Source organism: Flavobacterium sp. (genome assembly GCF_027484205.1).
Lineage (GTDB): Bacteria > Bacteroidota > Bacteroidia > Flavobacteriales > Flavobacteriaceae > Flavobacterium.
Genome location: NZ_JAIXUB010000025.1, coordinates 115,343 through 173,013 on the forward strand (window position 1 = coordinate 115,343; position 57,671 = coordinate 173,013).

The 57,671-nt window shown below is 30.4% G+C and carries 46 protein-coding genes, 1 tRNA gene and 1 riboswitch (2 of these 48 running past the window's edge); of the genes, 20 read left to right on the plus strand and 27 right to left on the minus strand.

From position 1 onward, the window contains the following. The 7 genes from metH to Q0049_RS13035 form a co-directional block, all read right to left on the minus strand. Positions 1-43: the start of a methionine synthase gene (metH, locus tag Q0049_RS13005; RefSeq protein WP_298120507.1), read on the minus strand. The gene continues 2,642 nt to the left of window position 1, outside the view; 43 of the gene's 2,685 nt are visible here — the first part of the coding sequence; its start codon is at positions 41-43; its stop codon lies off the left edge, out of view. Between the two features lie 109 nt (positions 44-152). After that, entirely contained in the window at positions 153-1,139 is a 987-nt protein-coding gene (locus tag Q0049_RS13010; protein ID WP_298120510.1) for a homocysteine S-methyltransferase family protein, read from the minus strand. Positions 1,140-1,189: 50 nt separating this feature from the next. After that, positions 1,190-1,298: riboswitch (SAM riboswitch) on the minus strand. A gap of 109 nt (positions 1,299-1,407) precedes the next feature. Further along, positions 1,408-2,616 (minus strand): sterol desaturase family protein, encoded by a 1,209-nt coding sequence (locus Q0049_RS13015; protein ID WP_298120513.1) that lies wholly within the window; start codon positions 2,614-2,616, stop codon positions 1,408-1,410. Between the two features lie 58 nt (positions 2,617-2,674). Beyond that, positions 2,675-3,775: an aspartate kinase gene (locus Q0049_RS13020; RefSeq protein ID WP_298120516.1), complete on the minus strand. Its 1,101-nt coding sequence runs from the start codon at positions 3,773-3,775 to the stop codon at positions 2,675-2,677. Beyond that, on the minus strand, positions 3,762-4,751 hold the full coding sequence (locus Q0049_RS13025) for an alpha/beta fold hydrolase (RefSeq protein ID WP_298120519.1): 990 nt from the start codon (positions 4,749-4,751) through the stop codon (positions 3,762-3,764). Before Q0049_RS13025 ends, Q0049_RS13020 begins: the two co-directional genes overlap by 14 nt. A gap of 130 nt (positions 4,752-4,881) precedes the next feature. Next, entirely contained in the window at positions 4,882-5,340 is a 459-nt protein-coding gene (locus tag Q0049_RS13030; protein WP_298120521.1) for an OsmC family protein, read from the minus strand. A gap of 2 nt (positions 5,341-5,342) precedes the next feature. Further along, positions 5,343-6,635, minus strand: a complete 1,293-nt coding sequence (locus tag Q0049_RS13035) for an O-acetylhomoserine aminocarboxypropyltransferase/cysteine synthase family protein (RefSeq protein WP_298120524.1) — start codon at positions 6,633-6,635, stop codon at positions 5,343-5,345. 744 nt (positions 6,636-7,379) lie between these two features. Here Q0049_RS13035 and metK point away from each other — a divergent pair. Further along, positions 7,380-8,630 carry a methionine adenosyltransferase gene (gene metK, locus Q0049_RS13040; RefSeq protein ID WP_298120527.1) on the plus strand — a complete coding sequence of 417 codons (1,251 nt, stop codon included), beginning with the start codon at positions 7,380-7,382 and terminating at the stop codon, positions 8,628-8,630. Between the two features lie 85 nt (positions 8,631-8,715). After that, the gene (locus tag Q0049_RS13045) at positions 8,716-10,074 is read left to right on the plus strand and encodes a hypothetical protein (protein ID WP_298120530.1); all 1,359 of its coding nucleotides are present in this window, start codon (positions 8,716-8,718) and stop codon (positions 10,072-10,074) included. 46 nt (positions 10,075-10,120) lie between these two features. On the opposite strand, the gene Q0049_RS13050 is transcribed toward Q0049_RS13045, so the two are convergent. The 3 genes from Q0049_RS13050 to Q0049_RS13060 form a co-directional block, all read right to left on the minus strand. Next, positions 10,121-12,403, minus strand: a complete 2,283-nt coding sequence (locus Q0049_RS13050; RefSeq protein ID WP_298120533.1) for a hypothetical protein — start codon at positions 12,401-12,403, stop codon at positions 10,121-10,123. A 234-nt stretch (positions 12,404-12,637) separates the two neighbouring features. Continuing rightward, on the minus strand, positions 12,638-15,364 hold the full coding sequence (locus tag Q0049_RS13055; RefSeq protein ID WP_298120538.1) for a TonB-dependent receptor: 2,727 nt from the start codon (positions 15,362-15,364) through the stop codon (positions 12,638-12,640). Positions 15,365-15,396: 32 nt separating this feature from the next. Beyond that, positions 15,397-16,299, minus strand: a complete 903-nt coding sequence (locus Q0049_RS13060) for a GLPGLI family protein (RefSeq protein ID WP_298120541.1) — start codon at positions 16,297-16,299, stop codon at positions 15,397-15,399. Positions 16,300-16,427: 128 nt separating this feature from the next. Between Q0049_RS13060 and Q0049_RS13065 the strand changes: the two genes are divergently transcribed. Together Q0049_RS13065 and Q0049_RS13070 are read left to right on the plus strand one after the other, a co-directional pair. Beyond that, positions 16,428-17,219, plus strand: coding sequence for a hypothetical protein (locus Q0049_RS13065; RefSeq protein WP_298120543.1), 792 nt, complete (start codon positions 16,428-16,430; stop codon positions 17,217-17,219). Further along, positions 17,219-17,833 (plus strand): deoxynucleoside kinase, encoded by a 615-nt coding sequence (locus Q0049_RS13070; RefSeq protein ID WP_298120546.1) that lies wholly within the window; start codon positions 17,219-17,221, stop codon positions 17,831-17,833. Before Q0049_RS13065 ends, Q0049_RS13070 begins: the two co-directional genes overlap by 1 nt. Positions 17,834-17,865: 32 nt before the next feature. Here the strand turns inward: Q0049_RS13070 and Q0049_RS13075 are convergent, their stop codons facing one another. The 6 genes from Q0049_RS13075 to Q0049_RS13100 all read right to left on the minus strand — a co-directional run bounded on the left by Q0049_RS13075 (position 17,866) and on the right by Q0049_RS13100 (position 27,712). Beyond that, positions 17,866-20,340 carry a sugar-binding domain-containing protein gene (locus tag Q0049_RS13075; RefSeq protein ID WP_298120551.1) on the minus strand — a complete coding sequence of 825 codons (2,475 nt, stop codon included), beginning with the start codon at positions 20,338-20,340 and terminating at the stop codon, positions 17,866-17,868. A 93-nt stretch (positions 20,341-20,433) separates the two neighbouring features. Then, complete coding sequence (locus Q0049_RS13080; protein ID WP_298120554.1) at positions 20,434-21,102, minus strand: copper homeostasis protein CutC; 669 nt, start codon at positions 21,100-21,102, stop codon at positions 20,434-20,436. Continuing rightward, positions 21,102-22,094 (minus strand): isoaspartyl peptidase/L-asparaginase family protein, encoded by a 993-nt coding sequence (locus tag Q0049_RS13085; protein ID WP_298120557.1) that lies wholly within the window; start codon positions 22,092-22,094, stop codon positions 21,102-21,104. Before Q0049_RS13085 ends, Q0049_RS13080 begins: the two co-directional genes overlap by 1 nt. Before the next feature lie 8 nt (positions 22,095-22,102). Beyond that, the gene (locus Q0049_RS13090; protein WP_298120559.1) at positions 22,103-24,373 is read right to left on the minus strand and encodes a glycoside hydrolase family 20 protein; all 2,271 of its coding nucleotides are present in this window, start codon (positions 24,371-24,373) and stop codon (positions 22,103-22,105) included. A gap of 107 nt (positions 24,374-24,480) precedes the next feature. Further along, complete coding sequence (locus Q0049_RS13095; protein WP_298120562.1) at positions 24,481-27,075, minus strand: sodium-translocating pyrophosphatase; 2,595 nt, start codon at positions 27,073-27,075, stop codon at positions 24,481-24,483. A gap of 103 nt (positions 27,076-27,178) precedes the next feature. Next, positions 27,179-27,712, minus strand: coding sequence for an inorganic diphosphatase (locus Q0049_RS13100; RefSeq protein ID WP_298120565.1), 534 nt, complete (start codon positions 27,710-27,712; stop codon positions 27,179-27,181). Positions 27,713-27,912: 200 nt separating this feature from the next. Between Q0049_RS13100 and Q0049_RS13105 the strand changes: the two genes are divergently transcribed. Further along, positions 27,913-28,356 (plus strand): DoxX family protein, encoded by a 444-nt coding sequence (locus Q0049_RS13105; RefSeq protein ID WP_298120567.1) that lies wholly within the window; start codon positions 27,913-27,915, stop codon positions 28,354-28,356. Position 28,357: 1 nt separating this feature from the next. On the opposite strand, the gene Q0049_RS13110 is transcribed toward Q0049_RS13105, so the two are convergent. From Q0049_RS13110 to Q0049_RS13120, 3 genes are all read right to left on the minus strand, one after another. Next, the gene (locus Q0049_RS13110; protein WP_298120570.1) at positions 28,358-28,951 is read right to left on the minus strand and encodes a DNA-3-methyladenine glycosylase 2 family protein; all 594 of its coding nucleotides are present in this window, start codon (positions 28,949-28,951) and stop codon (positions 28,358-28,360) included. Between the two features lie 195 nt (positions 28,952-29,146). Further along, on the minus strand, positions 29,147-31,633 hold the full coding sequence (locus tag Q0049_RS13115; protein ID WP_298120572.1) for a DUF5686 family protein: 2,487 nt from the start codon (positions 31,631-31,633) through the stop codon (positions 29,147-29,149). 79 nt (positions 31,634-31,712) lie between these two features. Beyond that, entirely contained in the window at positions 31,713-32,690 is a 978-nt protein-coding gene (locus Q0049_RS13120; RefSeq protein WP_298120573.1) for a pyruvate dehydrogenase complex E1 component subunit beta, read from the minus strand. Positions 32,691-32,953: 263 nt separating this feature from the next. Between Q0049_RS13120 and Q0049_RS13125 the strand changes: the two genes are divergently transcribed. The 6 genes from Q0049_RS13125 to Q0049_RS13150 all read left to right on the plus strand — a co-directional run bounded on the left by Q0049_RS13125 (position 32,954) and on the right by Q0049_RS13150 (position 39,192). Next, positions 32,954-33,700 carry an electron transfer flavoprotein subunit beta/FixA family protein gene (locus Q0049_RS13125; RefSeq protein ID WP_298120574.1) on the plus strand — a complete coding sequence of 249 codons (747 nt, stop codon included), beginning with the start codon at positions 32,954-32,956 and terminating at the stop codon, positions 33,698-33,700. Between the two features lie 95 nt (positions 33,701-33,795). Further along, complete coding sequence (locus Q0049_RS13130) at positions 33,796-34,764, plus strand: electron transfer flavoprotein subunit alpha/FixB family protein (RefSeq protein WP_298120576.1); 969 nt, start codon at positions 33,796-33,798, stop codon at positions 34,762-34,764. Between the two features lie 215 nt (positions 34,765-34,979). After that, positions 34,980-35,600 (plus strand): bifunctional nuclease family protein, encoded by a 621-nt coding sequence (locus Q0049_RS13135; protein WP_298120578.1) that lies wholly within the window; start codon positions 34,980-34,982, stop codon positions 35,598-35,600. 91 nt (positions 35,601-35,691) lie between these two features. Beyond that, positions 35,692-36,516: a thymidylate synthase gene (locus Q0049_RS13140; RefSeq protein ID WP_298120580.1), complete on the plus strand. Its 825-nt coding sequence runs from the start codon at positions 35,692-35,694 to the stop codon at positions 36,514-36,516. Positions 36,517-36,618: 102 nt separating this feature from the next. Next, entirely contained in the window at positions 36,619-36,888 is a 270-nt protein-coding gene (rpsO, locus tag Q0049_RS13145; protein ID WP_298120582.1) for a 30S ribosomal protein S15, read from the plus strand. A gap of 153 nt (positions 36,889-37,041) precedes the next feature. Further along, positions 37,042-39,192 (plus strand): polyribonucleotide nucleotidyltransferase, encoded by a 2,151-nt coding sequence (locus Q0049_RS13150; RefSeq protein WP_298120584.1) that lies wholly within the window; start codon positions 37,042-37,044, stop codon positions 39,190-39,192. 72 nt (positions 39,193-39,264) lie between these two features. Here Q0049_RS13150 and Q0049_RS13155 read toward each other — a convergent pair whose 3' ends face one another. After that, entirely contained in the window at positions 39,265-39,879 is a 615-nt protein-coding gene (locus Q0049_RS13155) for a hypothetical protein (protein ID WP_298120586.1), read from the minus strand. Further along, positions 39,879-40,466, minus strand: coding sequence for a hypothetical protein (locus tag Q0049_RS13160; protein WP_298120587.1), 588 nt, complete (start codon positions 40,464-40,466; stop codon positions 39,879-39,881). The genes Q0049_RS13155 and Q0049_RS13160 overlap by 1 nt, the downstream gene beginning before the upstream one ends. A 113-nt stretch (positions 40,467-40,579) precedes the next feature. On the opposite strand from Q0049_RS13160, the gene Q0049_RS13165 reads away from it, so the two are divergent. From Q0049_RS13165 to rpe, 9 genes are all read left to right on the plus strand, one after another. Next, positions 40,580-41,542 (plus strand): helix-turn-helix domain-containing protein, encoded by a 963-nt coding sequence (locus Q0049_RS13165; protein WP_298120588.1) that lies wholly within the window; start codon positions 40,580-40,582, stop codon positions 41,540-41,542. An 87-nt stretch (positions 41,543-41,629) separates the two neighbouring features. Beyond that, positions 41,630-42,109, plus strand: coding sequence for a hypothetical protein (locus Q0049_RS13170; RefSeq protein ID WP_298120590.1), 480 nt, complete (start codon positions 41,630-41,632; stop codon positions 42,107-42,109). 145 nt (positions 42,110-42,254) lie between these two features. Further along, entirely contained in the window at positions 42,255-42,974 is a 720-nt protein-coding gene (locus tag Q0049_RS13175; RefSeq protein ID WP_298120592.1) for a hypothetical protein, read from the plus strand. Further along, positions 42,975-45,734, plus strand: a complete 2,760-nt coding sequence (locus tag Q0049_RS13180) for a TonB-dependent receptor (RefSeq protein WP_298120593.1) — start codon at positions 42,975-42,977, stop codon at positions 45,732-45,734. A 2-nt stretch (positions 45,735-45,736) separates the two neighbouring features. Further along, positions 45,737-46,921 (plus strand): DUF4249 domain-containing protein, encoded by a 1,185-nt coding sequence (locus Q0049_RS13185; protein WP_298120595.1) that lies wholly within the window; start codon positions 45,737-45,739, stop codon positions 46,919-46,921. Then, entirely contained in the window at positions 46,909-48,633 is a 1,725-nt protein-coding gene (locus Q0049_RS13190) for a hypothetical protein (RefSeq protein WP_298120597.1), read from the plus strand. The genes Q0049_RS13185 and Q0049_RS13190 overlap by 13 nt, the downstream gene beginning before the upstream one ends. 331 nt (positions 48,634-48,964) lie before the next feature. Next, complete coding sequence (locus tag Q0049_RS13195) at positions 48,965-52,591, plus strand: hypothetical protein (protein ID WP_298120599.1); 3,627 nt, start codon at positions 48,965-48,967, stop codon at positions 52,589-52,591. 103 nt (positions 52,592-52,694) lie between these two features. Beyond that, the gene (locus tag Q0049_RS13200) at positions 52,695-53,558 is read left to right on the plus strand and encodes a sigma-70 family RNA polymerase sigma factor (protein WP_007804760.1); all 864 of its coding nucleotides are present in this window, start codon (positions 52,695-52,697) and stop codon (positions 53,556-53,558) included. Positions 53,559-53,997: 439 nt separating this feature from the next. Further along, positions 53,998-54,660 carry a ribulose-phosphate 3-epimerase gene (gene rpe / locus Q0049_RS13205; RefSeq protein WP_298120601.1) on the plus strand — a complete coding sequence of 221 codons (663 nt, stop codon included), beginning with the start codon at positions 53,998-54,000 and terminating at the stop codon, positions 54,658-54,660. Positions 54,661-54,691: 31 nt separating this feature from the next. Here rpe and Q0049_RS13210 read toward each other — a convergent pair whose 3' ends face one another. The 6 genes from Q0049_RS13210 to ftsZ form a co-directional block, all read right to left on the minus strand. Further along, positions 54,692-55,111, minus strand: coding sequence for a CBS domain-containing protein (locus Q0049_RS13210; RefSeq protein WP_298120603.1), 420 nt, complete (start codon positions 55,109-55,111; stop codon positions 54,692-54,694). 235 nt (positions 55,112-55,346) lie between these two features. Beyond that, positions 55,347-56,144, minus strand: a complete 798-nt coding sequence (locus Q0049_RS13215; RefSeq protein WP_298120605.1) for a zinc-dependent peptidase — start codon at positions 56,142-56,144, stop codon at positions 55,347-55,349. Then, positions 56,141-56,335 carry a hypothetical protein gene (locus Q0049_RS13220; protein WP_298120607.1) on the minus strand — a complete coding sequence of 65 codons (195 nt, stop codon included), beginning with the start codon at positions 56,333-56,335 and terminating at the stop codon, positions 56,141-56,143. Before Q0049_RS13220 ends, Q0049_RS13215 begins: the two co-directional genes overlap by 4 nt. Before the next feature lie 16 nt (positions 56,336-56,351). Next, positions 56,352-56,425, minus strand: a tRNA-Arg gene (locus Q0049_RS13225). Between the two features lie 71 nt (positions 56,426-56,496). Then, entirely contained in the window at positions 56,497-56,946 is a 450-nt protein-coding gene (locus Q0049_RS13230) for a GatB/YqeY domain-containing protein (RefSeq protein ID WP_298120609.1), read from the minus strand. Positions 56,947-57,399: 453 nt separating this feature from the next. Continuing rightward, positions 57,400-57,671: the 3' end of a cell division protein FtsZ gene (gene ftsZ, locus Q0049_RS13235; protein WP_298120611.1), read on the minus strand. The gene runs 1,699 nt beyond the window's last position; only the last 272 of its 1,971 coding nucleotides appear in the window; the start codon falls outside the window, past its right edge — the gene reads right to left on this strand; it ends in the stop codon at positions 57,400-57,402.

Sequence of the window (57,671 nt, forward strand, 5' to 3'; positions counted from 1 at the left end):
CTAAACCTGAAAGCTGTAAATTTATTTTGTTTGTTCTTGACATTTTTATTTTTCTAATCCTGCAAGGTTTTCAAAACCTTTTAGGTTTTTTATTAAACTAAAATTCTAAAAATTATACCTACAAGGTTTTGAAAACCTTGCAGGAAAAACTGCTATACTAATTCTAATTTTCTTGGTTTAAATTCTTTGGCAACATCTGCGATTGCTTTTATGTGTTCTGGCGTTGTTCCGCAACATCCTCCTATTATGTTTATTAAATTATCTTTTAGATATTCTCTAATTAAGGCTTGCATTTCTAATGGTGTTTGATCGTATTGTCCAAATGCGTTAGGCAAACCTGCATTTGGATGTGCCGAAATATTTAGTTGCGTATTCATGGCTAAACGTTGCAAATAAGGTTTTAATTGATCAGCTCCAAGTGCACAATTGAATCCGATGCTTAATAACGGAATGTGCGATATAGAAATTAAAAATGCTTCAACGGTTTGACCAGAAAGTGTTCTTCCTGAGGCATCAGTAATTGTACCTGAAACCATAACAGGAATATCAATATTTCGTTCTTCTTTCACTTCTTCAATGGCAAAAAGTGCTGCTTTAGCATTTAATGTATCAAAAATAGTTTCTACTAGTAAAACATCGCAACCGCCATCTATCAAAGCTTCTACTTGTTGACGATAGGCAATTTTTAAATCGTCAAATGTTACAGCACGAAATCCTGGATCGTTTACATCTGGACTCATGGATGCTGTTCTGTTTGTTGGTCCGATTGAACCTGCGACAAATCTTGGTCTGTCTGTGAATTCGTCTGCAACTTCACGAGCAATTTTAGCCGATTGGTAATTTAGTTCATAAACCAAATCTTCCATGTGATAGTCGGCCATTCCTATTGTAGTTCCTGAAAATGTGTTGGTTTCAACAATATCGGCTCCGGCTTGAAAATACAAACGGTGCACTTGTTTTACGGCTTCAGGTTGCGTTATAGAAAGTAAATCGTTGTTCCCTTTTAAAGGATGAGGAAAATCTTTGAAACGTTCGCCACGAAAATCTTCTTCGGAGAAATTATTGCGTTGTAACATTGTTCCCATTGCTCCATCGAGAACTAGGATTCTTTCTTGTATTGCTTCTGTAATGATTGACATCTGATAACTGTATTTTATTTTTTTGTTATCAGAAATTTGGAAATTATTCTGAGTTATCTGTTCTCGTTATAAGTAACGAGATAGAATGTAGCACCTTCTACAGTTGTAGGGTTGCTAAGCTTTCATCGAGTCTAATCTCTCCAGCTTTCGTGATAACAAACATTATTTTTAAGAACAGTGCAAAGTAATGACATAGAATTTTATTTTGCAACTTTTTAAAAAAATAAAAAACCTACAACGATTTAGTGTTGCAGGTTTTAGGGTTGGGTTAGTTAGAAAATAAAAATTGTTGATATTTTGTATTAATTGAATTATAAAATAATAGTGCTAAACTAATTATTGTAAGTGTAAATCCAGTGAAATACAATGCCGAAAATATTGAGTTAATTATGATGCAAAGCAGTAATAATCGTGCAAACTCAAGATGGAAAATCCAGCGTTTTTGTTCGAGCATTGCTCCTGTAATTATGACACTTAAAATTAGAAATATTGTGATAAAAAAAAGAGTGGTATTTGTGAAATACTTTGAGAATAAAATTGCTGTAAAAAGCAAAGTAATTGTTGTTACCGTTTTGACTTGAATAGCACGAATAAGTTTATCTGAAAGTGACATATGAGTAACCTTTTGAGATAATTTTCGTTCTAAAAAAGGTCGGATTCTTGGATCATGATCATTTGGAGAACCAAAAATTACTTTTAATTTTTGCTGGAATGTTTTGGCTAATCTAACTGCTACAATTAGCTCTAAAAAATAGTGAAAATGCTGCCATAAAAAACTGTGCCTTTCTAATGATTTTGTTAATCCGTATTTTGGTTTTACAGTTTCCTCAGCATAGGTTCCGAAAAGTTTGTCCCAAATAATTAGCATATCTCCATAGTTTTTATCGAGGTATTCTGGATTACTACTATGATGCACGCCATGATGTGTTGGTGTTACAATGATATATTCTAACCAACCTAATTTTCCAATTAATTGCGTATGTGTAAAAAAAGGATAAGTACCATGAATCAATAATAAAACGGTAATCATTTCGGCTGGAAAACCTATTATTGGCAATATGCTCCAGAACAATCCGCGTGCAACTGCTTGAATTACAGTGATTCGTGCTGCTGCTGTATAATTAAAATCTTCGCTTTGATGATGCACAATGTGTGCTGCCCAAAACAGATTGACTTCATGACCAACGCGATGGTACCAATACCAAACCAAATCGGTTGCGAGAAATAGTAAAATCCATGTAATCCAATTGCTTTCTATAGTGAAAATTGAAAAGTTTTTGTTGAGCCATGTGAAAATAAAAAAGAATGAACCTGTTGTTAGTAAATCGGTAATTCGTTCCACAATTCCAACATTTATATTTGCTATACTTTCATTGAATTGATGTGTGTTTTTATTTCTTTTCCGGCTAATAGTATATTCTAAAAACATAAAAAAGATGAAGAATGGAACGGCAAATGCAATTAAATCTAACTTCATATTTGTTTAATTTTGTTTGTTACTTTTTGAAAAATGAACTGTTTTGACTTTGATCCTGTTAAGACCAAACAGTCTCTTTAATTTTAATTTTGTCGGAAATTTTTAAGATATCGGTTAGTACACCACGAGCTGTAACCTCTTTTCCTGCGCCAGCACCTTGAATTACAATTTGAATTTCACCGTAAGATTTTGTGTAGATCTCTATCAAATTATCGGCACCTTTTAGTTGTCCTAATGGTGAACTTTTTGGAACAGAAACTAACTTCACCTCTAGTCTTTTTGAAACAACATCGAATTCACCAACATATCGCAAAACATGATTATCGGCTTGAGTAATTTTAGCAATATTAAATGGTTTGTCGAAAAAGGATTTATTGATAGCATATTGAGCTTTAGAATTTTTTTCGTTCAATTCTGGCAATAAAAGTGATTCAATTTTTATGTCATCAAACTCAAATTGCTGTTCGATTTCTCTTGCAAGAATTAATAATTTTCTAGCTACATCGTTTCCTGACAAGTCTTCGCGTGAATCGGGTTCGGTTAAGCCAATTTTCTCAGCATCGATTAAAATGTTTGAAAATGATGTTTCTTCTGATGAAAATCTATTGAAAATATAGCTTAATGAACCTGAAAAAACGCCTCTAATTTTAGTTATTTTTTCACCAGAAAAATGCAAATCATTGATTGTTTGAACAACTGGCAAACCTGCACCAACATTAGTTTCGTAAAGAAATGTTTTCTCGAATTTTTTTAAATTTCTTCTCAATTCTTGATAGAAATCATTGTGTAAAGTATTTGCCTTTTTGTTGGCTGCCACAATGTTAAACCCGTTTTGAATTAGAGGAATGTAACTTTTTATAATTTCAGAACTTGCCGTTGCATCTATTGCAATTAGATTTTCTAGTTGTTGCTCTTGAACATACTCTATAATACCTTCTAATTTGAATGGGATTGCTGATTGTGCAAAATTGGCTTCCCATTGGTTTTTTAATCCCTCTTTTTCAAAAAAAGCTAAAGATGAATTGGTAATAATTGGAAATCTTAAATCGATATTTCTTTTTTCGAGGAAGAATTTTTGACTTTCGATAACTTGATTTATTAAAGTGCTTCCTACATTTCCGATTCCGAAAAGGACTATATTTATTCTAAGCGTTGACATAATTTTGTTGTTTTTGTTTGTTAAAAATAGGTTCTAAAATTTCATTTAGCTGATTGAATTCCATCAAAAAAGCATCATGACCGTGAATGGATTTTATTTCGTTATAAAAAACATTTTGCTTTATTGTTTTCAATTGACGATACGTTTCTTGATTCTCATTGGCAATAAAAAAATAATCTGTATCAACTGAAATAATATGAATTGTAGATTGAATTTCATTGACAACTGAAAGAAAATCTTTTCTATTACGAGAAATATCATTCGTTTTTAGCAAATGATTCATTAATTTATAGGATTGCAATTGAAATCGGTTTTTGAGTTTTTCACCATGATTTGTAAGCCAATTTTCGATTTGAAATACATGATTTGATTGTTCTCTTTTGAACCGCTGATTGATCGATTGTGGTGTTCGATACAAAAGCATGGCATGTAAACGTGCATCAGCAATAGGATTTTTAGAATTATTCAGAATTTGATCTTGAATTAAAACATTAGCAATAACCCAATCAGTTGCTTTCCAATCGGTTGCAATTGGAATTAGATGTTGGATTTTATTAGGTTGCAAAACTGCCATTTCCCATGCAATTGCACCGCCAAGGCTTCCGCCAATTATTGAAAACACTTGATTAACATTCAAGAAAAATAATCCTTTCCAAAAAACAGAAGCAATGTCACGAATGGTAAAATCTTGGTAATTTGAAATTAAATTTTCAGCATTTTTATCAAAACCATTTCCGGGAATATTGAATGCAATTATGGTAAAATAATTGGTGTCGATGATTTTATTTTCGCCAATTAAGTCATTCCACCAACCATTTTCTCCAGTTACATTTGAATTTCCTGTTAACGCATGATTGACCACAACAATTGGAGCAGAACCAATTGATTGACCAAACGTTTGATAGAACAAAGGCAAGTATGCAATTTGTTTTCCGTTTTCTAAATTGAAATCATACAACACTATTTTTTCTAACATTTTTGTTTTTTTTTAAACTATTATGACATTAATAACAATAAGATTTTATTGAAACTTGTTTTAAAAAACTGCCTCCAACCGCGAAATCAGAGACAGTTCTTAACAAACAAAAACCTAAACATTATTTTTATCAAGCAGCCGCAACAGCTTGTAAATCTTTATATAAAACCACCGAAACTGGTGTTGGGTTTACCAAATTATCTTGTACTGGACAACGGTTTTCTATTTCTATTAGCCAGTCTTTTAGTTGTTCTAAACTTGCGTCTGCTGTAGGTTTAACAATCACTTCAATAGAACTAAAGCCAGCTCTTTCACTGCTAATTTTTCCCTGATATTTATCTAAACTTAATTTGGCAGATAATTCTACTTGAAGTGATTTTAAAACAATTCCGTGTTCTTTTGCAACAATTTTCCCAACAGCATTAATGCATCCCGCATAACCTGCAAGAATATATTCTAACGGACTTGGACCTTCAAGCTCTGGATAATCTTCGTTTTTACTAATTCGGATGTCAAAATTTTGAGCTTTAACCACAAATTGATTTTTCTCCTTTGCATATCCAACTACGTTTACAATTTTATGACTCATGATTAGACTTTTTGGGAATTTTTAATAGTTACAAAAACAGTTTTTAAATCGGCTTTCAAATCTTCAATATCTTCTAAACCAACAGATAAACGAATTAAATCTTTGGTTACGCCTGTTAATTCTTGCTCTGCATCCGATAATTGTTGGTGCGTTGTGCTTGCTGGATGAATAATTAATGATTTAGTATCACCAATATTTGCTAAAAGCGAGAATAATTTGGTACCGTCAGCAGCTTTTTTCGCAGCTTCAAAACCTCCTTTTAATCCAAAAGTTACAATGCCGCTTTTTCCTTCTGGTAAATATTTATCAGCAAGTTGTTTATATTTTGAAGTTTCTAATCCAGGATAATTCACCCAAGCCACTTCTTCTTGAGTTTGTAACCATTCTGCTAATTTTAAAGCATTTTCAGAATGTTTTTTGATTCGAATTTCTAACGTTTCTAATCCTTGAATGGTTTGAAAGGCATTGAATGGACTTAAAGCGGCACCAAAATCACGTAATCCTTCTATTCTGACTTTTGCAATAAATGATGCTGCACCTAATGCTTCGTAATATTTTAATCCGTGATAACCTGCTGATGGTTCAGTGAATTCTGGAAACTTTCCGTTGCTCCAATCGAAGTTTCCTGCATCGATAATTACGCCTCCAAGAGAAGTTCCGTTTCCAGTAATATATTTTGTTAATGAGTGAATTACGATATCAGCACCATGTTGAATTGGGTTCAACAAATAAGGCGTTGCCACAGTATTATCAACAATAAATGGTACTTTATATGCTTTAGCTTCTGTAGAAATTGCTTCTAAATCCAAAACATCTAATTTAGGATTTCCTAAACTTTCTACAAAAAATGCTCTTGTATTTTCCTGTGCGGCTTTGGTGAAGTTTTCAGGATTTGATGGATCTACAAATGTTGTTGTAATTCCTAATCTTGGTAACGTAACATTCAGCAAATTGTAAGTTCCGCCATAAAGACTATTGGATGCTACAATGTGATCGCCAGCTTTTAGTAAAACTAATAATGTAGTTGCAATTGCTGAAGTTCCAGAAGCGGTTACAACTGCGCCAATTCCTCCTTCAAGTTTTGCTAAGCGTTGCTCCAGAATGTCGTTTGTTGGATTGTTTAATCGTGTGTAAATGAATCCTGCTTCTGCAAGACCAAATAAATTTGCTGCATGGTCAGAGTTGTTGAATACATACGATGATGTTTGATAAATTGGGACTGCTCTTGTTCCTGCGTTTTTAGTAACATCGTGTCCTGCGTGTAAAGCGTTAGTTGAAAATTTTTGTGTACTCATGATAGTTGATTTTAGATATTAAATATTAGTTTTTAAATTTTTTGATAAGAATGTGAAACGATTTCAGATTAAATAAAAAAAGTCCTTTTGGATGGCTTACCAAAAGGACTTTTACACTAGAAATATATATTTCTTTTACGTTTTCCGTTTTTGGTAATAGCAAATGCCGATACAACACATTGTGCGCATCATCATACAAGTCATCATCATATTTTTTGCTATTACGTTCATTTTGAAATTATTTTTAAAAAAGCACTTCGACTGCGCTCAGTGTAACAAAGTTGATTTAAATAAAAAACCTCTGCGGCTTGCAGAGGTTTCATTTGAATATATTTTAAAGATTTAAAATTATACAATAGATGTCCTCTGCGGAAGATTCCACATCATACAACACATATTGCAAATAACTAAATTCATTTTTTCTTTATTTTTGATGAGGCAAACTTCTGAACTATTTTTGAATTAACCAAAACAAATTTGAAAATTTAACATTTGAAAGTTTGTATTATATATTTAAATACTACGTATTTAGATTTTTTATAATTGCGTTAAAAAAATAAAAAAAGTGAAATTGTTTTTTCTATTCAAAATAGTATTTATACATTTGCAACCGAAATAAAGAGGAAAAATTTGAACTGATTGCAACCTCATTAAAAAATGCTAAAGCAGAACTCTCCTTTAGTATTTCCGTTGTAATTTATCGTTTTTTTCTTCACAAAAATTAATTTAAAAATAAATTATATTATGGCTTATTTATTTACGTCAGAGTCAGTAAGTGAAGGACATCCGGACAAAGTAGCTGATCAAATTAGTGATGCATTAATCGATAATTTTTTAGCATTTGATGCTGAATCTAAAGTGGCTTGCGAAACTTTAGTTACAACTGGTCAAGTAATTCTTGCTGGTGAAGTAAAATCAGACACTTATTTAGACGTTCAAACTATTGCAAGAGATGTAATCAAAAAAATTGGTTACACAAAAAGTGAATATATGTTTGAGGCAAATTCTTGTGGTGTTTTATCTGCAATTCACGAGCAATCTGCGGACATCAATCAAGGTGTTGACAGAGCAAGTAAAGAAGAGCAAGGTGCTGGAGATCAAGGAATGATGTTTGGTTATGCAACTAATGAAACTGAAAATTATATGCCTTTAGCTTTAGATATTGCTCACGCATTGTTGATTGAATTAGCTAACATTAGAAGAGAAAATTCTGAAATTACTTATTTACGTCCAGATGCAAAATCACAAGTAACTTTAGAATATTCTGACGATAATAAACCACAACGAATTGACGCTATCGTAATTTCTACTCAACATGATGATTTTGCTGATGAAGCAACTATGTTGGCTAAAATTAAAAGCGATTTAATATCAATTTTGATTCCAAGAATTAAAGCTAAATATCCTCAATATGCTCACTTTTTTAACGATGATATTACGTACCACATTAACCCAACAGGAAAATTCGTAATTGGTGGACCACATGGTGACACTGGATTAACTGGAAGAAAAATTATTGTGGACACTTATGGTGGAAAAGGAGCTCATGGTGGTGGAGCATTTTCTGGAAAAGATCCAAGTAAAGTGGATCGTTCTGCTGCTTATGCAACACGTCATATTGCTAAAAACTTAGTTGCTGCAGGCTTGTGTGACGAAGTTTTAGTTCAAGTTTCTTATGCAATTGGTGTGGCAAAACCAACATCAATTAACGTAAATACTTATGGAACTTCAAAAGTAAACATGACTGATGGAGAAGTAAGCAAAATAGTAGAAGGAATTTTTGATATGCGTCCTTATTTCATTGAACAACGTTTGAAATTGAGGAATCCAATTTATAGTGAAACTGCCGCTTATGGACACATGGGAAGAAAATCTGAAACGGTTACAAAAACATTTAAATTACCAAATGGTGAGGCAAAAACTGTTTCAGTAGAATTATTCACTTGGGAAAAATTAGATTTTGTAGATCAAGTAAAAGCTGCTTTTTCTTTATAATTTATAATTTATAGATATTTTAAAACCGTCTTGATATTTTTCAAGACGGTTTTTTTGTTACTTTGTAGCAAACAATTCCAAAAAATTGAATTCATTTATCAAAAATATTGAAAACAAACTACAGATAAAATCCAATTATTTGTTGCTTTTGGCAATTTTCAATGGTGCCATTTTGATGAATTTTCACAAGTTAATTTTTTCAAATCCATTAGCTCTATTTGTTATTATTGGATTTGTCCTAATTTCAATTATTAATATCAAATATTGGTGGGCAACCTTAGTAAATTCAATAATTAGCATTTATTTTCTTATTGATAAATTTCCTAGAATTGGAAATCATTCTACCATTATTCTTTCCTTTTCTTTATTTTTATTAGTTGTTTTTGCATTAAAATTGAGTTCAAAAAAAACAATTTTCAACACCAATTTAGTTTCCTATTTCTTTAGAACAATCACTGTAACTATTTATTTCTACACTGGTTTTCACAAATTAAATACTGATTTTTTTAACCCATGTGTGAGTTGTGTAAATGAAGTTAATGTTTATGCTTTATCAAATTTTATTAATGAACGTTTTGTTTTACCTGAATTTTGGTCGCATTTTTTTCAATATGGAACTTTATTTATTGAATTGATTTTACCTTTTGGTTTACTTCATTTTAAAACTAGAAAAATTACTGGATTCCTTTTACTGTGCTTTCATTGTTATCTTTCACTTTCAGGTTTTGCAGATTTTAGTTGTGTTGGGTTATTTTTAATTCTTGGTTGTTTAGTTAATTTTGAAGAAAAAACGATATCAAAAAACAATTTAAAAGCGGTAAAACCATTTTTGATTTTTATCATTTTAGCCATTATTATCAGATATTATTTACCCACTTTTGGAATTGACAACTACAAAAACACTTTTATTGAAGGCTTTATTTTTGACATTGGTTTTGTGATTTTTATTTATACTTTTTTTAAGTCATATTCTGCAAAGGAATATGCTTATGCTAAAAAATTTAATGCGTACTTGATTCCAATTTTTGTTATTATAAATCTATGGACATTGAAAGGTTATTTTGGACTTGGAAATGCTGGAAACTTGACCATGTTTAGCAATTTAGTTACTGAAAAATCGACAAATAATCATTTATTAATTGATACTAAAAAAACAAAACTATTTGATTTTGAAGAAGATTATGTCGAAATTATTTATCTGAAAAATAAAAACATTAGAGAAGATTTCAACGGATACAAATTACCTTTAGTTGAATTCAATTTTTTAGTTAACTATTGGAATAAAACATACACCGACAAAGTTCCATGCAAATTAATTTACAAAGGGAAAATCTTTGAAACAAACGATATTAGAACCTCCGAATTTAACCAAACTAAATGGTGGTACAAATATTTGAGTTTTAGAAAAATTCAATCAAAAGGTCCAAATGAGTGTCGTTGGTAAAAAAATATCATAAAAAAAACCTGATTTTTACATCAGGTTTTGCTTTTTAATACGTTCCATTTTTCATTTTTTCAAGAACCAATTTGTATTCTTCAATTTGTTCAAAAGTGCCATCTTTAATATTATCAATGGCTTTTTGTTCAGTTAAAATGGCTTTCTCTTTTTCGCCATTTCTGTAATACAATTGTGCTAATGTGTCTAAATAATAAGGACTGTTTTTTTCAATTATCAAACTGGTTTCGCTCCATTTGATGGCGTTTTTCAAAATAGATGGCGTTTGACTTTTTACATTTTCAACCACAAACCATGCTGCTTCATTAGCTTCATTAGCAAAGGTACTTTTGAATTCATTCCAGCTATAATCTGTTTCTGAATTATACTTTTTATCTAATTGCTCAATGATGCTTGAATCATCTTTAATGAAACTTTTAAAATAGGCATCAAAAGTATTTAAAAACTCATTATCCTTTTGATTTTCCTTTAATAGACTCATTTTCCCTTTTAAAACCCATGAATCGTCATTTGTTGTTTTCAAGAGTTTGTCATAATAAGCAATAACTTTATCCGTTTGTGATTTATTTGAAGTTCTGTTTAAAGCATTTGAAATAATTCCAATTAACGAAGTTGTTGTATATTGATCATAATAATCTACTGCTTCAATTTTTGGAATTTCATTAAAGAACTTTAACACATAATCAATCGATTGAAAATCATTTGCATTTAAAGCTTCATCATATTTATTAAAAAGAATGTTGCTAAATCCGGAATTCATACTTAATTCACTGATAATAATTTTTAAAAAATCTACATCAACTGTTTTATCATTTTGATGGAAATCAAGTAATTGTTTGTATTTTAATTCAACTTCTTTTTGAGATGATTTTAATTTATAAATATTATTTTTTTCTTTTAAAACAGAATAATCATAATAATCTTGAACAACAGCAGTTGAATCAACAGTTATTGCTGCATCTTCCACTGGCTCAACAACACCAAGCTCTTTTACTTGTATAACAGCATCAGTTGCAGGATATGCTGGTGGAGGCATTACTGAAGTGTAATTACTTCTACCCGATTTAGTTATATTTAAAAATGTATTTTGAATATCAGCATTTGATTTCTTTTTATTACTCAATACTTTGTCAAATTGCGCATGAGCGTTTATTGGTTTTAAATCAATATTTATTGAAGAAAGATTATAGTAAGCATAATCATCGTCGGTAATTTTTGCTTTTGTGTGATATAATTTTTCGCCATCAGAATTTAAAAATATTACCGATTGATTATCTGTTATTCCAAGTTTTTTTAAACTGTTTTTATCCTTATCTGTGGCAAGATAAAAATTGAAATTATCATATTCAGGATTGTATTTATCATACATATTGTATTGATTATTTGTTTGATAATTTTCAATATATTGATCAAACTCTTTTTGCGCATTTTTATTAGTATCATAAAACACTACTAACATTTTATTTGGATATTTACTTGCTTCTTTTTGAGCTTCGGCTAATGTTTTTTCAATTTTTAATTTGAAAACATATTGTGGAACTTGATCTGCATAACCAACTCCAACTGATGTGGAATCAACTGGATAATCATAATCATAAGTTGGGTCAGCAATTTTTCCATCATATGTCCAATTTTTTTGTACTCTCTTTTCGATTGGTTTTTCTGAAACTTCTTGTACAACTTTTTTTGAAAAAACGATGGGACTTTTTCCTTCAGTTACTATTAATTCTTTTGTTTCTTGATTATAAACTCCTCTGAATTTTAATTTTGCTATTGAAAATGAAGAATATTGAACATCAATTTTAGAAACATCATTTGGAACTTGAAATTTCTCAATGAATGATTCTTTTTTTAGATTGTCTTCTACTAAATAAATAAATTCAACTTTGTCAATTTCGAAAGTTAATTTTTTAGCTTCATAGTCAGAATATTTTATATCTAGAAGATCTTTCATTGGTTTATACTCAACAGGAGAGTTTATGTTTTTTTGTGTTCCAATGTAAATACTATAATACTGATAATAAGAAAATTCACCTAAATCAATTGTGATTTTATCTGATTTTGGATTTGGGTTGGAATATTTCAAATTAAATTTTGGCATGTCAGCATAGCTTGTATTGAAATAAATGGAATCATTTACTTCTTCATACGTTCCTGAAAGTATGGAAAGCTGAAATTTATTATCGTCAGAGATGTGAAACTTTAATGTCTCTGCTGATGGTGTTATGGAAGAAAATTCTCCTTTTTCGAGTTTGTTGTTTTGTGCAGACAGATTTAATACAAAAGCAAAAAGCAGTAATGTCAAGCAATTTTTCATGGATTTTTATGTTTTATTTGAAGGACTAAAATTAGTGATTTTAACAATGCTGAATGTAATTTGAAAACTATTTTTCTACATTATTATTGTGTTAGCCCTGATGTAATGGAAAGCTCTGAAAACAAAAAATGTCAATTTTTCTAGGAATAAAAAAGCGACTAACAGAAGCTCTTTTTATTGCTTAGAAAAATGACATTTTTGTTGAAGACTTGAAATGGAAGCAGGAAATTGCTTCTACAAATTATACTTCAAACTAAAAATTATATAACGTGGTTGCACTGTATATTGTGACGTTCTGGTTGAATTTTGATTGAAACTATCGTCGTTTAAAGAAGTGGTATTCAATAAATTTGTTCCTGATACTTTATATTCCCATTTGCTGTCTTTTTTCTGATAAATTAAACTTGCAGAAAGGAAATCATATTCATTTTCAACGGATTTATTTGAATTATAATAGTGATAAAATTCATACTCTGTTACAAACGAAAAGCTCTTCATGAAATAATAATCGATGCGCGCAAAAGGCTTGTCTGTATAGAATTTATTGTCGTTATAATCGTTTATCAAGAAATTATATCCTACTTCAATATTTGGCATTTTTTTGAAATTTGTGGAAGCTTTGATGGTATAATCTTGTGTAAAACTTTCGGTTGTAGTGGCTACTGTGTTTTGAATATTATTGAATTTTGACCAATTTAAACGTGCGCTCAACGATGCTTTATAATATTTAAAAAACGAACGTCCATACATTCCCATTCCTGAAAAAGTTTCGTCAGCAAAGTCAGAATTTATTGGTGCTGACGTTTGATTTACTCCAACAAAAGTTGAACGTGATTTAACAGCATCGACAACTCTTGAATAATTTATAAAAGCGGAAATATTTTCGAAATTGAACATATTATACTTGAAATAACGCAACGAATGTGTTTGTGAAGTTGAATTTTCAAGGGTTCTATTTCCTTGTGAAAGTGAATTATATCCGTTTAAAACATATCCTTCGGCTAACTTATTGATGTCAGTAAAATTATTTGTCAAGGCATAATTATACGTCAATGATTCTGCTTTTTTGATTTGGTAAATAGCAAGAAAATCTGGTAAAACTCGGAAGAATTTTTGGTTAAAACTTGTTCCTAATTGCGTGTTTGTCATATCATAATTATGAAAACTTACTCCAGGCGTAAAGGTGAATTTTCCTGAAAGCAATTTGTAATGTAAACCTAAAAAGGTATCATTAAAACTATAACTTACATCGTTTGTGCTTTGTGGTGTATTCAATTGATTTGTAGTACTATTATCTAAAACTTGATAAATAGAAGAATCAAAATTTTGATGCGAATAAGTTGTTCCAAGAGTTACATTCACGTTACTTTTTGCGGTTAACATGTAGTAATAATCAAGTTTTGCGTCTAACTTGTTGGTTTTTACAAATCGGGATTGATTTAAGTCATAACGACCTGAGGCTTCATCTTGAATACCTAAATTACTAGGATTTCCAGCAGTGTCAGGAAATGGATTTGTGCCTAAATTTGCATTATAAAATGGATCTTCATCTTGATAAAGATGTTGCATTTCTAGTGCAAAAATATTTTTGTCGTTGTGAGTATAATAAGCACTTAAATTTTGATTTACAGAAAGTGGATCTTGTGATTTTTTAGTTAAAATAGTTTCGATATTTGATGATCCACCAAAAATAGATTCACGCAATAAATCGTTGTTTTCGTCTTGCTTTGAGATTTTAGTTAAAATGTCATAATCTAATTGAAAAGTTGTACTTGGTTTGTATGAAGAACTCAATTTAAAAAGTCCCAAATTACTTTTTTGATGTGCAATTTCATCTCTATTTTCTGTTGAAAAAACATCAGAAGAGTTTGGCGCAAGAAAATTATTTTGTGTTTTAGTTTCTAAATCTGTAATGGATGAAGAAAGAATTCCAAATCCGCTCAAACTCCATGCTTTATTGACATTGTATGAAAAATTTGTTGCTCCAAAACTTGTTTCGATTTCCTTAGCACGATTGTTTCTCATTAAAGAAATCCCTAAATCATTTGAAGACACATTGAAACTTGAACCACCTTTTGCCATCATGTTTCTAAAACCACCTGTGAATTTAAAATAATCTTGAATGGTTAATGGTAATTCTCCAATGTTATTGAAATTTGAAATTAAATTGATACTGTATTTTGGATTATAATAAAACAATTTTGGGTTTACTAAGTAACGCTCATCAGAATGTCCAACGCCAATTCCTGCTGTCATATCACCAAACCAAAAGTTTTTCTTTCCTTCTTTTAGTTTGATGTTCATGGCTAAATTATCTTGATTATTTTCAACACCTTTAAGTATAGAATTTTCATTATAATTTCTAAGAACTTGAACTTTATCAATAGCATCTGCAGGAATGTTTTTCACACCAAGCTTTGTATCACCATCAAAAAAATCTTTCCCTTCAACCATTAACTTGGTTACTTTTTTACCTTCTACTTCTACTTCACCATCAGCATTTACTTCTACACCTGGCATTTTTTTTAATAAATCTTCCAGTTTTCTTTCTGTTCCCGTTTTGAAAGAGTCGGCATTATAAACAATCGTATCACCTTTAATGGAAACAGGCATTTCTCGAACAATTTCAACGCCTTCAATTTCAATTCCACCAGGTTCAAGTGTGATGTTTTGCGTAATATTTTCAGAATTTGTAGTCACTGAAAACTCTTTGTTTTGCATTCCAAGATAGCTGACTTTGATGTTGTAAGTGGAATTTTGCTTTAGATTTAAAACAAATTTTCCTTTATCGTTTGTAATCGCATAAGCATCAACGCCTTTTGTAGCCTGATTTACCGCCATTACATTAGCCATTTCTAAAGGAGTTTTCCCTGATTCAAGAACGCTACCTTCAAAACGAATTGTTTGAGAAAAACTGATAGTTGAAATAAATAAAACTGCGTATAAAAGTATTTTTTTCATGGGTAAGATTTATTTTGTTTGTTGTGTAAAAATTATCTTCCCATTCTAATTTCCATTCCGCCTCTTCTTCCTTGACCTTGATTCATCTCCATCATTTCTTCCATTTTTTTCATAACAATTTCATCATATTCTTTTTGAGAAACTTGTTTACCATTGTTTGGTGCTTTGATTTCAGCTTTTTCTTTTGGATTTAAAACAATTTTTGAACACAAGATTGTAGTTTTACCATCATTTACTTCTAGAATTAAACCAGGCAAACCCCAATATGCTTCTGGACCTTGATTTACAGGAATATCCATTGTGTACCAAGCCGTTATTGTAATATCTTTTGGTAAATCTACTTCATCAAAAAAACTTGTTTTCTTTTCTCCTTCAGCTTTTGCTTTTTCTTCCGCTTTCTTTACATCTTCCTCTTTTTTTGGTCTGAAATTTCTAAAATCGGTTTTACTTGCCGGAATTACTGCAGTTGCTTTATAACAAACGTATCCGCCAATTTCACGTATTTCACCTTCCATCTTCCATTTATAATTGGTTAAAGTATCTTTAACAAGAAACTCTTTTCCCATAAATTCTTTATCTACGGTGTACATTTTATCCTTAGCATTTTTATAATAAGTTCCACCGCCACCCATCATTGACGACATCATTCGCATTCCGCCACCACCTTGACCTGGAGCATCAAGTTTTTCTTCTTCTTTATATATTGATGAAGTTTTATCAAAATTTAGAATAAACGTTTTTTCAAACATCTTTTTCATTCGTTCTTCAATCATTTTTTGCATTTCTGGAGTGATATCTTTGTTTCCATCCATTCGCGATTTGAATTCAGCAGTACTAGTTTTAGATTCGTAAACTGCCATTCCTTGAAAATCTTTTTGAGCATTTGATGTTATAAATGCTAATAAAAATGTCACTGAGAAGAATATTTTTTTCATAAAAGTAAAATTTATTGTTTTTTGACCGAACAAATATGACGAATGTAAAGTGGTTTTGTTACCAAAAAATTGTTAAAATAAATGCTTTGACTATTTATTAATCAAAACGTTTAATGTAATTTAGCTTTATGAATAAAAAAATTGTTTTATTATTAGTATTTTTTAGTCAATTTGTTTTTAGTCAGCACTTAAAGTTAGCTGTAGTAAAATCAGATTTAATATCATTAGATGCTGATAATTTTGTTGGATTTGATGGATTTAACAACTGTTTTTATACAAAAAACAATGTTCTTTACAAAAAAGTTGATACTACACTTTTACAATATCAAAACCTTGGTTTAGGTAAAATTAGTTCGGTTGATATTTTAAATCCATTGAAAGTAGTTCTTTTTTATGAAGAATTTAATTCGGTAATTATATTAGACAATCAACTAAATGAAGTTCAAAAAATTGAATTTTCAAAATTAGAAGCACCCATTTTAGCATCCGCAATTGGAATGTCAGGTCAAAATAAGCTTTGGGTTTTTAATAGTTTGAATCAACAAATTGGGTTGTTTGATTTAAGTTCAAATCAGCTTCAAATTATTGGTAATCCACTAAAAGACGGAATGAATTTTTATCAAACAAATTTTAATTATTTTCAATTTATTGATAAAAATAATCAGTGGAATACTTACACTATTTTTGGGAGATTTTTTCAAAGTGGTACAGTTGAAGAACATACACAAATTCAATTTGTTGATGATAAAAAGTATTTTTTCGTTGCTAACGGACTGTTATTTTTGAAAGATGTATCATCTAATAAAATATATGAAATAGAAATTGTTGAGAAATCGTTCAAGAAATTTTATTACAAAGACCAAATTTTATCTATTTTTACCAACGAAGGAATTACAAATTATAAAATAACATTACCATAATGCACATAGCAGTAGCAGGAAATATAGGCGCAGGAAAAACAACACTTACTCGATTTTTAGCTAAACATTTTAAATGGGAACCACATTTTGAAGATGTTGTTGATAATCCTTATTTAGATGATTTTTACCATCAAATGGAGCGTTGGTCGTTCAACTTACAAATTTACTTTTTGAATAGTCGTTTTAGACAAGTTTTACAAATTCGTGAAAGCGGTAAAAAGATTATACAAGATAGAACTATTTATGAGGATGCGCACATATTTGCTCCCAATCTTCATGCTATGGGATTGATGACGAATCGTGACTTTGAAAATTATTCATCCTTATTTGAGTTGATGGAAAGCCTTGTTGAAGCTCCAGATTTATTGATTTATTTGAGAAGTTCCATTCCAAATTTAGTTGGACAAATTCACAAAAGAGGTCGTGATTATGAAAATACTATCTCGATTGATTATTTAAGTAGATTGAACGAAAGATATGAAGCTTGGATTACTACATACAACAAAGGAAAATTATTAATCATTGATGTAGACGATATCGATTTTGTAAACAATCCTGAAGATTTGGGGATGATTATCAATAGAATCGATGCAGAAATAAATGGATTATTTTAATACACAAAGCACTTCAATTGAGGTGCTTTTTTTTACTCGTTTAACAGATCAAACATTGACACTATCTTTATTGCTGTTGATGGTTTATCAGTTTTGATAATTTTTGAAACTCCAGGCAATAAATCAAAATAGTTTTCTTTAAAAAAAGTATCATCTGCTTGTAAATACAAATTTTTAGCTAACGTATTTGTTTTAAGTTCAATAAGTGTTTCTCCAACAATTTTTATTTCAATAGTTGGTTTTTCGAGTTGCAATTCCTTTGGTTTTACAAAGTAATGATACGTAACCGTTTTTTTATTATTACAAATAAATTCTAGTTGTAATACAGTTTTATCTTTTGCAAATTTTGGTAATTCCGTAAAGAGTATATTCATGCAGTTTGTATTCTTTTCAGAATTAAGTACGCATTCTTTTGAATTCATCCAAAGTTCATTTCCTGAAAAATCAATTAACTTAGCAATTACTATTCCAGCTTGAGGTTCGAGATTGTCATTAGTACCAACAACTGAAAGTCCATTATTATTTTCTGATACTATTAAAAGTATGGGTGCAAAACTTTCTCTTACTTGAAAATGAGAAGCTTTCCAATTTCCGTAATAATCCAATGTGCTCCATGAAGTCACAGGCCAACAATCATTCAATTGCCAATATAAAGAACCCATACAATAAGGTTTTGCAAGACGATGCGCTTCTATTGCGGTTTTCATAACGTATGCCTGCAAAACTTGTGATACATAATTGTACTTTTCTAATTCATTTGGAATAGGAAAATCACGTTTCATGTATTCATTTATAGTTTCAAAACCTGTAGGATGTTTTTGATGATTTTTAAAAGCTTCTGAAGTGAAATTCAAATCTTCTTTTGGGATTACTTTTTCTAAAGTTTTTATATTTGGCATACCTTGAAATCCATATTCACTCATAAAGCGACCTACTTTTTTCTTATACACTTCAAAAGGTTCTTTTCCCCACCAAATTCCCCAATAATGAGAATCGCCTTGCGTCAAACTCTCTTTTTTACCCCAACCAATTGATGGTGATGAGGGCCAATATCGATTCTCCTTTTTGGATAACAAACTATCTAAAGTTTTCGGAATTAATTGATGAAAAAGTTTTTCATAATCGTTCCAAATTTGAGTGGAATCTTGTTTTGAATAATTGAATTGTTTTTGCCAACCCCAATTTTTCCAACCTTCATCATTTTCATTATTGCCACACCAAAGCGCAATACTAGGATGATTTTGAAGACGAGATACATTATCTACAATTTCATTTTTAACATTATCAAGAAAGTCAGAATCGCCAGGATACATACCACAAGCAAACATAAAATCTTGCCAAACTAAAATTCCATTTTTATCACATTCCTCAAAAAAAACATCTTCAGGATAAACTCCTCCGCCCCAAACTCGGAGCATATTCATATTAGCATCAACAGCATTTTGTACGATATTTTTGTATTCAGAGGTTGTTACACTTGGTAAAAAACTATCGGGCGGAATATAATTTGCACCTTTCATAAAAACTGGTTTTCCGTTTAATTTGAAATAGAAACTTTTACCGATACTGTCTTTCTCCTGAATTAATTCAATTGTTCTCAATCCAATATTTAATTTCTTTAGAGATAATTGCACTTTATTTTTGGATAAATTCACTTCAAATGGATAAAGATTGGCTTTCCCTAAACCATTCGTCCACCAAAGTTTTGGGTTATTAATTTCATAAGGAAAATCTATTATATTAATTCCTTTTTTCAATTCAAATGCTTTTTGAACTTCATTAATTTTTAAATCATAAATTCCATCAAGTTGAGCATTTACAGTTACTTTAAAATTCAATTTTGCAATAGATTCATTTAACTCTTCTTGATCATATTTTATATTTTCAATTGTAGCATTATTCCAAAAAAGTAGTTTTATTGGACGATAAATTCCTGAGGTTACAAATCTTGGTGCCCAATCCCATCCAAAATGATATTGAGCTTTTCTTGAAAAAATTCGTTCTTTTTCTGGCAATGTATAAGGCAACTTTTGAGTTTTTGCTTTACCAATTTCAACTGCTGATTTAAAAATAATTTTTAGTTTATTTTTACCAACTTTCAAATCGTTTTTCGCATCAACTTTCCAAGTACGAAACATGTTATTAGCTTCTAATATCTTTCTGTTATTTAAGAAAACATCGGCATAAGTATCTAAACCTTCAAATTGCAAAATGGTATTTTGATTGTTCAATTCCTTTTTGGAAATCTTAAAACTTGTTTGATATTCCCAAGTCTCATTTTCAATCCATTGCAATTCTTTTTCGTTGTTTCCGAAGAAAGGATTTGGGATAATTTTGTTGTTGTATAAATCGGTATGAACCGTTCCAGGTACTTTCGCTGGAAGCCATTTGGATTCCGATATTTTTTTGAAACTCCAATTTTCAGAACTTAAATTTCGTTCAGAATTTTGCGACCATAAAATAAATGGTAACAACATTAAGATTAAAAATTTAAGTTGATGTTTCATATGTTTAAATTTTATTTTTCAGCGGTAACATATGTTATCGCCTTTTTAATCATTGGTGTTTGAAAGCAAACGAGTTTGTTCATGGCGATTTCATTATTTTAAATTATTTTTCAAATTGAAAATTTCTGTTGCGTTTGCTATTTGATTTCCATCTGTAATTGCTGAAGAATGATAGAATTTGGCTTGGGTAACTTTTTGAATATGTTTGATATTTGTGGAACGTAATCTGCCACCAGGCATAATTGTAATTCTATTTTGAGCTTGATGAACTAATTTTTTTAGAACATCAATTCCATCCATAACATTAGAATGCGTTCCTGATGTTAAAACAGTTGAAAATCCACAAGAAATAACATCTTCCAATGCTTGTTCATAATCTGAAATCTCATCAAAAGCTCTGTGAAATGTACATAGAAATGGCTTGGCTAAATCAACCAATTCTGCATTTCTTTCAATATCTACTTTATTATTTCCATCTAAAATTCCGAAAACAAAACCTTCCACTTGTAATGACTTAAAATGTAAAATATCTTGTTTCATTTGTTCAAACTCTTCTTTAGAATACACAAAATTTCCTCCTCTTGGTCGAATCATCACGTATAAATCAATAGTCAATTGCTTGCGCGCTCGTTTAATAGTTTCGACATTTGGAGTCGTTCCGCCAACTTCAAATCCGTCGCATAGTTCAATTCTATCTGCTCTATTTTCGTGAGCAATTTGAGCTGATTCAAGATTAAAACAAGCAATTTCTAATTTATTCATTATTTCAAATAATAAGCTGCGTCAATTAATTTATTTCCCGAATTATCATTAACCGCATAGTTAAATCCGCTTTGGATACAATAAGAACCATATTGGCCTTTTTTGTTTAAAGCAATAAAACCTACTTGAATATCTTTGAGTTCTTTACCTCGATTTTTAGTCAATTTTACAATTCTAGCAACCGCTTCTTCACAAGCTTTTTGAGGTGATTTTCCTTGACGCATCAATTCAACTACTAGATGACAACCTGTAATTCGTATCACTTCTTCACCGTGACCCGTAGCCGTTGCCGCTCCAATTTCGTTATCTACATATAATCCTGCGCCAATAATTGGTGAATCTCCAACTCTTCCATGCATTTTAAAAGCCATTCCGCTTGTAGTACATGCACCAGATAAATTCCCGTGACTATCTAATGCAATCATTCCGATAGTATCGTGATTTTCGATATTGGCTTTCGGCAAATACTCACTTGTTTTAAGCCATTCTTTCCATTCTTTTTCTGAGGCTTCCACCAATAAATTTTCTTTTTTGAATCCTTGTGAAAGTGCAAATTGAAGTGCGCCATCACCAACCAACATCACGTGTGGTGTTTTTTCCATAACAGCTCTTGCTACCGAAATAGGGTGTTTTATATGTTCCAAACATGCAACCGAACCAATATTTGAAAATTCATCCATTATGCAGGAATCAAGTGTAACTCTTCCATCTCTATCTGGTCTTCCACCATAGCCAACACTTCTTTCATTTGGATCAGCTTCAGGGATTTTAACTCCAGCTTCAACTGCATCTAAAGCTCTTCCGTTATTTTTTAGTATTTCCCATGCTGCTCCATTGGCTTGAATACCAAAATTCCAAGTAGAAATGACGATAGGTTTATTTATTTTACCATCATCAAAAATTGCATCTTCTTCTTTTGATTTGAACGAATTTAAAGCAATGGCTACTGAACCAATTGCTGCTGTTTTTATAAAATTTCTTCGATTTGCCATACTTACTTTTATTCAATACCAATTTCATCAACAAATAACCATGCTTCAGAACCTGCACCAGGATTTCCATCTGGAATTCTGCCTAAATTAGTTGCGATTATCTTAATATATCTTGCTATTTTACCTTTAACTTCTAATACAACTTCTCCTTTTACATCTTGAATTTCTGACAAACTGAGTTTTGTAACATTTTCAAATTTTTGTCCGTCATTTGAAATTAAAACAGATATCTCTTTTGGATAATAAATCCAACTTCCTTGGCTTTCTAAAACACAAAGTACAACTTTATTTATTGTCTCTGATTTGCCTAAATCGATTGTTGCATCTAAGTCTTTTCCTGAAAAACCAAGCCAATCTCTACCAAATTTACTTCTGTTACCAATAATTCCATCAACCAACGTAAATGCTCCACCAATACTGTAATTTTCATGAGGTTGATTAACTAAAGTTATCTTTTTTCCTAATGCTTTACTTGAGTAAAACTTTTGTTCAATAGTAGCACTTTTTTGTTTTCCGTTTTCAAAAAGTGCTGCTTTTATAGTTTGACTTTTTGTAACTTCTAATGGATTGGAATATTCTTTTGAATTCAAATTAGGATTAGAACCATCAGTCGTATAACGAATTCCATTAGTATTTGTTGCAGATTTTAATTCAAATAAAATACCATCATGACTTATAGATTGAGATGCTTTAGTGGTAATTTCAAAAATTGATTTGCTGTAATTGATACCTTTTTTATCAAAAACATCAAAATGTTGTATTACTCTATTTTGAAAATCGGAATATTTTTCTGGTTTCGAAGTTCCCCAAAGTACTTCAGATAAAGCCAACACTCTAGGAAAAATCATATATTCTACATGACTTGGAGTTTCAATATATTCTGTCCAAAGATTGGCTTGAGCACCAAGAATATACTTTGCTTCCTCTTGTGATAATTCTTTTGGAGTTGGATTGAAAGAATATACTTTTTCAACTGTTGTATAACCGCCAAAAGCTATAGGTTCGTTTTTTGGTTCACCTTGATAATGATCAAAATAACAATGTGAACCTGGCGACATTACTACAAAATGATTTTGTTTGGCAGCTGCAATTCCTCCTTCAGTTCCACGCCAACTCATTACTGCTGCATTTGGAGCCAATCCGCCTTCGAGGATTTCGTCCCAACCAATTATTTTTCTTCCTTTTGTGTTTACGAATTTTTCAATTCTTTGAATAAAATAACTTTGCAATTCGTGTTCGTCTTTTAAGTGTTCATCTTTAATTCTTTTTTGGCAATTCGGACACACTTTCCAACGGACTTTTGGTGACTCATCGCCACCTATATGAATATATTTTGAAGGAAATAAATCGATAACTTCAGTTAAAATATTCTCTAAAAAAGTAAAAGTTTCGTCTTTAGGGCAAAACACATCGTCTAAAACTCCCCAAGTTTTTCCTACTTCAAATGGTCCTCCAGTACAAGAGTATTCAGGATATGCCGCCAATGCCGCCATAGCATGTCCAGGCATTTCAATTTCAGGAACTATAGTAATGTGCCGTTGATTTGCATAAGTTACAATTTCTTTAATATCGTCTTGAGTGTAAAATCCGCCATAACGTTTGTCATCAAATTTTTGGTCGGAATAATGCCCAATCATGGAACCATTTCTCCATGCGCCAACTTCGGTAAGTTTCGGATATTTTTTTATTTCAATACGCCAACCTTGATCGTCTGTTAAGTGCCAATGAAACGTATTCATTTTATACATTGCTAAATAATCGATGTATTTTTTGATAAATTCTTTTGGAAAAAAATGCCTAGCACAATCGAGATGCATTCCACGCCAAGAATAATTTGGTTCGTCTATTATTGTTAAACAAGGAAGTTTAACTTCGGATGACTTTTCTATGGGAAGAAGTTGCGACAGTGTTTGAATTCCGTAGAAAATTCCGTGATCTTCAGTTGCGGTTATAATCACATCATTTTTAGAAATAGATAAAGTATACCATTCTTTAAAATTCTTTTTTTCTTCAATAATTTTATTTGCAAAAATAATTCTAGAATGTGCTTTAGTGGAAGTCACAATTTTTAAATCTAATCCTAGTTGTTGTTTTATGATTTCTTGTAAATACTTTGCTTCAAACGAGTCTTCATCTGATTGAATAACAGTTTTATTAGTTAAAACAAAACTTCCTTTTCCTAATACAATTGATTTTGGTTGCGGAATTAACGGTAATTGATTCTGAGAAAACGAAACATTTATCATCAAAAGCAATAAAAATAGAAGTTTTTTAAACATAAGTATTCGAAATTATCATTGGCTAAATTTACATAAAAAACCATAAAAAAAACCTCATCTCGTTTTAAAGAACGAGACGAGGCATTTTATAAAAATATTTTATTCTATTATTTTATGGCGTCAACTTTAGCTTTTACTTCAGCTTCAGTTCCTTCGATAATTTCTTCAGTTACTTTACCATTATTTGTTTTAGTAACAGTAGCTTTAACTTTATCGTTGCTTACTTTTTCCATGATAACTTTAAGTGAAATATTTTCTTTTACTTCACCTTTAAATTTACCATTTTCATCATACATAGCCATACACTTAGCTTTGTCTTCTGCTGAACAACCATTTTTGTCGCACATTGCTGCACATTCGTCCTTGGTCATTGTAGCACATTTACTCATATCACATTTTCCTGTAGCTTCACCTTTAATGTGTTCACAAGAAGTATTTGTACAACCTTTAGCAACACATTCTTCTTTAGTCATTGAAGTACATTTTTCAGTTGGAGCACAACATGAAGCTTTTGCAGCATCAGAATGTCCGTTACCTAAAATTGGAGCAATTACTAAACCAATTAAACACGTTAATTTGATTAAAATGTTCATTGATGGACCAGAAGTATCTTTAAATGGATCACCAACAGTATCACCAGTTACGGCAGCTTTATGAGCATCAGAACCTTTGTATGTCATTTCACCGTTGATTTCAACACCAGCTTCGAATGATTTTTTAGCGTTATCCCAAGCACCACCAGCGTTATTTTGGAACACAGCCCAAAGTACACCAGAAACGGTAACTCCAGCCATATAACCACCTAACATTTCAGCAATTAATTGGTTATTATCTCCATAAACTAATTTACCTAATAAAACGATTGCAATTGGGAAACCAATAGTTAAAATTCCTGGTAACATCATTTCACGTAATGCTGCTTTTGTAGAAATCTCAACACATTTACCATATTCAGGTTTTCCAGTTCCTTCCATAATTCCTGGAATTTCTTTGAACTGACGACGTACTTCATATACCATATCCATTGCAGCTTTACCAACTGAATTCATTGCTAAAGCAGAAAACACTACAGGAATCATACCTCCAACAAATAACATTGCTAGTACTGGAGCTTTGAAGATGTTAATACCATCAATTCCTGTAAAGGTTACATAAGCCGCAAATAAAGCTAATGATGTTAAAGCAGCAGAAGCGATTGCAAAACCTTTTCCAGTTGCAGCAGTTGTGTTACCAACTGAATCTAAAATATCTGTACGTGTACGAACTTCTTTTGGCAATTCACTCATTTCAGCGATTCCACCAGCGTTATCAGAGATTGGTCCGAATGCATCGATTGCTAATTGCATAGCTGTAGTTGCCATCATTGCAGAAGCAGCAAGAGCTACACCATAAAAACCAGCAAATGCGTAAGAAGCCCAAATAGCTCCAGCAAATAATAATACTGTTGGGAAAGTTGAAATCATACCTGTTGCTAAACCAGCAATTACGTTAGTTCCTGCACCAGTTGAAGATTTTTGTACAATTGCCAAAACTGGTTTTGTACCTAAACCTGTATAATATTCTGTTACTGAAGAAATAACTCCACCAACTACTAAACCTACGATTGTTGCATAGAAAACTCTCATTGAAGAAATTTCTTTTAATCCTTCACCGTAGAATTCCATTTGCATCATTTCTGGCAACATATATTTTACCAAACCAAAACATGCAATTGCTGTTAAGACAATAGAAACCCAGTTTCCAACATTTAAAGCACCTTGAACTTGTTTTTCTTTTGCATCATCACTTGATATTTTCACTAACATTGTACCAATGATAGAGAATAAAATTCCGAAACCAGCGATTGCCATTGGTAATAAAATTGGTCCAATTCCACCGAAAGCGTCTTCGATTTTACCACCCATGTCTTTGATAACATAATTACCAAGAACCATTGCAGCAAGAACTGTTGCAACATAAGAACCAAATAAATCGGCACCCATACCAGCAACGTCACCCACGTTATCTCCAACGTTATCTGCAATTGTAGCAGGGTTTCTTGGATCATCTTCTGGAATTCCAGCTTCTACTTTACCTACTAAGTCAGCACCTACATCAGCAGCTTTTGTATAAATACCACCACCAACACGAGCAAACAAAGCGATAGATTCTGCTCCAAGAGAGAAACCAGCAAGAGTTTCAAGAACGATAGTCATGTCTTCAGTAGAAGTCCAAACACCTTTCATGAAATATTGGAATAATATAATAAAGAATCCTGTTAAACCTAAAACTGCTAAACCTGCAACTCCTAATCCCATAACAGTTCCACCACCAAAAGAAACTTTTAATGCTTGTGGCAAACTAGTACGAGCTGCTTGTGTAGTTCTTACGTTAGTTTTTGTTGCAATTTTCATTCCCATATTTCCCGCTAAAGCCGAGAAAAATGCTCCGAAAACGAAAGCTATAACTATTAATAAATGTGTCTTTACACCCGGAATATAAGTAATTCCTGCCAAAACAATACTTGCTCCTACTACGAAGAAAGCTAATAATCTGTATTCTGCTTTTAGGAAAGCTAATGCACCTTCGTAGATGTAATCTGAAATTTCTTTCATTTTACCATCACCAGCATCTTGCTTTAAAACCCAAGATCTTTTGATTGCCATAAAAGCTAATCCTATTAATGCCATAACTATTGGCACATAAATCATAAATTCATTCATAATAAACTAATTAGATAGGTTGTTAATGTTTGTTAATGTTAACAAACATATAAAAAAAAAGACAATTTAAATTTATCTAAATTGTCTTTTATTAATAATGTTATTAACTTTTTATACTGAATAATCCTTTAGGACGATCAGGTATCGCTTCAAAACGTTCGATACATTCTTTAATGATTCTGTATGCTTCGGTAACATCTCCCCAACCTTCAACATCTACTTGTTTGTTTTCTAAGTCTTTATAAACTTGAAAGAAATGTTCAATTTCTTTTAATAGGTGTGGATTGATATCAGATAAATTTTCTAAAGTATTCCATATTGGATCAGAGACAGGAACACAAATTATTTTCTCATCTGGACCTTTATCATCTGCCATATGAAAAACTCCAATTGGTTTTACCTCTATTACACAACCTGGAAAAGTTGGTTCGTTAATTAAAACCAATACATCTAATGGATCACCATCAAGTGCTAATGTTTGCGGAATAAAACCATAATCTGCTGGATACATCATCGATGAGAATAACATTCTATCAAAACGCATTCTTTTTATAGCAAAATCATATTCATATTTATTTCTACTACCTCTTGGTATTTCGATTAAAACATCGAACGTTTTTAATTTATCTGCTGTCATTATATTCTAATTTTTTTGGAGTGCAAAAGTACGTAAACATTAAGGTTTTACAATAATTTTTTAAAAAAAATACGCATCCAAGAAGTGATTTTTAGTTTTTTAGCACGATATTGATTTTACAATTAGCAAAAAGATTATATATTTGTTTTATAACTAAACAATTAAGTCTGAATCTTGGACTTTTATTAAACTAAAATTAAATGAAAAAACTAAAACTATTTTCAGTACAACCACTAAACATTGATTTAGGATTATTACTTATCAGATTAATAATTGGACTCTTGATGGGCTTTATTGGCTATGAAAAATTAATTCATTTTAACGAACTAGTTGTTGATGAATTCTGGGCAAAGAATGTTAGTTTTCTGGGGATGAATGGAGCAATTCCGTTGGCATTAACTGTTTTTGCCGAATTTTTCTGTAGTGTGTTGTTGATTGTTGGATTATTTACCAGAGTAAGTTCGTTTTTTCTATTATTTTGTATGGGTTATATTTTTACAGTGATTTTTCCTGGTGCTGTTTTAGATAAAGGAGAACACGGATATGAATTTAATACCGCCTTTATTTATTTTATGATTTACTTAGGCTTATTTTTTACTGGACCAGGAAAATACAGTTTAGATGCTAAATTTTTTAAAAAATAATTTAGATTTTACCTCTTTTCTTGAGATAATAATGCCAAATAACAAATGATGCAAAGGTTCGATATGGTTTCCAATGATTAGAAACTTGTTCCATTTCTTCATAAGTTTGGCAGTTGTATAATTCTTTTAAAGTATTTTTAATGGCAATATCTCCAAGAGGAATTATATCTGACGATTGTAAACAAAACATAAGGTAAACTTCGATTGACCAATTCCCTACGCCTTTTATAGTTATGAGTTCTTTACGGATTTGTTCTTCCGATTTAGTAGCATAAGTATCGAAATCTATTTCTTTTGAAATAACTTTTGAAGCCAAATCTTTTAGATAAATTATCTTTTGTCGTGAAACACCGCAACTTCTTAATTCTTCATTTGAAGCATTAATTATTATTTCTGGTGATATACTTCTAAAATAATTTTCAATTTTAATATAACATGCTTTTGCAGAAGCAATAGAAACTTGTTGCTCTAAAATTATATGACACATGGAAGCGAATCCTTCTTGACGTTTTTGTATAATTGGATTACCAAATTTTTCTAAAATATTTTTTAGAATTTCGTCTTTTGAAGATAAAAATGTGATTGCTTGCTGCATAGTTTAGCCCTGAGTGAAATGAAAATCAATTTATTGAAAATGGCTAATTTTTGTTAAAGTGAAAAAGCGACCATAGAAGCTCTTTTTACTTTTTACAAAAATAGCCATTTTGATAAATTATTGAAATGGAAAGCAGGAGAAAGCTTCAAAACAAAAATATTGAAATAAAAGAATTTGAAACAAGTTCAGATTGAATTAAAAATAGAATCCAAACTCTCCTTTTATTGTAAAATTATTGGTGTCTGGAAGATTTCTGTAGTTTCCTCTCCAACCGAAATCAATTCGGAAAACCTTAAATATATTTCCTATTCCTGCGCTGTATTCCCAATAAGGTTTTTCTGGCGAAACATATGTCAATCCTGATGCATTTATTGCTCTATTTTCATCAGAAACAGTTCCGTAAACTGTTCTAATTCCTATGATTTCTCTCCAATTTAATTTTTTCATTAATGGAATTCTTGACAATAATCTTCCTTGAAAATTATGTTCCCATTGTAGCGTAGCATATTCATCGGCTACAAATTCATAGAAATTAAGATTACTGAATGTATTTCCAATGATGAAATATGTTTGATTTCCTGGTACAACACTCATCAATCCTAATGGAATTTGACCAAATGTTTTACCTAATTCCATGGTTAGATTTGTTCTTCCTAATGGTCCAATTGTTATAGGTTGTTTATAATATAACTGAAGTTTTTGATAGTCAAAATCACTATCGATGAATCCTTTGAAACCTTGACTATAATTTACAAAAAAAGTACTGAATGGACTATCCACATTTCTTCGTTCCACTCCATATCCAATAGTTTTTCTTTTAGGTGTGTATTCAACCTGAAGATTTATTTCTGACTGCTTTACTTCGCTTTTAGTAGTTGTTAAAGTATTATCTGTATAATAATCTAAACTGAAAGTATCAGACGCTGATTCAAGTGTGCGATATGAAAAACCTGTTTGAAGGACTAAATTTTTAATTGGTTCAATTTCGAATGAAGCCGTTGTTAAATTAATGTTTGTTAACTTTCCATTACTTCCCGAACTAAAAAGACTTGAAGAAGCAAAACTTCTTCCTAGAACATCATTCGTAGTGGTTAGACTTGCGCCAATTTGTTCAACATCACGACGATTTCCTCCTGAGATAATGATTCTATTTTTCTTATCAATCATCCATTTTCCTGACAAACCATATTTGAATTTGTTGTCGTCAAATCCATAAGCAGTATAACCTTGAAGTCGCCATGAATCATTTGGACCAAAATAAGTTCTTCCACCAACGCGCAAACGTATGCCTTCGACTTCATTGTATCCAAACGTTGAAAAAATAGGTCCATAATCAAAATTCCCGATTTCAATATAACCACTTCCAAGAATAGAAACTAAATTATACATTTGTTTAAATTTCTTGACCGTTTTTAAAGTGTCAAGCATTTTATAAATTCCCTCTTCGTCTTTGTTGAGTTTTTCAAATCGATTTTCATTCCAATACTCATCTGATCTTGCATAAACTGCATTATCTATATAATTTACCTCTTCTTTATAAAATTTATCGGGTTTTTCTTCGTTGAACTTATGATTTCTAATCAATGTTGTTCGTTTTCCATAAACTCCTTTAGAAGACTCTTTTTTGTTGAGTGCAAAATCAGACATCATATGATCACGAGTTAGTAAAAAAACGGAATCGTTTAATACTTCGAATTCTTGTTCTATATATATTTCTTTTACCCAGTTAATATTGGCACTTTTTGTAACTGCCATATTGATGTTCTTTATTGCGAAAGTGGTATCATTAACCCAAAAATCACCTTTGAAAGTAAGTTCGTTTTTTCTTCGTGGATAAAAAACTATATTATAACACCACTTATTATCAACAAATGCGCTGTCTGCTAATCTATAATTATAAACATCTATTCCTGTTCTTGATAGCGGACTAGTGAAACTTTTATCAAAAAAGTTTAAGTAATTATTGTAAATATCATAGTCATTATATAAATCCTTGATAAACGTGTTTACACCGTCACCATTCGTTAATCCTGAATTTTTGTTTGCCTTTAGAATTTCTTTTACTTTCCCTTTTACATTATCGCCATAAACATCAGACAAAGCCTCGTTAATAAACATTGGAAGATAGGTTTTACCTGTAACTTTTGATGTATCAACTTTATCGAAAACAAATTCCATTCCTTTGAAAATTTTACTTTTCATGAAAGCACTATCAATAGTATTTAAATCAAATTCAACTTTTTCATATTTTTCATATTGATATTGATTAAACATTTTTAGTCCATTCTTTCTTTTTCGCTCCCAAATTTTTCTCAAAATATCTAAGGCTGGATTGTTTTTTTTCGATGTTTTTCCTGAGTAAACTATAACTTCTTTTATGACTTGCTCTTCATTTAAAACAATCTTCAAATCATAATTTACAGATTTAGGCAATTCAAACTCGCGACTTACATACCCAACAAATGAAATTTGAAGTGCGGTGTAATTATTTTTAGATTCCATGTAAAATCTCCCATCCTCATTACTAACAACTCCTTCGTTTGAACCTTTAAAAACTAAACTTGCAAAAGAAACAGGTTGATTTTTTTTATCAACAACAATTCCACTAACTTTAGTTTGAGAGAATATAAAATTTGTAAAAACAATTACAAATAAAATTGAGAAGTAAAGTTTTTTCGACATATAAAAGTTCCTTGAAATAAATTTAAAAAAAAAGCTTCATCAAGATTCCTCGATGAAGCTTCAAATATAATAGAATATATTATTTGTACATTACTTTTTTTACAGCTTTAACAACATCTTGCGCATTTGGTAACCATTCTTTTAATAAAGTTGGTGAATATGGCGCAGGTGTATCCGCAGTTGTGATTCTTTGAACTGGCGCATCAAGATAATCAAAAGCTCTTTCTTGAACCATATAAGTGATTTCTGAAGCCACACTTGCAAAAGGCCAAGCTTCTTCAAGAACTACTAAACGATTTGTTTTTTTAACAGAATTAATGATTGCATCATAGTCCATAGGACGAACCGTTCTTAAATCGATAATTTCACATGAAATACCTTCTTTAGCTAATTCGTCAGCAGCAATAAATGCCTCTTTAATAATTTTTCCAAAAGAAACTATAGTTACATCTGATCCTTCTCTTTTAACATCGGCAACTCCTAATGGAATAATGTATTCTCCATCTGGCACTTCACCTTTATCACCATACATTTGTTCAGATTCCATGAAAATAACTGGATCATTATCACGAATTGCTGCTTTCAACAAACCTTTAGCATCATAAACTGTAGATGGAACTACCACTTTTAAACCTGGAGTATTGGCAAACCAATTTTCAAAAGCTTGTGAGTGTGTTGCTCCTAATTGTCCCGCAGATGCTGTTGGACCACGAAAAACCATCGGCATTGGAAATTGTCCAGCAGACATTTGACGCATTTTAGCTGCATTATTTATAATTTGGTCAATACCAACTAACGAAAAATTAAAAGTCATGTATTCCACAATTGGACGACAACCGTTCATAGCTGAGCCCACTGCAATTCCTGCAAAACCTAACTCAGCAATTGGAGTATCAATTACTCTTTTTGGTCCGAATTCATCAAGCATTCCTTTTGACGCTTTGTAGGCACCATTATATTCGGCAACTTCTTCACCCATTAAATATACGGCTTCATCGCGACGCATTTCTTCACTCATCGCTTCGGCAATCGCTTCTCTAAATTGTATCGTTCTCATATATATTGTTTCTTAAAATCTATTTTGGATAGCAAAAGTAAAAATTAAAAATGATAAAAAAACATATTAAACCTAAATAATGTAGCAGTAAGCCAATGGTTTTTTAATTCAACAAAAGTTAAATCTTCTGTTTTGGTTTCAAGCAATATCAGCGAAATCGATATAATACTGACTTTTTTTAAAAAAATAGTATGCGCGCATATAAATATTCGAAATATATTTTATACTTTTACACTCAGAAAAAACTTTTTAAAAAATATATAATGAAAATATTAGTTTGCATCAGCCATGTGCCTGATACTACTTCAAAAATCAACTTCGTGAATGGCGATTCTGAATTTGACACCAACGGAGTTCAGTATGTTATCAATCCAAATGATGAATTCGGATTAACTAGAGCTATTTGGTTTCAAGAACAACAAGCAGCAAACGTAACAGTTGTAAATGTTGGCGGACCAGATACAGAACCAACTTTAAGAAAAGCTTTGGCTATTGGAGCGAACGAAGCCATTCGTGTAAATGCAACTCCAACTGATGGTTTTTTTGTAGCAAAACAATTAGCAGAAGTTGTAAAATCTGGTGGTTATGACTTAGTAATTTGTGGAAAAGAGTCATTAGATTACAATGGCGGAATGGTTCCTGGAATGTTAGCAGGTTTATTAGGTTACAACTTTGTAAATTCTGCTGTTGAAATGACCGTTGATGGAACTTCTGCAAAAGTAGGAAGAGAAATTGATGGCGGAAAAGAGATTGTTTCTGCATCATTACCATTAATTGTAGGTGGACAAAAAGGATTGGTTGAAGAAAAAGACCTACGTATTCCAAATATGAGAGGAATTATGACAGCAAGAACTAAAGTATTAACTGTACTTGAGCCAGTAACTGCTGACACTAATACTAAAGCGGTGAAATTTGAAAAACCAGCAGCAAAATCAGCAGTGAAATTGTTTTCTGCTGATGATTTAGATGGATTAGTAAGTGCTTTACACAACGAAGCGAAAGTAATCTAGTTTCGGGTTGCGAGTTTCGGGTTGCAAGTTTTTGAACAAAACTTTTAACCTTTTAAACGCTCAAACCTTTTTTTAACCTTTTAAACTAAAAAAAAATGTCAGTATTAATATATGCAGAATCAGCAGACGGAAAATTCAAGAAAGTAGCTTTCGAATTAGCGTCTTATGCAAAAAAAGTAGCCGAATCACTTGGCACAACAGTAACCGCTGTAACAGTTAACGCAGTAAATGTTTCTGAGTTATCTAAATATGGTGTAGATAAAGTTTTGAAAGTAACAAACGATAAGTTAGCTAATTTTAGTGCAAAAGCTTATGCCGATGTAGTAAAACAAGCTGCACAAAAAGAGGGTGCAAAAGTAATCGTACTTTCATCAACAACAGACAGCTTATACCTTGCTCCTCTTGTATCCGTTGGATTAGAAGCTGGTTTTGCATCAAATGTTGTTGGATTACCACTTTCAACTTCACCATTTCAAGTAAAAAGAACTGCTTTTTCAAATAAAGCTTTCAATATCACAGAAATTGCAACAGATGTAAAAGTACTTTCAATCAGCAAAAACTCTTTTGGTTTAGTTGAAAATGCTTCATCTTTATCAGAAGAAGATTTTGTACCAACATTAAACGATGCTGATTTTTCAGTAAAGGTTGAATCAGTAGAAAAATCTACAGGAAAAGTAACTATCGCAGATGCCGACATTGTAGTTTCTGGTGGACGCGGAATGAAAGGTCCAGAAAATTGGGGAATGTTAGAAGAATTAGCATCGGTTCTTGGAGCAGCAACAGCTTGTTCTAAACCAGTATCTGATATTGGATGGCGTCCTCACAGTGAGCACGTTGGTCAAACAGGAAAACCAGTTGCAAGTAATTTATACATTGCAGTAGGTATTTCTGGAGCTATCCAACACATTGCTGGAATCAACTCTTCTAAAGTAAAAGTGGTTATCAACACCGATGCCGAAGCACCATTTTTCAAAGTGGCTGACTACGGAATTGTGGGCGATGCTTTAGATATTGTTCCAAGATTGACTCAAAAATTAAAAGAATTTAAAGCACAAAATAATTAAACCAAATTCTAAATTTGTCTCACTGGCATTTCGACTACGCTCAATATAAACTAAAGTCGAAGTGTAAAAATAAAACTAACTCAAACGTGATAAGCTATCTGAAATTATTTTTAGGTAGCTTATTTTTTTGTTTAAAAAAGAGAAAGTTTTTTGTTACTTTGCAATCAATACAGATACACAGTATTATTGTTTTCAAAATTTGATAAAATATAAAAATGAGTTTAGTAAAACTTACCATAAAAGGAATTTCATATAGTCAAACCCAAAATGGAGCTTATGCCTTGATTTTAAATGAAGTTGATGGAGAAAGAAAACTACCAATTGTTATTGGAGCTTTTGAAGCACAATCCATCGCAATAGCTTTAGAAAAGGAAATCAAACCACCAAGACCATTAACGCACGATTTATTTAAAAGTTTTGCAGACCGATTTGATATTGTAGTTAAACAAGTCATCATTCACAAACTAGTTGATGGTGTGTTCTATTCCAGTATCATTTGTGAAAGAGACAAAATTGAAGAAATTATCGACGCAAGAACTTCCGATGCTATTGCATTAGCATTACGTTTTTCTGCACCAATTTTTACTTATAAAAACATTCTTGACAAAGCAGGAATTTATTTGAATGCAAATCCATCTGATAATGAAAATGCAGAAGATGACGGCGCGCTTTCAACTCCTGAAACTTTCGGAATAGAAAACGATTCGAAACCTGATAATTCTTATGCAAAACTAAGTTTATCTGAACTTCACGAACTTTTAGAAAGTGCCGTTCAAGATGAGGATTATGAAAAAGCTGCAAGAATTAGAGATGAAATTTCTAAACGCGAATCGTAAACGGTTTGAATGTTTCGAGTTTCGGGTTACTAGTTAAAAACCCGCTATAAAAACTCGAAAATCAAAACCCGCAACTTTTAAACATAAGAAAATGAAACAATACCACGATTTAGTAAAACACGTTTTAGAAAACGGAACTCAAAAAGGCGACCGCACAGGAACAGGAACCAAAAGTGTTTTTGGATATCAAATGCGTTTTGATTTAGCTGATGGCTTCCCAATGGTTACTACAAAAAAGTTACATCTAAAATCAATAATTTATGAATTATTGTGGTTTTTGAATGGCGATACCAATATTGGTTATTTAAAAGAAAATGGTGTAAAGATTTGGGATGAATGGGCAGATGAAAATGGCGATTTAGGTCCAGTTTATGGTCATCAATGGCGCAATTGGAACAGTGAAGAAATTGATCAAATTACAGAGTTAATTGATACGTTAAAAACCAATCCAAATAGTAGAAGAATGTTGGTTTCGGCTTGGAATCCATCGGTTTTACCTGACACATCCAAATCATTTTCTGAAAATGTTGCCAACGGAAAAGCGGCTTTACCGCCATGTCATGCGTTCTTTCAGTTTTATGTTGCTGATGGGAAATTATCTTGCCAATTATATCAAAGAAGTGCCGATATTTTCTTAGGAGTTCCATTCAACATTGCGTCTTATGCATTATTTACTATGATGATAGCACAAGTTTGTGATTTACAAGTTGGCGAATTCATTCACACTTTTGGAGACGCACATATATACAACAATCATTTTGAACAAGTAGAATTACAATTATCTCGCGAACCAAAACCACTTCCTAAAATGATATTAAACCCTAATGTGAAAAATATATTTGATTTTACCTTTGAAGATTTTACTTTAGAAGGATATGATCCGCATCCACATATTAAAGGAGTTGTTGCTGTATAATTTTTAATTGTTAATTTGTAATTGTTAATTATTTAATTACCTTTGCACACGAATTGAGAAAATCTCCATTCATACATAATAATCATTTAAAATAATATTGGAATGTATTTAAGTAAAGAAACAAAAGCTGAAATCTTCGCTAAACACGGAGGAAAAGCTGAAAACACAGGTTCTACAGAAGGACAAATTGCATTGTTCACTTTTAGAATCTCTCACTTAACAGAGCACTTGAAAAAAAATCGTCACGATTATAACACAGAGCGTTCATTAGTTCTTTTAGTAGGTAAAAGAAGAAGTCTTCTTGACTACTTGAAAAAGAAAGATGTTGTAAAATATCGTGAGTTAATTAAAGAATTAGGTATTAGAAAATAATACATATATTAAGAGGTGCTTTTGCGCCTCTTTTTGTTTTAAAAATAATAAGAATATAAATAAGAAAAGTTTTGGTTTTTCATTGGGTTACAAACAACTACTACACAACAACTACAACACAACTAACCTAATAGTTTAAACGAATTAAATTTTATGATTCCAAAAGTAACCCAAGAAACAATCGATTTAGGTGATGGCAGAAGCATCACAATCGAAACAGGTAAATTAGCAAAACAAGCCGATGGTTCTGTTGTTGTAAGATGTGGCGACTGTATGCTTTTAGCAACAGCTGTATCTGCAAGAACATCAAACCCATCTGTTGATTTTTTACCTTTAACAGTAGATTACCGTGAAAAATTTGCAGCTGCAGGACGTTTTCCTGGTGGATTTTTCAAAAGAGAAGCACGTCCTAGTGATAGCGAAGTATTAACAATGCGTTTAGTTGACCGTGTTTTACGTCCGCTTTTCCCAGACGATTATCATGCTGAAACGCAAGTAATGATTCAATTAATGTCTCACGATGAAAATGTTATGCCAGATGCTTTAGCAGGTTTAGCAGCATCAGCAGCATTAGCAGTTTCAGACATTCCTTTTTACAATTTAATTTCTGAAGTACGTGTTGCACGTGTAGACGGTAAATTTGTAATCAACCCAAGTAGAACTCAATTAGAATTATCTGACATCGACATGATGATTGGCGCTTCTTTAGATTCTGTTGCGATGGTTGAAGGAGAAATGAAAGAAATTTCAGAAGCAGAAATGGTAGAAGCTATCAAATTTGCTCACGAAGCAATCAAAGTACAAATTCATGCTCAATTGCGTTTACAAGAAGCTTTTGGCAAAAAAGAAACACGTACTTACGAAGGTGAAAAAGAAAATGAAGAAATCTACAAAAAAGTAAAAGCTGCAGCATACGATAAAATCTATGCTATTGCAAAAGTAGGTTCGGCTAAACACGAAAGAAGTGCAGCATTCGCAGAAGTTAAAGAAGAAGTTAAAGCTTTATTTACAGAAGAAGAATTAGCTGCTGACGGAGATTTAGTATCTAAATATTTCTATAAAACTAATAAAGAAGCAGTTCGTAACGTAATCCTTGAATTAGGAATTCGTTTAGACGGAAGAAAAACTACAGAAATCAGACCAATTTGGTGTGAAACTGATTATTTACCTTCTGTTCACGGTTCATCTTTATTTACTCGTGGTGAAACTCAAGCTTTGGCAACTGTAACTCTTGGAACTTCAAGAGAAGCTAACCAAATCGATTCGCCATCAGAACAAGGAGAAGAAAAATTCTACTTACATTATAATTTCCCACCATTTTCAACTGGAGAAGCTAAACCTTTAAGAGGAACTTCAAGAAGAGAAGTTGGTCACGGAAATTTAGCACAACGTGCTTTGAAAAATATGATTCCAGCAGATTGTCCTTACACAATTAGAATTGTATCTGAAGTACTAGAATCTAACGGTTCGTCTTCAATGGCTACAGTTTGTGCTGGAACAATGGCATTGATGGATGCTGGAGTTCAAATGGTAAAACCAGTTTCTGGAATTGCTATGGGATTAATTACAGATGGTCAAAATTTTGCAGTTCTTTCAGATATCTTAGGTGATGAAGATCACTTAGGCGATATGGACTTTAAAGTAACTGGAACAAAAGACGGAATCACTGCTTGCCAAATGGATATCAAAATTGAAGGATTGAGATACGACATTATGGAACAAGCATTAGGTCAAGCACGTGATGGTAGAATGCACATTTTAGGAAAAATCACTGAAACAATTGCCACACCAAGAGCAGATGTTAAAAAACATGCTCCAAAAATTATCACAAGAACAATTCCTGGTAATTTTATTGGTGCTTTAATTGGACCTGGAGGAAAAGTAATTCAAGAATTACAAAAAGCTACAGGAACTACAATTGTTATTAACGAAGTTGACGAACAAGGTGTTGTTGAAATCCTTGGAACAGATCCAGACGGAATTGCAGCAGTTTTAGCTAAAATTGACTCAATTATCTTCAAACCAGCAATGGGCGAAGCTTATGAAGTGAAAGTAATTAAAATGTTAGATTTTGGTGCTGTTGTAGAATATACTGCTGCTCCAGGAAACGAAGTTTTATTACACGTATCTGAATTAGCTTGGGAAAGAACTGAGAATGTTTCTGATGTAGTAAATATGGGTGATGTATTTATGGTGAAATACTTAGGTGTTGATCCAAAAACTAGAAAAGAAAAAGTTTCTAGAAAAGCTCTTTTACCAAGACCTCCAAGAGAAGAGAAAAAAGACGCTCCAAAAGCGGAATAGTCTACTTTTCATAATATAAAAAACCCCAATTCATTTAGTTGAGTTGGGGTTTTTGGTTTTTTAATTATAATTTTAAAAATTCCAACTTCCAGAAAGTCCAAAATTGATTGATGAACCACCAAAATTTTTCTCAACTTGTGAATTAAACAAATCATAGGGCGCATATTGATAAGAACAATGCAATCCAAAACCATGAAAAACTAACTTAAGACCTTGTGAAACAGCAATAGTATTTAAAGATGGTTTCAAATCAATGTCATCATACGCTTCAGCTTCTGGTTTAGAGTAATGAAGATACTTCCAACCAATACCTGAATTGGACTCTAGATGGAAGTTTTGGTTTTTAGATTGAATTAAAAATCTGGTGTAACGCAAACCTAAGAAAAAGGCCGATTTACTTCCATCTAATTGTATGTTTTCTGCACCTTTCTTATAATTAATACTATTTCCGTTAATAATACCGCTTAACTCTGCACCAAAATCTACAAACTGTCGTTTGCCAATTTTTGTTCTAAAATATAATGCAGTCGTAGTTGAACTTTCGTATTTGTTTGACAACTGACCTAATGGTTTTCCATAGCTTACCTCAATTACATTTCTTTTATATAAATCTATTTTCGGAAAAACTATAGTGTCTTGAGCATTCATCTTAAATGCAATCAAAACTAAAAATATCATTTTTTTCATTATTTTATTAGTTTAAATATATAACTCTTATCAGATGAAGTCCCAGCTCCAAATAGTAACAACATACCTTCGTTTACATTATAATTCTTAAAAATTATTTCATTTTCTTTAGATAAGTAAACTGAATATTTTGAGATCTGTTTAGTTGTAAATACAACCGGAAATGTTATTGTTTCATAGTTTGTATAAAAAACAAACTTTCGTTTTGAATATTTTCCAAAAAATTTTAGAACATAGCTTTTGCTGTTTTTATCACTAAATTTTAAATACAATTGGTTATCAATAATTTGAATTTGAGTTGGTTTTGTATAATCTACATTGTCATTATTTGTAAACTCTTTTATTAAACTTCTAGTAAAGAAACTAGTATTATATTGCACATTAACAGTGTCTAACTTATCATAAAATTGAGCAGAAAATGTTTTAGAAATATGGCGATAATCATCCTTATTTATTTCATTTTGAACACTACATGAAGAAATTAAAAAAAGCATTAAAAACTTAGAGTTCCGTCTTAAATAAAAATTAATAATTTTTGAATATCTTTTTAAATCCATCCAATTGAAAGATTCAAAATTTTTTTTCATTGTTTTTTTCATAATAATAGTTTTAAATTATAAGTCAAAACTATTGTGATTATTACAATTGAATTAGCGATAAATAATAAATAAATTTTTTACATTTGTGATTATCACAAATCATGACCAATCAAGAACTACTTTTAAAAGAAATTAGAAAGCAACTTTCAAGTTCAGCTTCCTTAAATAATGAAATTTCGGCAATATTAAATTGCAGCTATGATGCAGCACACCGAAGAGTTTCGGGCAAGAGTAAATTTTCTATTGATGAAACATTACTTATGGCAAATCATTTCAACATTTCGTTAGATAAATTGTTTTTGAAAAACGATAAAGTAATTGTTGAAAAAACTATCGAAATTACTTCGCTAAATGATATGTTGTCCTATTTTAAAAAATCGGCAGAAAGAATTGAACAGTTGGCAAATAAAGAAAGTGTAACGTTATATTATTCTGCAAAAGACATTCCGCTTTTTTATTTTATGGACGGAACAATTATTTCTAAATTTAAAGCCTATGTTTGGTTGACATTATTAAATCCGAATCAATCTAATGTGTCTTTTGAAAATTTTGTTATTGACGAATCGTTTATGGAACATATGCAAAAGTTGAAAAAAATATATGAAAAAGTTACTGTAAAGGAAGTTTGGAACGACACAACCATAAACAGTAGCTTGCAACAAATATTATATTTTTACGAATCAGGTTTACTGAATTTTAAAAGTGCTAAAGCATTATGTTTAGATTTAAAACGGATTTTGAATTTGATAAAAGACAAATCAAACAAGTCTAATTCGAATTATTCCATTTATTATAATGAGTTGATTTTACTCAACAACAATATGTTAATTGAAACCAATGAAAAGCTCACAATGTTCATTCCATATACATTATTAGGTTACTTCATTACAGATAATAAAGAAAGTTGTAAAAATGTGTATCAGTTTTTCAATCAGCAAATTCTAAATTCTAAATCTTTGAATCAATCAGGAATTAAGGAACAAAACTTGTTTTTTAATCGTGCCAACCGAAAAATTGATTATTATATTGAAAGAATAAACAATCAAGTTGATTTACTTTTTTAAAAAAATAAGTAATTAAAGACTACTTCATTTTTATAGTTGCGGAAACAAAAAACTATTAAATTTGAAAATACTAAAAAACACTAAAAAATGTCAAAAAAAAGGAAAGAAGATGCACCAATAATAAAAAAAGCAGATACCATTTTTAAACAAGTCGAAGCTTTGGTAAAAGCTATTCCTGAAGATGATGATTTTTTACAATCACAAGCGGGTTTGATGATGAGCGACAGCATGATGATTTGTGCAAAATTAGCTGGTGCAAGTAGTGTTGGCTTATATAGCATAAAAATGCAAAACGCAGCAATCATAAGACAATGTGCTATGGATTTATACGTTTTTGTTGGTGGATTACGCTATTATAAAAGTTTTACATCAAACGATTATGTTGAATTAATTCGTAAAGAAATCGAAGAGTTTAGATTACTTTTTATAGACTGGGTCGCTAGTTTTGACAAATCAGATTATATATGGGACGAATGGGAATTATTTAATCCGCCTGGTGCAATTCCACCAAGCGATGACGACTACAACGACCCCATAAATTGGGATGATTTTGATTTTGAAAATTGATTTTTTTTTAAAATAAAAATTTAATAGTAATACAAGATAAACCCCCAATTCGTTTAGTTGAGTTGGGTTTTTGGTTTAAAATAAACTAATTAAAAGATACTTATTATAAGATTTTTTTTATATTTTTGATCAAACTTTTTAAAAAATGATTAAAAATACATTTTTACTTTCCATTTATTTCTGTTTGTTAACCAATTCGTATTCTCAAAAAAATAATGAACAAAGTATTGCAGATTTATTTGATAAAAAAGTTGAAGAAGAAACTTTAGCAATTTTCAATGGTCGTCACAATAATCATAATTACTTAACGCTTTCAGACACTATTCATCCTTTTTTAGATAAAAATTTTGTATCAGGTTCAATTAGTTATGACAATCAAAATTATGACAATATCTTAATTAAATATGATATAGTAAATGACAATGTACTTGTTAAACCAAAAAAACAGAGCGATTTTTATTCCCTAGTATTAGATTCAAATAAAATTGATGGCTTTATAATTAATAAAAAAAAATACACGAATAGTGCCAACCAAATTGACTTACAAACAAAACAATTGAAAGGTTTTTATGAAGAAATAATATACTCAAATAAAATAACACTTTTAATAAAACACCAAAAAACAAAAATAGAGATTATTGACGGAAATAAAATTTATTCAGATTTTAATAATCAAAAATTGTTCTATTTAAAAATTAGCGATAAAATATATAATGCAAACTCAAAAAAAGAACTTATCTCAATTTTTCCAAACTATAAAAAACAAATAAACACATATTACAATCAAAATAAAATTCAAGAAAAATTCGATAATTACCTATTTAAAGTAGGGCTAATTAAATTCATAAATCAATTATTAAATTAAATGAAAAATTCTATCGCAATATTTATAGTTATATTCTTATTTGCAAAGAGTTATTCTCAATCCAATGAGATTTCATTTGAATTTAAAGAACTAAACTTAAAATCAATTCTAACAAAATTAGAAAACGAAACATCTTATAAAATGTATTATACTGATGATTGGTTTAAAAATGATACAATTCTTAAATCAAACAATTTTTCAAAAAAGGGAATTGACATTATTTTGAACACTGTTTTAGATGAAACAGATTTTAATTATTTTATAGAATCTAATAACATTATTCTATCAAAAAATCAATACATATACAGTGAGTTTCCAAATGAATTATTGAATTTAAGAAACAAAAACAATGAACTAAATAATTATGTTATTGGAGAAATTGAAAAACCAACATATGAAAAAGAGTATGAATCAACAAATAAAGAGCAACAAACAATAAATTACATAGGCAAGCAACAAAAAAATAGTAAAAAAACTTTGAAGCTGTCTGGATTAATCACTGATATCGATAAAAAAAGTGTCTCAAATGTAGTTATCAACGTAAAAAACAGAGGTATTAAAACAACTTCTAACGAATCTGGGTATTTTACTCTTAATCTTCCATCAGGATTAAACATTATTGAAGTTGAATCAATGTTACACAAAAAATATACAAAGAAAATTGTAATATATAATGATGGAATATTAAATATAAATTTAAAAGAAAATATAAAATTAATTGAAGAAGTTATAATTAATCAAAAAGCTAAAGAAAAAATTTCCTCCACAATAACAGGAGTAACATCAATTGATATTGAAAATATAAAAAACATACCCTTAGTTCTGGGTGAAAGAGATATTTTTAAAGTAGCCACAATTCTACCAGGAATCAAAACAACAGGCGAAGGCTCTGCTGGATTTAATGTAAGAGGAGGAAAAGAAGATCAAAATTTAATTTTAATTGACAAAGCTGTTATTTACAATTCCTCTCATTTTTTTGGTTTTTTTTCAGCTGTAAATCCTTTCTCCATAAAAAAAGCAGATATTTACAAAGGAAGTATCCCAGCAGAATTTGGAGGACGACTTTCTTCAGTATTTGATATATCTACAAAAAACGGAAACAAAAACAAACTCTCAGGAGAAGGAGGAATTGGACCTGTCACAAGCAATTTAATGGGAGAAGTGCCCATTAAAAAAGATAAATCTTCATTGTTTTTTGCAGGAAGAGCTACATATTCTGGATGGATTTTACGTTCATTGAAAAATGAAAAACTAAAAAAAAGTCAAGCGTCTTTTTATGATGCAATGTTAAAATATGATCATTTAATAAATGAAAAAAACACACTTTCCACTACTCTTTACTTCAGTGACGACAAATATAGTATTACATCAGATTCACTATTTAACTACAATAACAGATTAGTCTCTATAAATTGGAATCATAAATTTAATACAAAAATAAAAACAAGAACAACTTTATCAAATAGTGATTATGTTTTTAATATTAATTATGAATCTAGCTCTGATAAAAATTTCGATTTGCAATATAGAGTTAATGAAACTCAATTCATTTCAGACTTTAATTACAAAATTAACAAATCAAACAGTCTAAACTTCGGTGTAAATTCAAAACTTTATAATATTAAGCCAGGTGAACTAACTCCATACAAGAATGCATTATTAACTCCAATAAAAATAGATAAAGAAAGAGCATTGGAATCTGCATTTTTCCTTTCAGATAATTTAAAAATAAGTGAGAAATTATCTTTCGATTTTGGATTTCGTGTTACTAATTTTCTGTCTTTAGGTAAATCAACTCAAAACATTTACGAAGAAAACCTTCCTTTAAGTGAGGCAACAGTTGTTGAAGTAAAAGAATTTAAAAATAATGAAGTTATAAAAGAATATAATTCAATTGAACCACGAATATCTGCAAGATATTTAATTATGGAAGATTTGTCACTAAAATTGAGTTTTGATAAAACTTCTCAATACATACACCTTTTATCCAATAATACAACTCAATCACCAACAGATACTTGGAAACTTTCTGACCTAAATATCAAACCACAAATTGCTAATCAAATATCTTTTGGAATTTTTAAAAACATCAACAAGAACAATCTAGAATTGAGTATTGAAGGGTATGTTAAAAAAACTAAAGATTTTTTAGACTATAAAGTAGGCGCAGATATTTTACTTAACCAAAATATTGAAACAGAGTTACTTCAAGGAGAAGGAAAATCATATGGTATTGAATTTTTAATAAAGAGAACATCTGGAAAATTAAATGGTTGGATAGGTTATACTTACTCAAGATCTTTTGTAAAACTTGATAGTGAATTCAATGAAGAGATAGTTAACAATGGAAAATATTTTCCTTCAAATTTCGACAAACCACATGATTTAAGTGTAGTAATGAACTATAAAATTACAAAAAGATATAGTTTTTCAAGTAATTTTATCTATCAGACAGGAAGACCAATTACTTATCCTGTTGGAGCATATGAATTTAATGGATCAAATTATACTTTATATAGCGATAGAAATAAATTTAGAATTCCTGATTATTATCGACTTGACATTGGACTAAATATTGAAGGAAATCACAAAATAAAAAAATTAGCTCATAGTTTTGTAAATATATCCATATATAACGTCTTAGGAATAAATAATCCCTATTCTGTGTTTTTTGTTACAGATGATGGAAAATTAAAAGCTTACAAAACATCCATTTTTTCAATACCAATACCAACAGTTACTTATAATTTTAAATTTTAATTATGAAAAAAATAAAAATTTTATCATTTTTGATAATGTCAAGTATACTGTATAGTTGCGTTGACCCGTATGCACTTCAAACGGATACATTTGAAGATGCAATTGTAATAGAAGCAACAATAACAAATGAATTAAAATTTCAAGAAATTAAAATTTCAAGAACATATAGATTTGAAGATGTTATTCCCACTTTTGAAACGGGTGCCACAGTTTATATAACTGATGAACTAAATAACGAATTTAATTTTCATGAGGATGGAAACAAATATATTTCTGACAATGAGTTTAAAGCATTACCAAATAAAACGTATCAATTACATATTATTACAGCAAACGGAAGAGAATACATATCAACAACTCAAACTTTAACAACTGAAAGCAATATCGAGAGTTTAAATACCTCTGTTATAACAAATCAACAAGGAGAAAAAGGTGTTCAGATAAATGTTAATAGTTATGACCCTTCAAATACTTCAAAATATTATCGATATGAATATGAAGAAACCTATAAAGTAATTGCGCCTAAATGGGTTTCAAATGATATCGTATACAATGCAACATCTGATAGTTTTATATTAACTGAAAGAGATTTAAATAAAAAAACCTGTTATAGTTTTGAAAAATCTAATCAAATAATTCAAACAAACACTAATAATCTATTAGAGGATAGAGTCACCAACTTTCCTGTTAGATTTATTAGTAACCAAAATTATATAATTGCAAACCGCTATACGATTTTAGTAAAACAATATGTCCAAAACTTATCTGCTTACAATTACTACAAAACGTTAAGTGAAATGTCTAGTGAGGGAAGTATTTTGTCACCAAATCAACCAGGTTTTTTATTTGGCAATTTAAAATCTTTAACCAATCCTAATGAAAAAGTTATTGGTTTTTTTGAAGTAGCCTCTGTTTCATCATCACGCATTTTTTTTAATTATGTAGATTTATTTCCCACTGATCCTACTCCTTCATTTTTTAATGAGTGTAATTCAATAGAATTTGACATTTCGCTTGTAGGCGATAATCCTGGCAGTTCTCCAAAAGCTAGATTAATAAATGGTCTAAGTCTTAATACTATAGTCTTTTATGAACTAACTTATCCTACATATTTCATGGTTCCTACTTTTTGTGGTGATTGCACCTCATTTTCATCTAACATAATACCTTCCTATTGGACAGATTAAACAAAATATCGGCAATTTTTATACTTCTATCTTTTACTTTTTTACAAAAAAGTAATGGTCAAAACAACGAAAATCTTTATTTAGATTCTGAAAGTATATTTCTAATGACTAACTCTTCTTTCCTAGTTTCAGGAGAGACACTTTTTTATTCATTTAACTGTGTAAACAATTCTACGAATGAACTCAGCAACATTAGTAAAGTTGGTCATGTAGAATTAATCGACTCCAATAATTCAGTTGTAATTAAACAGAAATTATTTTTAAAAAATGGCAATGGGTGTGGAGATTTTTTTATTTCACCAAAATTAAAAACCGGTCTGTATAAGATTATTGGCTATACAAATTGGTCACTAAATAATTCCGTTACAACTTATTTTCAAAAAGATATTTTCATTTTAAATCAATTTGAAAATATAGAGTCAAAATTTTTAAAAGAAAATGTAATATTTGATACTGTAACAAACCCAAATATTTCAAATAAATCTATTAAAAATGATTATTTATCAATAAATCTAAATACAAAAACATTTTCCAAGAGAGAATTAGTTAAATTAAAAATAAAGAAACTAAAAGACAGCATACAACTATCAAATTTAACATTCTCTGTCCAAAAAATAAGTCCAGTAATAATAGAAAACGAATCTTCCATTTATGATTTTGAAGAAATAATAAAAAAAGAAGCAAAAATAAAGAGAACTAAAGATTCGTTAATAATTCCCGAATACCGAGGTGAATTAATTTTTGGAAATATAACAAGTCTAAATAACTCTTCAGTAGTTGATAAATTTATTTCTTTATCTATTCCTGAAAACAATTTCTACTTCACAACAACAAAAACAAATGAAAAAGGAGAATTTTACTTAATCATAGATAAAGAATATGCAAATTCGAAAATGATTATTCAAATAGTTGATGAGAATAAGGAAAATTTTGAAATAAAAATAAATTCAAAAAATAACTTTGACATAAAACAATTAAAACCATATAATAAAATTAAAATTAATAATCTTGACGAGTTAAAAAATAGATCTATTTATTCTCAAGTTGAAAATGCCTATTATTCAGTAAAATCCGATAGTATTATCGAAGCCAACAAAAACAAAAAGTTTTTTTCATCATCAAATAAAGAATATAAATTAGATGAATTTAATCGATTTTCAAGTTTAAAAGATATCATTATAGAAATCATAAAAGAGGTAATTATAGTAAAAAACGAGAAAGGAAATGCACTTTATGTTTTAAACTCTAATAATCAATCTGAATTTAGTCAACCTGCATTGGTATTGTTTGATGGAATTCAAATTCAAGATTTAAATGAGTTATTCAATTATAATATGAAACTAATTGATAGAGTTGAAATTATAACAGGTGGATATTTATTTCATTCTTACTTTTACAATGGTGTAATTAGTTTTACATCTAAAGATGAAAGTTTTACAACTAAGCTTTCAGGTAAATATATTATTAAACAAGAACAACCAATTCCAGCTTTAAACAAAAATTATTTTGAACCAGATTATAAAAACAATAATTTAAAGCATATTCCGGATTACAGAAATTTATTGAAATGGTTACCAAAAATTTCATTCACAAAAGATGAGTCTGAAGTTGAATTTTATACTTCAGACATTAATGGAATATTTGAAATAAAAATTGAAGGTTATAATAAAAACAAACCCATTCTCCTAACTGAATATATAATTGTAAAATAAAAAATACTTTTTGTAACTTTTTTGCAACTCATTAAGGTATAACTATCTAAATAATTCAAAGTAAAGGAGAAAAATATACATGTGACAAAATAAAATCAACAAGTAAGTAACTAATCATAAAACTGCTTCTTCAATAAATACCATTAAGAAATTGGGAAAAGTTGACATTATTAGGGCTAAATAAGGTATAAAGTTAGCTCAATTTATCAAAGCTTGATATCAACGTGCCAACCAAAAAATTGATTATTACATTGAACGAATAAACAATCAAGTTGATTTACTTTTTTAATCGTTTAATACTTATATTTGATTCTTTCTAAACCAAAAAACTATGGAGTTCATTATTTTTATACTAACAATTTGCATTTTCATTCTATTTAATAATTTTTTTAGCTTAAAAAAGGAAAGTAATTTTATTAAATCAATTATTGAAAAATACAGCGAAGAAACTGCAACTTTAAAAAGAGAACTTGATGAATTAAAAAAATCAATAGAAGGAAAAACAATAGCTTCTGAGCCAGTTATTTCTCCAATTGAAGAGGCGAAATCTCCAGAAATTGAGACAATAGTTCCGCCAATGACTGAGGTTATTGAAGAATACAAACCTTACTTCACTCCTATTCCAGACGAAGACATGCCAAAAGAAGTGCCTTTAACTGAGGAAATTCCACAAATTGACAATTCATTTTTAAGTATAACACCAGAAGAACAAAAAGAAGAACCAATAATTAGTTACGAAAGTCAATCTGTACCACGAGCAGAGAAACAAGTAGTTTTTGAAGAAAAGGTTTACGAAGAAAGTGCGTTTTCAAAGTTCATGAAATCTGCCGAAAAACAATTTGCCGACAATTGGACTGGAATACTTGGAACTGCGATTATGGTTCTTGGAATTGGGTATTTGAGTATTTACACCGCTTTGAAAGTGTCACCATTATTCAGAGTTTTAATTCTGTGGTTGTATGCTGGTTTACTGGTTGGAGCCTATTATTTTTTACAGAAAAAAGAGAAATGGACAACAACTGGCTTGTGGCTTAGAAGTGCTGGCGCAAGTTTATTTTTGTTTGGTTGTTTTGGTGCGTCACAAATTCCAGCGTTAACGTTTATTTCTAATTCGATTGCTGCGTATTCCTTGATAGCCGTTGGAATTGGACTCAATTTATTCATTGGATACATCATTAAAAAGCAAACTTTTTTATCGCTTCATGTCATTTTGAGCATGTTGATTTTGTGTGTCATTCCTGACAAAACACTCGCTACTTTTATACTCGCAGCCATTACCGCAACCATCGGAATTCTTTTATCTTATAAAGAAAAATGGGAATATCATTTATTGATTGTGATTTCAGCTTTTATCATTTTTGACATTTGGTTTAATGCACAAGGAACAAAATTATCGGCAACAGAAAACATCATTGCAATTCTCGGAATTATTTTAGTCGCAGCAAGTTGTATGATCATGCAATATAGAAATATTTATGAAAATACTCGATTTGACAAAGCTGGTTTTATTACGCATTTAACCAATTGGATTTTGTTTGCCACTGGATTAATTTTACATTCAACTGGAAGCCGATTTAAAACTTTTGTATTATTTACTGGTGCAATAATCTGCTTTTTCATTGCGTTAAAAGCCAGAAAGAAAAAGGTTTTTTGGTTGTATCATTTAGACGGAATGGTTTCGTTTGTTTTACTTTCCTTGAGCATAATCATGCTAAACGATTGGAATGTTGGCATTGATATTATTGCCTGTATTTTATATTTACTTGTTGTAATTTGTCTGTTTGTAGTATTTAAAGAAAAAGAAGTTTTATTGCACAAAATCTTTCTTGGAATCAATCACATAACAGCATTGGCACTTTTGATATTTTCAATTGTAATGATTAGCAATTCATTAAATGAAACTAAAATCACAAGTGCTTTGATTTCAACAATTACACTATCAATTATTGCAGTTTCGGTTCCAATCTATACTTCAATAAAAAAACAATTTGAATCAATTGATGCATTTTTTGGGGATAACAATTTAAGTTTAAACGGATTGTTAGCAATTGTATTTTCGGCTCTAGTGGTTATAAAAAGTAATGATGTTTTAACTCATAATTTATTTGTTTGTGTCTTAATTGTACTTGGTTTGATTTGGCTTTTATTACGACAAAAATTTGAAAACAATACGTTTGATATTGGCAGAATTATTTTCTATGTTCTGAGCATTTTTGTTGGTATTTTCATGATTAAAATTCAGGATAAATCATCTTTCGATTTTGTTTTTGGAACTGGATTATTAATCTTAATTGCCTTCAATTGGAAGGTTGAAAACTTCTACAAAAACAATTTCATCATCCGTTTTATTGGAATTATTGGAGTCAATGCATTGTTGCTCATTTTGGTTTATAAATATTTACCACATTATCAAATTATTCAAATCTTTAGTTTATTTGGAATTGCATTACTAAACAATGAATTTTTATGGTTAAATTTCAAGAAAAACAATTTAACAACAGACAATCAAACGGTTTTGTACCTCTGCTATTATTTCTTTGCAATTGCTGGAAGTTTATTACTTCTTTGGCGTTTATCAGTTCTTACAAATACTGAAATTGGATTGACTTGTATGGGAATTTCAGTTATCGAACTTTATGTTTTATTTGCAAATAGAATCAGAAACGAATCGGAAGAAATAACTACCGATTGGAAAAACTTCAATTTCCTGAATTCAGAGTTACTATTGGTTAATGCTTTATTGTTTGGTTTTTCATGTTTGGATATCGAATATACAACTGTTTTCTTATCGGTTTTAGCTTTACTATTCGGTTTTGGATTTCAAAAGTTTGGCGAATTCAAACGCTATAATAATTACTCGTTTATACTAATGATTGGATGTTTTGTCCTGTCTGTTTTTCTGGCGGTTGATAGAAGTATTTTGGATGACAAAACGTTGCTTTACATCACTCAAACTGCAAGTATTATTATTTCATTTGGATACTATTATTTACTGTTTAAAAGTGAAAAAGAAGAAACTAAAATCTATTTAAAAGTACTTCCGTATGTTCAAAATTTATGGGTAATTCTATTACTTTTCATTCAAGTAGAACTTACTTATCTTCCATTATTATTCATGCTTTTAGCGTTATTAAATTATTGGTTAATCACTAAAAACGCCATAAAAATCGAAATTCACTTCACTCCTGTTATTGCGCTCTTAGCTATTATCGTTTCCGTATTATACAGTTTTAACAAGCTAAATAATTTTGACGGTTTAGATTGGGTACTTCAACTTGGTAGTGTTGGTTTGGGTGTTGTTCTTTCAATTCTGTTAAATAAAAAAGAAGAAAATCAATCGCTAAAAACATACTATCAAATTATTCTAAATGCTTGGTTGTCAATAATTATGTTCACGCAGCTAGAACACAAATGGCTTCCTGTTTTTTGGGCAATAACCGCAATTTTAAATTTATTTTTATATCATAAAAAAATTAGTCAAGAAAAAAACATCAGTATTGTTTATTATTTATTGGCCAACCTACATTTAGGATTTCTGAGTTTCAATTATTATGAGTCAAAATATTTGGCAATTTATTTGTTGATTTTCGGATTGTTAGCTTCTTATATTTATTTAGCTTCTAAATGGATTGAAGAATTTAAATTGAAAAACAGTTTGTTGATTTATCCAGCAACACTGAGTATTGGATGTTTCTTATATTTTACTTTCGACAAAGGAATTTTAACCTTCTTCTGGATATTAGAAGCTTTGGGATTATTGATTTTAGGAATAATTCTAAAAGAAAAATACTTTAGATATGTTTCATTATCGTTAGTAGGAATATGTATTATTCGATTAATGTTCTTCGATTTATCCAATGCAGATTTCTTGATTAGAGCATTAGTTTTACTAGGCGTAGGAGTTGTTTTACTAGTAATGAACAGTTTGTTTAAAAAATATAAAGATCGATTTGATTAAAAAAAACACTTAGAAGTAAATTAATTTTTAAAAAAATGTAACTTTTTTGCAACTCATTACGTATAACTATCTGAACACTTTAAAGTAAAGGAGAAAAATATACATGAGACAACTTAAAATCACCAAGCAGGTAACTAATCGTGAAACTGCTTCTTTAGACAAATACTTACAAGAAATTGGTAAAGTTGACCTTATTACTGCTGACGAAGAAGTAGAATTGGCACAACGTATCAAAGCTGGTGACCAACGTGCTTTAGAAAAATTGACTAAAGCTAACTTGCGTTTTGTGGTTTCTGTTGCTAAACAATATCAAAATCAAGGACTTACACTTCCCGATTTAATTAATGAAGGAAATCTTGGTTTAATTAAAGCAGCACAACGTTTTGATGAAACTCGTGGTTTCAAATTCATTTCTTATGCTGTTTGGTGGATTCGTCAATCGATTCTTCAAGCACTTGCAGAACAATCTCGTATCGTTCGTTTGCCATTAAATAAAATTGGTTCTATCAATAAAATCAACAAAATGTATGCTTTATTAGAGCAATCTAATGAAAGACCACCTTCTGCTGAGGAAATTGCTAAAGAACTTGATATGACAGTAAATGATGTAAAAGAGTCAATGAAAAACTCTGGACGTCACTTATCAATGGATGCACCTCTTGTTGAAGGAGAAGATTCTAACCTTTATGACGTTTTACGTTCTGGTGAATCTCCAAATCCTGATAGAGAGTTGATTCACGAATCATTACGTACAGAAATTGAGCGCTCGTTAGAAACTTTAACTCCAAGAGAAGCAGACGTAGTTCGTTTGTATTTTGGTTTAGGTGACCAACACCCAATGACTTTAGAAGAAATTGGAGAAACTTTCGATTTAACTCGTGAGCGTGTTCGTCAAATTAAAGAAAAAGCAATCCGTAGATTAAAACATACATCAAGAAGTAAAATCTTGAAAACTTATTTAGGATAATATATTTGTTTCACGTTTAAAGTTTCACGTTACTCATAATAACTTGAAACCTTAAACTTGAAACTTGAAAGTAACAACAGTTTCAAAACTGTTCGTTTTTTGATTGATGATTGAAACTCCGGCTGATTACCGGAGTTTTGTTTTTTGCACGGCAAACAAAACTCCAGTCTGTTCCCTCGTTAAAAAAAACGAGGTCGGGTTTCCGGAGTTTTGTTTTTTGCACGGCAAACAAAACTCTAGTTTGTTCCCTCGTTAAAAAAAACGAGGTCGGGTTTCCGGAGTATTGTTTTATAAAAACTCCATTATTCAAAATTCCAAGTTAAATATTCAACATTCAAAATATTTTTAATTATTGTATCTTTGCAAAACAACAATAAGATTGAATATTCAATGTTGAACAACGAATTTTGAAATCTTAAAACACAACACAAACTACACAATGAAAAACACACTTATTGCACCATCAGTTCTTGCTGCTGATTTTGCCAATTTACAACGCGACATCGAAATGATTAATAATTCTGAGGCCGATTGGTTTCATATTGATATTATGGATGGCGTTTTTGTTCCGAATATTTCTTTTGGAATGCCCGTTTTAGAAGCTATTTCTAAACATGCAAAAAAAACAATCGATGTTCACTTAATGATTGTTGATCCTGATAGATACATCAAAACTTTCGCTGATTTAGGTTCGAATATACTTACCGTTCACTATGAAGCTTGCACGCATTTACACAGAACATTACAAGCTATCAAGGCAGAAGGAATGAAAGCTGGAGTTGCCTTGAATCCTCATACCAATGTAAGTTTGCTAGAAGATGTAATAAAAGACATTGATATGGTTTGCATTATGAGTGTTAATCCTGGTTTTGGAGGACAATCATTCATTGAAAATACGTATAAAAAAGTAAGACAATTAAAAGAAATCATTACTAGAAACAATGCCTCAACTATTATTGAAATTGATGGTGGCGTAACTAGTAAAAACGCAGTTCAGTTAGTTGAAGCTGGTGCAGATGTTTTAGTCGCAGGAAATTTTGTTTTTAAAGCAGAAAATCCAACAGCGACAATTTCGGAATTAAAGAAAATGACTTCTATATAAATATCAAATGCTCCAATTGGAGCATTTATTTTTAATATTGATCGATTAAATATTTTATCAAATCGGTTGTGGTTACAATTCCGACTAATAATTCATCTAGAACTACTGGTAATGCATGAAACTCATGTTTTGATAGAATTTCGGCAACTTCTTTAATTGTGGTATCTGGTGAAACTTTAACTAAATTTCGCGCCATAACTTGCTCTACAGAAAACATATTATAAACCGTAACATCAACTTTTGTTTCGTCTTCATCAACTGCATCAGCAAAAGCAATACGCAATAAATCGGTGTAACTCAACATACCTACAATATGATTGCCACTAACTACAGGAATATGTCTTATATGATGTTTTCTAAATAAACTTTCCGCTTTAGTCAAATCATCCGTTAGATTTAACTTTATAATATTTGATGTCATTATTGTTGACACTGGTACATTTTTTTTCATAATCATATAATACCAATTATAAATATAAAATAGCCCAATATACTTGTTCTTTTTTTCCAATACGTCTTCAAAAAATAATTCCATAACAAAAGCTATGCAATGATTTTTTTCATTGTCTTGAAAAAAAATAACTTCGCATCTTTAGACTATTTTATATGTATAATTGGTATAACTTTAAAACTACTTATTAAAGTTACGATTATATAAACGATTAAATATGATAAAAGTCAGAAAACTAATGTTTGTGATTTAGCATTTTACTGACGTTTTCATAAAGCTTTGGAAATTCCTGTTTGAATAAATGAGGCGATTCAAAATAATGCTCGATAATTACTGCTAAAAATTCAAACGGATTGGTGTAAGCATAAATCCTGAAATAATTGGAATTTATTAATTGCTCTCTATTGGCTGGATACTCAACTTCTTTTCGAATTTGATTATACATTCTTGAAAAAATAATAGCACTTGTATCTTGACTGTGCATACCATGAAGATGAAGTACATGAGCAAATTCGTGAATTCCGAGATTTAAATTATCGTTTTTAATTTCGTAACCTGCTTTGAAATCTTCCCAAGAGAAAACTATTGCTTTCATTCTAGGATTAAATTCACCTTTGTGATAAGCATCATTAATTTCTGAGTAATAAACCGATGGATAGACTATTACTTTATCAATATTGGTGTATAAATAATTTCTAAAACCAAAGGTTAACATTACAGAAGTTGAAGCAATTAAAACCTGAACTTCGTCAGTTATAATAAAATCTTCTTTCCCTATAAATTCATATCGTTCTATGAAAGTTGCAACGCGATGTTCGAAGTATCTTTTCTTTTTATCAGATAGTGAATTATAATATTCAAATTGCTTGTTTAAAACATACGATTGATTGGCATCCAATGTCTTAATAGATGGATAAAAATGAATATAAAATGGTTTATTAAAAAATACGCCATACTTTTCTTCAATTATTGTGTAAACCACAAAGAGAAAAAAAGCAACAACACCAGCAAAAAGAAGGTATAATATAATCAATTAAAGAAAACTTTAGAAAATTGGAAGTTTTCAAGTTTAGCAACTAAAAACCCTAAACCGTAGGCTAAAACATAAAGCACAGCGTAAAATATAATTACAATATAAATATAATACAGAACTTCAAAAAGTTTAGATTCTGATTTATTTAATTTTAAAAAGTTAGATAAACTTAAAAAATGATTATTTTTCATAATTATAATTTTTTCGTGACCTCGGCAGGGTTCGAACCTGCAACCTTCGGAGCCGAAATCCGAAATTCTATCCAGTTGAACTACGAAGCCTTTTTAGTGATTAGTGACTAGTAAAAAGTGAATAGCTAATTACTAGTCACTTTTCACTAATCACTAATAAATTAAACTAAAAGTTTTTTTACAATAGCTGATATTGTTTTTCCTTCAGCTTGTCCGCCAATTTGTGCTGAGGCCAATCCCATAACTTTTCCCATTGATGCGATTCCTGATGCTCCAGTTTCTGCAATGATTTTAGAAACGATTGCTTCAACTTCAGCTTCTGAAAGTTGTGCTGGAAGGAATTGTTCGATTACAGCGATTTGTGCTAATTCTGGTTCAGCTAAATCAGGACGGTTTTGTGTTTTATAAATTTCGGCGCTGTCTTTTCTCATTTTTACAAGTTTCTGTAAAATTTTGATTTCGTCAGCTTCTGAAATTTCTTCTTTTGAACCTGTTGCAGTTTGTGCTAGCAATAATTCTGATTTAATAGCTCTCAATGCTTCCAATGCTACTGTATCTTTAGAACGCATGGCATCTTTCATTACGTCCATTATTTTTGATTGTAAACTCATTTTATATTAGATTTTTGATATTAGATTTTATTTAAATGGATTACTTTTTAGCCCTGATTGAAACAAGTATCCTTTTATTTTGTTGCCTTCGAGAACATTTCGACAGGCTCAATGTGACAACTTAGGCAACAAAATAAAAGATACTGTGGAAAGCAGGAAAATGGAATGTAAAAATGTGCAAACCATTCGCTCCAAAAAGCCACACAAAGGTAAAAAAAATAACCCAAAAATTACATGGAACTTTTGGGTTAGATAAAAGGTGAATTTTATAAATTAGTCTTTTTATTATATTTTTTCTACTAATACTCTTTTTGTTTTATTTCGGCATCTTTTCCCTTAATTTTTATTTTAATAGAGCATATTAAAATAAAAATTAAAGAAAAATCTATCCAAAATAAATTCAAAAATAGTTATTAGCTAATTTATAAAATCCACCTTAAGATTAATTTGGGATTAATCCACGTTATCGTGTAAGAATGAATTGTTAGAACGTAACTGAATATCGTCGTTACTGTCTGTTCCTAATGACATTCTTGAATTGTTGTTTAGGTTTTGATTTTCTGTTAAATCTACTCCTAGTCTTTTGTATGCTGGTTCTCTCTCAAGTTCGTCAACTCTCGATGGATTGTTGTGAAACTTGTAATTGAATTCTTTTAATTTACGTCTTCTTTCGTCGGCACGTAGTTTTAATGTCTCTTCAATAGTCATTTCCATTGGAGAAATAT

What these genes read in the sequence shown, in the direction of transcription:
- Q0049_RS13010 (WP_298120510.1), bottom strand. Translation starts at nt 1,139, where the DNA reads ATGTCAATCATTACAGAAGCAATACAAGAAAGAATCCTAGTTCTCGAT.
- Q0049_RS13015 (WP_298120513.1), bottom strand. Translation starts at nt 2,616, where the DNA reads ATGAAGTTAGATTTAATTGCATTTGCCGTTCCATTCTTCATCTTTTTT.
- Q0049_RS13020 (WP_298120516.1), bottom strand. Translation starts at nt 3,775, where the DNA reads ATGTCAACGCTTAGAATAAATATAGTCCTTTTCGGAATCGGAAATGTA.
- Q0049_RS13025 (WP_298120519.1), bottom strand. Translation starts at nt 4,751, where the DNA reads ATGTTAGAAAAAATAGTGTTGTATGATTTCAATTTAGAAAACGGAAAA.
- Q0049_RS13030 (WP_298120521.1), bottom strand. Translation starts at nt 5,340, where the DNA reads ATGAGTCATAAAATTGTAAACGTAGTTGGATATGCAAAGGAGAAAAAT.
- Q0049_RS13035 (WP_298120524.1), bottom strand. Translation starts at nt 6,635, where the DNA reads ATGAGTACACAAAAATTTTCAACTAACGCTTTACACGCAGGACACGAT.
- metK (WP_298120527.1), top strand. Translation starts at nt 7,380, where the DNA reads ATGGCTTATTTATTTACGTCAGAGTCAGTAAGTGAAGGACATCCGGAC.
- Q0049_RS13050 (WP_298120533.1), bottom strand. Translation starts at nt 12,403, where the DNA reads ATGAAAAATTGCTTGACATTACTGCTTTTTGCTTTTGTATTAAATCTG.
- Q0049_RS13055 (WP_298120538.1), bottom strand. Translation starts at nt 15,364, where the DNA reads ATGAAAAAAATACTTTTATACGCAGTTTTATTTATTTCAACTATCAGT.
- Q0049_RS13060 (WP_298120541.1), bottom strand. Translation starts at nt 16,299, where the DNA reads ATGAAAAAAATATTCTTCTCAGTGACATTTTTATTAGCATTTATAACA.
- Q0049_RS13065 (WP_298120543.1), top strand. Translation starts at nt 16,428, where the DNA reads ATGAATAAAAAAATTGTTTTATTATTAGTATTTTTTAGTCAATTTGTT.
- Q0049_RS13070 (WP_298120546.1), top strand. Translation starts at nt 17,219, where the DNA reads ATGCACATAGCAGTAGCAGGAAATATAGGCGCAGGAAAAACAACACTT.
- Q0049_RS13075 (WP_298120551.1), bottom strand. Translation starts at nt 20,340, where the DNA reads ATGAAACATCAACTTAAATTTTTAATCTTAATGTTGTTACCATTTATT.
- Q0049_RS13080 (WP_298120554.1), bottom strand. Translation starts at nt 21,102, where the DNA reads ATGAATAAATTAGAAATTGCTTGTTTTAATCTTGAATCAGCTCAAATT.
- Q0049_RS13085 (WP_298120557.1), bottom strand. Translation starts at nt 22,094, where the DNA reads ATGGCAAATCGAAGAAATTTTATAAAAACAGCAGCAATTGGTTCAGTA.
- Q0049_RS13090 (WP_298120559.1), bottom strand. Translation starts at nt 24,373, where the DNA reads ATGTTTAAAAAACTTCTATTTTTATTGCTTTTGATGATAAATGTTTCG.
- Q0049_RS13095 (WP_298120562.1), bottom strand. Translation starts at nt 27,075, where the DNA reads ATGAATGAATTTATGATTTATGTGCCAATAGTTATGGCATTAATAGGA.
- Q0049_RS13100 (WP_298120565.1), bottom strand. Translation starts at nt 27,712, where the DNA reads ATGACAGCAGATAAATTAAAAACGTTCGATGTTTTAATCGAAATACCA.
- Q0049_RS13105 (WP_298120567.1), top strand. Translation starts at nt 27,913, where the DNA reads ATGAAAAAACTAAAACTATTTTCAGTACAACCACTAAACATTGATTTA.
- Q0049_RS13110 (WP_298120570.1), bottom strand. Translation starts at nt 28,951, where the DNA reads ATGCAGCAAGCAATCACATTTTTATCTTCAAAAGACGAAATTCTAAAA.
- Q0049_RS13115 (WP_298120572.1), bottom strand. Translation starts at nt 31,633, where the DNA reads ATGTCGAAAAAACTTTACTTCTCAATTTTATTTGTAATTGTTTTTACA.
- Q0049_RS13120 (WP_298120573.1), bottom strand. Translation starts at nt 32,690, where the DNA reads ATGAGAACGATACAATTTAGAGAAGCGATTGCCGAAGCGATGAGTGAA.
- Q0049_RS13125 (WP_298120574.1), top strand. Translation starts at nt 32,954, where the DNA reads ATGAAAATATTAGTTTGCATCAGCCATGTGCCTGATACTACTTCAAAA.
- Q0049_RS13130 (WP_298120576.1), top strand. Translation starts at nt 33,796, where the DNA reads ATGTCAGTATTAATATATGCAGAATCAGCAGACGGAAAATTCAAGAAA.
- Q0049_RS13135 (WP_298120578.1), top strand. Translation starts at nt 34,980, where the DNA reads ATGAGTTTAGTAAAACTTACCATAAAAGGAATTTCATATAGTCAAACC.
- Q0049_RS13140 (WP_298120580.1), top strand. Translation starts at nt 35,692, where the DNA reads ATGAAACAATACCACGATTTAGTAAAACACGTTTTAGAAAACGGAACT.
- rpsO (WP_298120582.1), top strand. Translation starts at nt 36,619, where the DNA reads ATGTATTTAAGTAAAGAAACAAAAGCTGAAATCTTCGCTAAACACGGA.
- Q0049_RS13150 (WP_298120584.1), top strand. Translation starts at nt 37,042, where the DNA reads ATGATTCCAAAAGTAACCCAAGAAACAATCGATTTAGGTGATGGCAGA.
- Q0049_RS13155 (WP_298120586.1), bottom strand. Translation starts at nt 39,879, where the DNA reads ATGAAAAAAATGATATTTTTAGTTTTGATTGCATTTAAGATGAATGCT.
- Q0049_RS13160 (WP_298120587.1), bottom strand. Translation starts at nt 40,466, where the DNA reads ATGAAAAAAAATTTTGAATCTTTCAATTGGATGGATTTAAAAAGATAT.
- Q0049_RS13165 (WP_298120588.1), top strand. Translation starts at nt 40,580, where the DNA reads ATGACCAATCAAGAACTACTTTTAAAAGAAATTAGAAAGCAACTTTCA.
- Q0049_RS13170 (WP_298120590.1), top strand. Translation starts at nt 41,630, where the DNA reads ATGTCAAAAAAAAGGAAAGAAGATGCACCAATAATAAAAAAAGCAGAT.
- Q0049_RS13175 (WP_298120592.1), top strand. Translation starts at nt 42,255, where the DNA reads ATGATTAAAAATACATTTTTACTTTCCATTTATTTCTGTTTGTTAACC.
- Q0049_RS13180 (WP_298120593.1), top strand. Translation starts at nt 42,975, where the DNA reads ATGAAAAATTCTATCGCAATATTTATAGTTATATTCTTATTTGCAAAG.
- Q0049_RS13185 (WP_298120595.1), top strand. Translation starts at nt 45,737, where the DNA reads ATGAAAAAAATAAAAATTTTATCATTTTTGATAATGTCAAGTATACTG.
- Q0049_RS13195 (WP_298120599.1), top strand. Translation starts at nt 48,965, where the DNA reads ATGGAGTTCATTATTTTTATACTAACAATTTGCATTTTCATTCTATTT.
- Q0049_RS13200 (WP_007804760.1), top strand. Translation starts at nt 52,695, where the DNA reads ATGAGACAACTTAAAATCACCAAGCAGGTAACTAATCGTGAAACTGCT.
- rpe (WP_298120601.1), top strand. Translation starts at nt 53,998, where the DNA reads ATGAAAAACACACTTATTGCACCATCAGTTCTTGCTGCTGATTTTGCC.
- Q0049_RS13210 (WP_298120603.1), bottom strand. Translation starts at nt 55,111, where the DNA reads ATGAAAAAAAATGTACCAGTGTCAACAATAATGACATCAAATATTATA.
- Q0049_RS13220 (WP_298120607.1), bottom strand. Translation starts at nt 56,335, where the DNA reads ATGAAAAATAATCATTTTTTAAGTTTATCTAACTTTTTAAAATTAAAT.
- Q0049_RS13230 (WP_298120609.1), bottom strand. Translation starts at nt 56,946, where the DNA reads ATGAGTTTACAATCAAAAATAATGGACGTAATGAAAGATGCCATGCGT.